This window comes from Sorangium sp. So ce327, assembly GCF_051530205.1.
Taxonomy (GTDB): domain Bacteria; phylum Myxococcota_A; class Polyangia; order Polyangiales; family Polyangiaceae; genus Sorangium; species Sorangium cellulosum_B.
In genome coordinates this window covers 13,487,019-13,544,122 of the sequence record NZ_CP150330.1, presented here as the reverse complement: position 1 = coordinate 13,544,122, position 57,104 = coordinate 13,487,019, and the positions used below count along the sequence as shown (strand labels likewise).

Below are 57,104 nucleotides of genomic sequence, written 5' to 3'. Positions count from 1 at the left end.
CGCTGCTCTGAAGTCCGCTCCACGAAAATAGGTTTCGGGGGCGACCGAAAGAACCGTCGCCCCCAACTTATCCACAGGTCTCACAGCGAGGACTCGCCTCTAACTCCTGGAGATCTCTATGTTATTCTGAATGTAATCGAAGGGCGTGTCGACTTTTCAACAGTCCGCCCACGGCCGCTTCGTCCTCGGGGAATCGTCCGCATGCTCCCGCCAACTGCGGGTGAACAGTACAGCCCTCCTGTACCTGGGCCCGGCCCGGCTGCAGCCGAGCACGCCGATTGAGGTGGGGGTACAGCCGTCGCGTCGAGGTCCATCGCATTGAAAGACAGATCGGCACAGCCGTCCCCCATACCGCCTCACAGAGCTCGGTAACCCGCAGCGCCCCTTTCGAGGCCACCCTTTGGAGGACCCGGTGCGGCACGGAACCGCCCCGAGGACGAATCGGAGGTAGCACCGGGTGAGTCCGGGCGTCTATCCCCAACTGCGAAACTTGGCTCAAGTATCCGATAGTATTGTTAGAAATTCAGTCCATGACACACTGCGAAGCCGACTTCGCGTCGACCGAGCTCTGGCTGCCGGACACGAGGCGCCAAAACTCCCGACGCGGGGCGGTGATTTTTACAACGCGCTCACGATTGCAGAGCAAAACCCGCTCATCTCGTCGTCAAGAGGCTCGACGTGGCGGGTTTTCCAGCTTTTTGAGGAAGACGGAGTTCGTCCAGCACAGAGCGACCGGGGCTCGCCGGTTTTCAGGAGTCGAGAATTTGCCCCCGGGGTCCAGGTGTGCGGTATGGCGAGGCGATGTCGTCAGGGATCCGGTTGACAAGGGGGGCACTCCTGGCGCAGCGGCCGGAGGGGGCGTCGCGCCGGGCGGCGGCCGCCTGGCGGGCCGGGGTCCTCTCGGCGGCAGGCGCGCTCCTGATGGCGTCGGCCGCAGGGCCGGCGGCGGCCGACGAGCTGCCGCCCCAGCTCGCGTACGCCTACGGCGAGAATGAGACGCCCCGCGCCGCGGCCTTCGGGGGCGCGCTGCGCGCCCTCGGGAACGGGACGTCGGCCGTCTTCCTCAATCCGTCCGCCATGGTGGAGACCCGCGTCTACCACCTCCAGGCGCTCTTCCAGGGGAGCCCCGAGGCCGGCCGGCACGCTTACGGCGGCGTCGTCGTCGACTCGGTCACCGGCAAGCTCGCCGGGGCGCTCTCCTTCGTGGGCGGCTTCGTCGACATGGACGACGGCGGCATCAAGCGCTCCTACCTCGACGCGCGGGCAGGCCTCGCCTACCCCCTCACCGAGCGCGTCTTCGTCGGGCTCACCGGCCGCTACGCCAAGATCACGCAGGACGGGACCCTGATCGAGGGCGGCCTCGGCGACAGCTCCGTCTCGGGCGGGCTGCGCGAGTGGGAGAACGGGAAGCTCGTCGGCCGGCACTCCTTCGTCGACACGTTCACGTTCGACGCCGCGCTCACCGTCAAGGCGACCGACAGCCTGTACATCGCCGTCGTCGGACAGAACCTCACCTACCCGGACCACGGGCTGCTCCCCACCACGGTCGGCGGCGGCGTCGGGCTCGGCACCGCGGACTTCTCGATCGAGGTCGACGGCCTCGCCGACCTCAACTCTTACCGCGACACCACCTTCCGCTTGATGGCCGGCGGCGAGTACCTCGTCGCCGATCACTTTCCGCTCCGCGCCGGCTACCGCTTCGACCAGGGCGCCGACCAGCACGCGCTGTCGCTCGGCCTCGCCTATGTGGGGACCCAGTTCGCGGTCGAGGGCACCGTGCGACGGGCGCTCGCCGGCGGAGGACCCACCACGTTCGTGGTCGGGCTCGCGTACCACCTCGAGTCCAGCGGGCTGACCCGCGGCTCGTCCGACAGCTTCTAGAGCGACCTCGAAGGCCGGCTCCCCCTTCTCGCCGCGGCGCGCCTGCTCTAGGTCGGCCCTGCGTGCTGTGCCTGACCCTACCGACCGACCCGCGCTGGGCTGACGTGGCGCTCGCCGATCTGCCGGCGCTCCTGACCGATCACGCGCACTGCGAGATGAAGGCGGCGTCGAACGCCCTGTCCCTCGCCGCGCGCTGGCCGTCGCTCCCGCGCCTCGCGCGGGCGCTCGTCGACCTCGCCGAGGAGGAGCTCCGGCACTTCCGCGCGCTGCTCGACGTGATCGAGCAGCGCGGCCTCGCGCTCGGCAAGCCGGAGACCGACGTCTACGCGAGCGAGCTGCGCAAGGCGGCCTCGAGCAGCTGCGCGCGCAACGCGAAGGCCGCGCTCATCGATCGGCTGCTCGTCGGCGCGATCATCGAGGCCCGCTCCTGCGAGCGCTTCAGGCTGCTCGCCGACGGGCTCGCGGCGCGCGAGCACGAGCTCGCGCCGCTCTATGAGGAGCTCTTCGCGTCAGAGGCCCGGCACTACCGGACCCTCGTCGACCTCGCCGTCGAGGTCGCCGGCGACGAGAGCGCCACCCGAGGCCGGCTGGCCGAGCTCGCGCGCGCCGAGGGCGAGATCGCCGGGCGGCTCGGGACGGCACCCGCGGTGCACGGATAGGTGGCATGGAAATCGATCTGATCCGCCTCGATCGGGACGTCGCCCGCGCGGAGCGCGCGTGGCGCGCGGCGCACGGCGACCTCGCCCGGCGCGGTCCGGCCCCTCCCGCCGCAGACGAGGACGGCCCGAGCGCCGCCGAGGCGAGGGCAAGGCTCGAGAACCCGCTCGATCCCTTCCGGCGCGTCAGCTCGCGGTCGACCTACCTCGAGCTCACCGGCAAGACCCCGGGCCTCGGCGCGGAGCTCGGGCTCGCGAGCCCGACGTCGCCCGCCGCGCCGGACCCGACCGGCCTCGCGGCCCCCCTCGCCGACTGGGTCTACGTGCTCACGCTGGAGCGCGTCGTCTGGGCCGACCGCGTCCGGCTCGCCGCGGCCTGGCACGCGCCGCTGCTCACGATCGATCTGCCCGAGCCGGCGCGGATGTCGCCCCACGAGGCGCGGCTCAGGCTCCTCGCCGACCCGACGAGCGCCGGACGGCAGCTCTTCGCCGAGGCCCTGGCCCGAGGCTCCGGCGCGGTCGCCGACGCCGCCCGCGTCCTCGTCGAGCGGAGGCACGAGGCGGCGCGGCGGCTCACCGAGGAGGGCCTCCGCGCGATCGAGATCCCCTGCGACCCTCCCGGCGCGGCGATCGGCGCCGCGGAGGCGCTGCTGCGCCGGACCGAGTCGGTGATCGAGCTCGAGCCGACCTGGCACGCCGCGCTCGGGCGCGCCGTCGGCCGCGACGCGGCGTCGGGGTGGCCAGCGCGGCTCGGCCCGCGGTGGATCGAGGAGCTGTTCCGCGCGACGAAGCTGACCGAGGGCGTCGCGATTGATCTCGGACCGCTGCCGCGGCCGCTCGGCGCGGCGTCGTTCGCGCGCGCGCTCGCCCGCTTCGGCGCGGCGCTCGCGCGTGGTGGTGGAGCCCGCGGGCCGTTCGCGCTCTCCCGCGCGCCGTTCGATCTCCGGCAGGCGCGCCGCGCCGCGCTGTTCGGCGGCCTCGTCGCCGATCCCGTCTTCTGCGCCCGCGCGCTCGGGCTCGGCCGGGGCCGGGCGCTCGATCAGGCGCGCGCCACCGCGCGCAGCCTCCTCCTCTCGCTGCGCCTCGACGCCGCGACCGTGGCGCTCGTGTTCGGCGCTGGAAAGGACGGAGGCGGGCACGTGCTGCTCCGGGCCTCGCGCGATCGGGGCGACCGCTTCGAGGAGACCACCGCGCGCGCGCTCGGCGCGCCGATCCCGGGAGCGCTCGCCGGGGTCGTCCCGGCGCTCGATCCCGGCGCGGCGGTCCGGCTCGCCGGGGCGCTCCTGGCCGCGCGCGATCGGCGCGGCCTGATCGAGCGCTTCGACGAGGACTGGTTCCGCAATCCGCGCGCCGCCGAGGCCATCCGCGACGAGGACGGCGCGCGCGCGCCGGCGCCGCGCGCCAGCGAGGGCGATCTCGAGGCGGGCCTCGGCGAAATGACGCGCTCGCTCGCGAGCCTGTAGCGCGGGCGCGTCGTCAGGAGACGTGATGTAACGAGGGGCTCGTCCGCTCTGCGAGAACCCTTCCAGCTTTGACTGACACGTGCTAGTGCCGGCTCGCGAAATCGCCCCCCCGGGGGGCGTGGGGCAGCGAGCGGCTCGCGCTGCGCCGCCCTCGTCGCCGAACAAGCACCCGTGAACCCGAACGCAATGCACCCTCTCCTCGCGTCCGGCGCCAGCGCCATCGCCGTCGACTTCGATCTGACGTTCCTGGCGCAGGTCGTCCTGTTCTCGACGTTCGTCGTCGTGCTCAAGCCGCTCCTGTTCGATCCGCTGCTCCGCGTCTTCGAGGAGCGCGAGCGGCGCACCGACGGCGCCAAGCGGGAAGCGCGCGAGATGGACGAGCGCGCCGGCGAGCTGCTCACCCGCTACGAGGCCGAGATCGAGAAGGTCCGGCGCGAGGCGGGGATCGAGCGAGAGCGGCTCCGCGCCGAGACGGCGAAGATCGAGGCGCAGATCATGGCCGAGGCCCGGGCCGAGACGGCGCGCATCCTCGAGGACAGCAAGGCGAAGATCGCGGCCGAGGTCGCCCGCATGCGCGGTGAGCTCTCCGCCGCCCAGCCCGCGCTCGCCGCGGAGATCGCCGCCAGCATGCTCGGCCGCGAGGTGCGCCAGTGAAGAAGCCGCTCCGCCGCTCCTCGCTCGCGCTCGGCCTGGCCGCGGCGCTCGCCGCCGGCACGGCGCTGGCTCAGACGCAGCCGCCGGGCTCCGACCCGGCGCTGCCCCCCGGGCACCCGCCCATCCCCTCGCCTGCCCAGGCGCAGCCGGGCTCGCCGCAGATGCCGCAGATGCCGCAGCGCCCGCGCGACGCGCAGCCCGGCCGGCCGCTCGGGCCGGGCGGCCGCCAGCTCCCGCCGGGCCATGGACTCCGACCGCCGGGCATGCAGCCCGGCCGCGCGCGCCCCACGCCGCCGCCCGCGCAGCCCGAGCACGCCTCCCACGGGGAGGGGCACTGCCCCGGGCACGGCCCGACGGATCCGCCGCCGCACGTCAACTGGTGGCACGGCCTCATCGGCGTGAACAACGAGGCGGCCGCGAAGGGCGGGATCAACGCCCTGCTCTGGCGCTACCACAACGAGCAGAACCCCTGCGATCCGAAGAACGAGTCGCCGCCGTTCCTCGCGTCGGTCCTCAACTTCGGGCTGCTCGCGCTCATCGTCGTCCGCTTCGGGAGGAAGCCCATCGCGGAGGCGCTCAAGAAGCGCAAGCAGACGATCACGCAGGAGCTCGACAACGCGTCGCGCCTCAAGCAGGAGGCCGAGCAGCGGCTCGAGGAGTACGAGGACAAGCTCACGCGGCTCGAGGAGACGCTCGCCGAGCTCAAGGCCGAGCACGCGGCGCAGGCGGAGGTCGAGAAGGCCCACGTGCTCGCCGAGGCGGAGCAGCGGCGCGTCCGGATGCGGCGCGACGCCGAGTTCCGCGCCGAGCAGGAACTCAAGGCGGCGCGCGCCATGCTCCTCCAGGAGGCGGTGCAGAACGCCGTCGGCGCGGCCGAGGAGCTGCTCCGGCAGCGCATCGGCCAGCAGGACCTCGACCGGGTCAACGAAGAGTACCTGAAGGCCATCCCCGCGGCCGTCTCCGCCGGCGCGCGCCGCGGAGCCCAGACCACCGGAGCAGCGACATGAGCTACGAGTCCGTCGCCCGACGCTACGGGCGCGCGATCTTCGAGATCGGCAAGGAGACCGGGACCCTCGCGGCCCTCGCCAGGGAGATCGGGGACGCCAGCGCGATGTACTCGGCGAGCGAGGAGCTCCGCCTCGTCCTCGACAACCCGCTCATCCCGGAGGCCTCGCGCGAGGAGCTGCTCCGCGAGATCGGCGGCCGCGCCGCCTTCTCGGACGTGACGAAGAACACCCTCCTCCTGCTGGCGCGGCGCCGGCGCCTCGTGGCGCTGCCCGAGATCGCGCGGCAGCTCGCGCTCCTCGTCGATCAGGACCAGAACGTCGCCCGGGCCGTGGTGACGAGCGCGGGCCCGCTGAGCGACGGCTACCTCGACCGGCTCCGGGCCGAGCTCGAGAAGGCGACCGGCAGGAAGATCTCGGTCACCCACAGGCAGGATCCCTCGCTCATCGCGGGCGTGGTGACCCAGATCGACGATCAGGTGATCGACGGCAGCCTCCGGACCCGGCTGTCGAGCTTCCGTGACAACCTGCTCAGGACCTGAGGGGACGCGAGCAAGCCCCCCTGTTTCATGATGGGTCGTGGCCCGGCGCTCAGCGCCCCCTCGACCTTGACGACGTTGACTCCGCAGCCCAAGCGTCTCCCGACAGAGGACTCCGCATGCAGCTCCGCGCCGAAGAGATCTCCCAGATCATCAAGAAGCAAATCCAGAATATCGACAAGGCCGCTCAGGTCACCGAGACGGGCACCGTGCTCACGGTGGGCGACGGCATCGCCCGCGTGCACGGCCTGAGCCGCGCGATGGCCGGCGAGCTCGTCGAGTTCAGCGGCTCGGAGGGCGGCAGCCTGATGGGGCTCGTGCTGAACCTCGAGCAGGACAACGTGGGCGCCGCCATCTTCGGCGACACGAGCGCCATCAAGGAGGGCGACGCCGTCAAGCGGACCGGGCGCATCATGGAGGTGCCCGTCGGCGAGGCGACCCTCGGGCGCGTCGTGAACGCGCTCGGCATGCCGATCGACGGCAAGGGGCCGCTCGAGACGAAGGAGCGCCGCCGCGTCGAGGTGAAGGCGCCCGGCATCATCCAGCGCCAGCCGGTCACCGAGCCGATGCAGACCGGCATCAAGGCGATCGACGCGATGATCCCGGTCGGCCGCGGCCAGCGCGAGCTCATCATCGGCGACCGGCAGACGGGCAAGACCGCCGTCGCCGTCGACGCGATCATCAACCAGAAGGGCAAGGGCGTCATCTGCGTCTACGTCGCGATCGGCCAGAAGCTGTCGACGGTGCGCCAGGTCGTGGACAAGCTCGATGCGCACGGCGCGCTGGAGTACACGATCATCGTCGCCGCGACGGCGAGCGAGACCGCGCCGCTCCAGTTCATCGCGCCGTACACCGGCGTGACGATCGGCGAGTACTTCCGTGACAGCGGGCGCCACGCGCTGTGCATCTACGACGATCTGTCGAAGCAGGCTGTCGCGTACCGCCAGCTCTCGCTCCTGCTCCGCCGCCCGCCGGGCCGCGAGGCGTACCCGGGCGACGTCTTCTACCTCCACTCCCGGCTCCTCGAGCGCGCCGCGAAGATGGCCGACATCTTCTACGTCGTGTCGAAGGGGACGAAGATCGAGGGCGGCGACGCCTCGTACCGCGGCGTCGACGGCAAGGCGCACGTCGGGGCGCACGGGATGCACTCGGCGAAGGACTCGCTCTGGAAGACGATCGACGGGGCCCTCTTCGAGAAGCTCGAGCAGGCGCGCAAGGACGAGAAGAAGGACGAGATCAAGAAGCTCGAGCAGCAGCTCTCGGACAAGGCGAAGGCGAGCGACTACGAGATCGTCCGCGATCCGAAGTCGGGCGGCTCGCTCACGGCGCTGCCGGTCATCGAGACGCAGGCGGGTGACGTGTCGGCGTACATCCCGACGAACGTCATCAGCATCACGGACGGGCAGATCTTCCTCGAGGCCGACCTCTTCTACTCCGGCGTCCGCCCGGCCATCAACGTCGGCATCTCGGTCAGCCGGGTCGGCGGCAACGCGCAGATCAAGGCGATGAAGTCGATCGCCGGCACGCTCCGCCTCGACCTCGCGCAGTACCGCGCCATGGCGGCGTTCTCCCAGTTCGCCTCGGATCTGGACGCGAAGACCCGCGCGCAGCTCGAGCGCGGCGCGCGCCTCACCGAGATCCTGAAGCAGGGCCAATACGTGCCGCTGGCGGTCGAGAAGCAGATCCTCATCATCTACGCCGGCACGCAGGGCCTGCTCGACAGCCTGCCGGTGAGCTCGCTCTCGCGCTTCGAGGAAGAGCTGTACAAGTTCATCGAGGCGAAGCACCCGCAGATCTTCACGGACATCCGCGAGAAGAAGGTCCTCGACGACGACCTCAAGTCCCGGATGACCAAGGCGATCGACACCTTCAAGAAGCGGTTCGCGGTGGAAGCGAGCGGCGCCTCGACCGCGGCCGACGAGGACGGCGCGGGCGACGACGAGGAGGAGGCGCCGGCGCCGAAGGCCAAGTCGAAGAGCGGGAAGAGCGCCTCGAAGGCAAAGGAAAAGTAGGCAGCCGTGCCCAGCCTCAAGTCCATTCGCAAGCGGATCTCCAGCGTCAAGTCGACGCAGAAGATCACCCGCGCCATGAAGATGGTCGCGGGCGCCAAGCTCAACAAGGCGCAGCTGCGCATCACCGAGCTGCGGCCCTACGCCGTGAAGGTGCAGGAGGTGCTCTCGGCGATCACGCGCGACGCGGCTCCCGCGGCCGAGGCGCTCGCGGCGGAGGGGATCGGGGCGGAGGGCGAGGCGGGCGCGCTCGCCGGTGGCGAGAAGGCGCTGCACCCGCTGCTCGTGACCCGCCCGGAGCGGCGCGTGCTGCTCGTGGTGCTCACGAGCGACCGCGGGCTCTGTGGCGCCTTCAACACCAACATCAACAAGCGCGCCGAGCGCGAGTGGAAGAGCCGGACGGAGGCGGGCCAGGAGGTCCAGCTCGCGATCATCGGTCGCAAGGGTCGGGACTACTTCAACCGCCGCGGCGCGCCGATCCTCGAGTACCTGGCCGGGGTCTGGGACAAGCTCAACCTCGAGACGGCCCAGGCCGTCGGCGCGAAGCTCCTCGCCCCGTTCAACAAGGGCGAGATCGACGCGATCTACCTCGTCTACAACGAGTTCAAGAGCGCCATCACGCAGACGGTCGTCGTCGAGCGGCTCCTGCCGCCCGCCGGCGGTCCGGCGAAGGAGCAGGAGCAGGGGGACGAGGGCGGCCACGGCGCGCCCTCCGCGGCGTCGGAGTTCCTCTACGAGCCGGACAAGGGCGCGCTCCTGGAGCGGCTCGTGCCGATGTACGTGGACATCTCGATCCTGCGCGCGCTCTACGAATCGATGGCGAGCGAGCTCGGCGCGAAGCTCACGGCGATGGACGCCGCGAACAAGAACGCCAAGGAAGTGATCGACAAGCTGACGCTCGAGTACAACAAGGCGCGTCAGGCGGCGATCACCAAGGAGCTCATGGAGATCATCGGCGGCAGCGAGGCGCTCAAGGAGTAGCGAGCCGCGCTGCGCGCCATGGATCTTCGAGCTCCGCCTCGGGGACGCTCGCGCGTGCGACCGGCTCGCGTCTATGGGCTTCGCCCCGCCTCTCTTCACCCGTAGCGCCCGCACCCGGCTGCCCGGCGCTGGTCGCACATCCAGGCAGCCAGCACTGGCGGAGCCGACCGGGCGGCCCCATGGTTGCGTTCCCGTGCTCCAGCCCATCAACCCCGATCACCCGGAACCCCGCAAGATCGCGCGAGCGATCGATCTCATTCAGAAAGGGGAGGTCATCGGCTACCCGACCGATACCGTCTACGGGTTCGGGTGCGACCTGATGAACAAGGCGGCTATCGAGCGGGTGTATCAGATCAAGGGGATGCGCCAGAACAAGAACCTGGCGTTCATCTGCCCGGATCTGAGCGACATCGCGCGCTATGCGATCGTCGAGAACCAGGCGTACCGCATCCTGAAGCGCTACCTGCCCGGGCCGTACACCTTCATCCTCCCCGCGACGCGCGAGGTGCCGAAGTACGTGCATCTCAAGCAGAAGACGGTCGGCATCCGCGTGCCGAACCACCCGGTCGCGCTCGCGCTGGTCCGCGCGCTCGGTCGGCCGCTCATCAGCACGACGGCGGCGCCTCCCGGGGAGGATCCGATCATCGATCCGGGGGAGATCGACGACCGGTTTCCGGGGCTCGCGCTCGTCCTCGACGCCGGGACCGGCGGGTCGGTGCCGACGACCGTGATCGACCTGAGCCAGGGCGAGGTGCAGATCGTCCGCGAGGGCGCGGGGCCGATCGACGAGCTCGTCTGAGCCGGGGTGAGAGGAGGAGACGGGCGTCCGAGCTGCCCAGCCCGAGGAGAGGGAGCTCGCCAGAGCCAGTCAGGGACGCTCCGGCTCGCTCTCCGCGGCTGGAACGGACTCGTACGCCGTGTACACGATCCCCTCGCGGTCGAGCCGCTCCCGCGCCGTCGCGAAGGCGAGCGGGCTCCGGTCGCCGCCGACGAAGCGGCGGCCGAGGCGCGCGGCCGCGACGAGCGTGGTGCCGCTGCCGCACATGAGGTCGGCGACGGTCGCGCCGGGCGCGGAGGACGCGCGGACGATGCGCTCCAGCAGCCGCTCCGGCTTCTGCGTGGGGTAGCCCGTGGCCTCGCGGCGCAGCGGGGTGTTGGCGACCATCCCGGGAATGTCGCTCCACACGCTCCCGAGCCGGCGGCCCTCGTCGGCGTAGTACCGGTACGCCTTGCCGCCGAGGATCCGCTCGCGGTACAGGCGGCCGTCCTCGTCGCGGTGCTTGAAATGCATCGCGAGGCTGGTCTCGGCGTACGGCTCGCGGAGCGTCGGATCCGCGGCGTTGTAGACGACCTGGCCGCGCTCGCTCGCGGCGCGCGCGTAAAGGAGGATCGTCTGGTGCGTGACGGAGAAGCCGCGCGCGCCCCGGCCGCCGTTGCCGGGCGCCCAGATGATCTCGCCGAGGAAGGCGCCGCGGCCGAACAGGCGATCACACGCGACCTTCGCGTCGTGGACCGCGCGGTGATCGAGGTGCAGGTACAGCGTCGCGCCCTCGGTCATGCGATCGCGGATGGCCTCGAGGCGCGGCGCGAGCGTCGCGACGAGCGCGTCGGCGCTCGCGCGATCGTCGTACGCGTCGGGCCCGCTCTCCGGCCTGCGCCGCCCGCGCGCCTGGCCGCGCGCCGCCCGCGCGGTCATCGTCGTCCCGACGCCGAAGGGAGGATCGAGGTAGACGAGATCGAACCGCACGTCCGCGGGGAGCGCCGCGCAGACGTCGGCCGCGTCGCCGTGCGCCAGGAGGTGGCTCACAGCGCGCTGTCGGGAGCCGCGACGCGAGAGCCCGCGGCGGCGCTTCCAGGCAGGAGGTCGTCGAGCAACGCAGCGGCGAGGTCGCCGTCCGACGGCGCGACGAGCTGCGGAACGGCCGGTAGCCACGGCCACTGCGGGCCGCCGCCGAGGCAGCCGGAGAGGGTTTCGTCCGGCGTACAAGCGACGCGGAGGTGGATGTGATCGGCGTGCGCGGTGCTGTCGCCCGGCTGGAGCAGCATGCTCTCGGCGTACCAGATGAGCTCCGGGTCCTCGCCGAGCGCGCGCGCGTACTCGATGAGCAGCGCCTCGAGCCAGCGGGCCAGGAAGAGCCACTGGACGTGCGCCTCGGGCGAGCGGATGAGGGACTTCACGAGCAGCCACTGCCGCTCGACGTCGAAGCGGACGTACTGAGGCGCGCCCGCGCGCGGCGACCCGGGCTCCTCGGCGCCGTCGCTGATCCGCCCGAGCCCGTCCGGCCCGAAGGCGACGAAGCCCGGCGAGCGCACAGGGCGGCCGTCCGGGGTCAGCGCGTAGAGCAAGAGGTCGGCGTCGCGCCCGGTGCGGTGGGACCGGTGGCCCCGCGTCGCGCCGCCGTAGCGCGCGGAGAGGTCGCCGACGACGAGCGGCTCGCCGCCCGGCCGCGCCAGCGCCACCTCCGCCGCGGCGCGCTGGACCGCGGCGACCAGCCTCGCCGTCCCCCACCGGATGCCGTTGCTGCGGAGCAGCCGGTAGCCCGGGCCCTGCCTCGGGAGCTCGACGGCGTCGGTGATGACGCCGTGGTGCGGGACGCCGATCGAGCCGCGGAGCGCAGGGGCGAGCGGCGTGGGCGAGGAGCCGACGCAGGCCGCGCAGCAGAGCGCGACGAGCCCGAGGAGGAAGGTGGCGAAGAGAGGACGGCTGGGCATCACGACGACAGAGAGCAGGGCCACGGCGCCAGGCACCGGACGGACGAAGCTGACAGCCGCTCGTTAGCCTCGCCGGCGGCGGAGGGGAAGTTCTCGGCTCACCCGGATGCCCGGAGCGCGGCGCGCGCCGCGATCGTGGGCCCAGCGGGCGATGAAGATGAGCTCGCCTGCGCGTGTGTGCTCCCCAGGGTTGTTCACGTCGTTGACTATCCATGGAGGGGCCGTGTCGAAAGGCCCGTCGTGGACAGGATCGACCTGGTTCAAACGCACGCCGTGATCGGGGGCAAGATGGCTATTTCGGTGATCGCTCGTCCTCCTGGCGGAGGTGATATCGCAGGGTCCTGCGTGCCGAAATGGTCCCTCGATGGTTGATATCGAGCATCGATGGAACTCCGCACGACTCGGCGCGTGCGAACCGGCGTCGCGCTACCGAGAGGCGGCCAAACTGCGACACGGATCTGGCGCCGCAATACGCTCCCCCTGCCCTCGCGGAGCGATCAGCGCTAACACCCACGCCCCATGGATCCCGACCAGCGCGCCACCCAGCGGAACACCACCCAGGGGAGCACGGGCGCAGATCGACAGCCGCCGCCAGCGGACGAGCCCGAGGGCGTCGCCTGGAAGGGCGCGCTGGCCGTCGCCCTCGTCGTGGGTGGCCTCGTGGTGTGGCGCGCCTGCTCCACGCCGGGAAGCGGCGCGAGCGACGCGCCCGCGCCGCCCAGCGCGAACCCCGCGGCGTCCGCGCCGAGCGACGCCGCCGACGCCGCGGCGGCGCCGCAGCCGCCGCGCTGCACGCCCGCGAGCGCGCCGCCGTTCGTGATCGGCGACGCGCCGCCCGCGCGCGGGGCCGAGCAAGGCGCGGGGGGCGGCGACGCGGACAGCGCGGACAGCGTTGAAGACATCGCGCCGTTCGCCGTCGAGGTCGGCCGCGGGACGGCGTTCTCCGGCGGGTTCGCCGTAGGCGCCCAGCGAGAAGCCGAGGGCGGGACCGTCGCGATGGTGGCCACGCTCTCGGCCGACGGCGCCCAGGGGAAGCTCGTCCGCCTCGCGCGATCGCGCGGGGACATGGATCCTCCGGTCGTCACAGGCGCGGGGGGCGCGATCCTCGCCGCGATGCTCGAGCCGAACGCGGGCGGGCGCGCGATCAAGGTCGCCAGGGTCGAAGGGGACCACGTGACGTGGGGGGCCGAGCTCGCCGAGGGGCGGGACGAGTCGCTCGCGCTCGACATCGCCGCGTCCGGCGAGCGCGCGGTCATCGTCTGGGACGACGTGACCCGCGACGGCAAGCGCTCGCGGATCATGCTCGCCTCCGCCGACGTGGGCACGCTGCGCTCCGTGACGTCGGCCCGCCCGGTCTCCCAGCCGAACACCGACGCCGAGATGCCGCGCGTGCTCGGCCGGCCGGGCGGCTACTGGCTCGCGTACATCGCGCGCGCCGAGGAGCCGGCGCGAAAGGCCGCGGCGAAGAAGGACGACGGCGACGAGGACACCGCCGCGGCAGGCGAGACGATCACCCACCAGTGGATCGAGGTGGTCCCCCTCGACGAGGCGGGCGCGCTCACCGCGACGCCCCGCGCGGTCACCCCCAAGAACGGACACGTGCTCGCGTACGATCTGACGCTCGGCGACGACGACGGGCTCATCCTCGCCTTGCGGGACGACGACACCCCGAGCGGCTCGATCGGAGGGCGCATCAGCGCCGTGCTGGTGCGGCTCGGCGGCGCCAGCGAGCCGCGCGTGCTCGTCGGCGGCGATCGCGAGCAGGACGCCCCGCCCGAGGCCGCGCTGGGCCTGGGCGCCGGGGTGCCGGCGCTCCTCCCCGGCGCGCGAGGCCCGGGCGGGCAGGACCCGGCGAAGCCCGCGGGCGCAGCGGCATGGCTCGCGATCGCGAACGCGTCCGGCCCGACGCAGCTGGCGGCGCTCACCGCGAGAGGCGAGCTCGAAGGCGGGCTGCAAGCCGAGCCGGCCCTCGGGCGCGGCGAGCCGATCGCCGCCTCCGCAGAGGCGCTGCTCGTGGCGCACCCGGCCGGAAAAGCGATGAAGCTCGCCTTGCTGCGCTGCGCATCGACAGCACCGTTCAACAAGTAGGTCGCCCCTGTATCAGTAAGCGCGCGACGCCAGCGAGCAGGCGCATCGACTGTAGATTGAAGGCGCGTGGATGTGTAGCATCCGCGGCGGTGGCCCACGGGGACGATCCGCAACACGAAGCGTCGCGCCGGCCTGGTTTGCCGAGCCTGTCCGGATCGCCGGACGAAGGTGGCTGGGAAGCCAAGGTCGACAACGCTCAAATGACGCGCGCGAGCGCGCAACCTCAGCCCGGCGCGAAGACGCTGCTCGTCGGCACGAGCACGTCGAGCGCGAGCGCGCCGACAGGCGGCGAACCGCTGCCGGCGACTGCGAGCGCGCCGACAGGCGACGAGCCGCTGCCGGCAGCCGCGAGCGCACCGACGGACGGCGAACCGCTGCCGGCGACCGCGAGCCCGCTGCCGCCGCCGAACCCGCCGCCGCTGCCGAGCCCGCCGCTGACCTCGATCCCCCCGCCGCTGCCGAGCCCGCCGCTGGCCTCGAGCCCGCCGCTGCCGCCGAGCGCGCCGCCGCCAGGGCCGAACAAGACGCCGGCCCCGAGCGTACCGCCGCCGGTACCGAGCAGGCCACCTCCGCTGATCCGCCGCAAAGACGGCAGCGTCGCGAGCGGGCCGCCGCCGGCGCCGCCGTCGCTTGCGCCGCCGTCGAGGCCACCGCCGCCGATGCCTCCGGGAGGCGCGTCCAAGACGACGGCAGCGCCCCCTGGCCCCGGACCGGCCCGCCCTCCGGCGCGCGGCCCAGGCCAGCGCCCGCCGAGCCCGAACCGCGCCGCAACGCAGCCCGCTCCAGGCTCCGCCGCGAGCGCGGGCAAGCCGGCGACTGGCTCCCAGCCGGGCGGCGCGGCCCAGGCGATCGCCGCCTTCGACGCAAGCACGACGCCGATGCCCATCTCGGTCGAGCCGACCGCGACGCCGCTGCCCATTTCGGTCGAGCCGACCGCGACGCCGCTGCCCATCTCGGTCGAGCCGAGCTCGTCGCCGGCGCCCATCTCGGTCGAGTCGATCGAGCCGGCGCTCGCACAGAGCGCCGCGCCCGTACAGAGCGCCGCGCCGGCGCCCGTACAGAGCGCCACGCCGGCGCCCGTACAGAGCGCCGCGCCGGCGCCCACGCCAAGCGCGACGCGCACGCCGTTGCCAGGCGGCGCGCACGCGCCGAGCGCCACGCGCACGCCGCTGCCGGGCGGCGCGCCCACGCCGGGCGCCCCACGCGCGCCGCTGACGGGCGGCGCGCCCACCCCGAGCGCCACGCGCACGCCGCTGCCGGGCGTCACGCCGAACGCCGCGCATGCGCCGGGCGCCACGCCCGCGCAGAGCGCCGCGCATGCGGCGACCGTGCTGCACGCGCCGAACGCCGCGCATGCGGCGACCGTCCTGCACGCGCCGAACGCCGCGCATGCGGCGACCGTCCTGCACGCGCCGAACGCCGCGCATGCGCCCGCGCCGAGCGCCGCGCACGCGCCCGCCCAGCCACCTCCGGCGCCCCGCTCCCAGCCGAACGCGCCCGAAGCGCCCGCGCAGAGCCCGCAGCTCGCCGCGCCGGACCTCGCCACCGAGCTCCAGCAGCGCGCCGAGCGGCTCAAGGGCAGCGATCCGGTCGGCGCGGCGCGCGCCCTCGTCGAGCTCGGCATCCACGAGGAGCGGGTGCTCAAGAACCCCGCCGCCGCGCGCCGCTCGTACGAGCGCGCTCGACAGCTGTCCCGCACGCTCGAGCCGGCGCTCTCGCGGGTCCACCGCGTGCTCGACGCGCGCACCGAGCTCGCCCTCGCGCTCGAGGTCGTGGAGGACAAGCTCCGCGTCGCCGAGACCGACGCGCTCCGGGCCGACCTCCTCGCCGAGCGGGCGCGCCTGCTCCAGGCGCTCGGGCGGACGCCCGAGAGCTGCGAGGCCTTCACCGAGGCGCTGCGGCTCGTCCCGCTCCACGCCGCGTCGCTGCGCGGGCTCGAGATCGCCCTCCGGCGCGAGAGCGCCCGCGGCGCCGAGCAGGCGGCCAAGGACCTCGCCGCGCACCTCGACCGGCTCTCCGCCGCCTACGCCCCAGGGCGCGGGCAGCAGGACGGCGACGGCCAGCTCACCGCCTGGGTCCACGTCGAGCGCGCCGCCGTGCTCGATCGGAAGCTCTACAAGCCGGAGCTCGCCCTCGCGTCCCTCGAGGGCGCGATCGCGTTCGATCCAGGGCCTGGGCCCGTGCGGGAGGCGCTCCGCCGCCACCTCGTGCACCACGACGGCATCGTCGGCCTCGTCAGCGCGCTCTCCCTGGAGGCCGATCACGAGAGCGACGACGACCGCGCGGCGCGGCTGCTCTACACGGCGGCGCGGCTGCTCATCGACAAGATCCGCTCCCCGGCGGACGCGGTGCCCCTCCTCCGGCGCGCGTCGACGCGGGCCCCGGCCGGCTCGCCGACCGCGCGGCGCGTGGTCGGCGAGCTGATCCGCCTGCTCGAGGCGAACGGCATGCTCGAGGTCGCCGCCAACGTGCGCCAGAAGGAGCTCGCGCTCCTCACCGACAAAGAGGCGATCATCCACGAGCACGTCCGCCTCGCGGAGATCTACGACACCCTCGGGGACGCAGAGCAGGCGGCGCTCCACGCGACGCGCGCGCTCGAGCTCGATCCCGAGGACAGCTCGACGCGGGAGCGGCTCGACCGCGCCCTCCAGCGCCTCGGCCACCACGCCGAGCGCGTGGAGGTGTGGACCGCCGTCGCCAACGCCGATCGGCCCGCGCCCGTCCGGGTCGCGGCGCTCCTCCGCGCCGCGGACATCTCCGAGCGCCACCTGAAGCGGCGCGACGAGGCGCTCGCCATCCTGCGCGCCGCGTGGGCGATCGAGCCGGGCAACAGCTCGGTCTTCGACGCGCTCTCCGCCCTGCTCACGCCGGACGCCCTGGCCGTCGAGGAAGATCCGCGCGGCGTGCAGGCGCGGCTCGATCTGTACACGCAGGCCGCGAGCGCGACGGAGGACCCGACGCGCAAGATCGGGCTCCTCGAGAAGCTCGTCTCCATCTGGGAGGACGAGCTCGCCCAGCCCGCCCGCGCCGTGGAGGAGATCGAGAAGATCCTCGCGATCGACCCGGAGCGGCGCGCCGCGATCCTCGCGCTCCAGCGCAACGCCGCGCGCGCGGGCGACGCGCAGCGGCTCGCGCGCGCGCTCTGCGCCGAGGCCGAGCTCACGAGCAGCCCGCGCGAGCAGCGCAGGCTCCTCCTGCGGGCCGCCGAGGTCACCGAGCTCCGGCTCGGCGATCGCGACCGGGCCTCGTCGCTGGTCGATCGCGCGCTCGCGATCGATCCGGCCGACCCGGACGCGCTGCGCGCGCGCATCCGCCTCGACGAGCGCGCCGGCCGGTACGAGGAGGCGCGGCGCGCGCTGCTCAAGCTCATCCAGCGCGACCCCGCGGGAGACGCGGCGTTCAGCCTCTGGCTCGAGGTCGCGGGGCTCGACGAGCGGCGCCTCAAGCGGCCGCACAGCGCCGTGGAGTCGTACCGCGAGGCGGCGCGGAAGCGGCCCGCTCACCCGCTGCCCCGGATCGAGATCGCGCGGCTCCTCCGCGAGACCGGCAACTACGAGAAGCTCGTCGAGGTCCTCAGCTCGCTCGCCGACGAGGCGCAGCGGCCCGACGACCACGCGCGGCTGCTCTTCCAGGCGGCCGAGGTGCAGGAGCTCGCCCTGGGGCGCGATCAGGACGCCCTCCGCCTCCTCGCCCGCGCCGACGCGGCGCTCGCCTCGGGCCAGCACGATCCGGCGATCCTCGACGCGATGGAGCGCATCTACGTCCGCGCCGGCGGCGCAGGCGTCGGCGTCGGCCTCGGCGCGCCCGTCGCGCAGCGGCCCGCGACCGGCGCCCGCGCGTCCAGCCTGCCGGGGATGTCCGCCTCCATGATCGCGAGCGAGCTCGCGGGGCTGTACGCGCGCTGGCTCGAGCGCAAGCCGCCGGCGCTCGTCGATCACGCGCTCCGGATCTCCCTTGCGCTGGTCCTCGCGGACAGCAGCCCGCGCCAGGCCGTCGAGATCCTGGAGGGGCTCGTCGGGGTGGTGCCGAACCACGTCCCGGCGCTCCGCATGCTGGAGCAGCTCTACCGGCACCTCGAGGCGCCGACGTCGCTCGCGACCGTCCTGCGCGCGGAGGCCGACGTGTTCACCTCCGCCACCGCGCGCGGCGGCGCCCTCTGGGAGATCGTGTCGCTCGAGGAGCAGCTCGGGCCGAACGCCGCGCTCGAGGCGCTCGCGCGCATCGTGAAGGAGGCGCCCGACGACGCGGCCGCCCACATGGCGATCCTCCGCATCGCCGCGAAGGCGAGCCCCGCGGATCCGATCGCGCCGCGGGCGCAGGCCCTCTTCGCCAGCGCCATCCGCGACAGCCGGGAGCTGACGCCCGATCCCATCGCGCGCGCCCTCTACAGCGTCGAGGAGGCGCTCCTCGCGGAGGCGCAGGCCGACGCGGACCCCGCCGCCGCCCGCGCGGCGCTCGCCGGCTTCCGCAACGCCCTCGGGCTGTGGCCGGAGAGCGTCATCGCGGCGCGCGGCCTCGATCGGCTCGCGCAGCGCCTCGGTGACCGCGCGAGCGTCATCGCGGCCCAGCTGGCGCTCGCCGACCTCGTCCTCGGAGCGCCCGCGCGCGCGATGCACCTCGTGCGCGCGGCGGAGCTCACCGCCGAGGACGCGTCCCCCGAGGGCCGCGCGCGCGCGCTCGATCTGTACGAGAGCGCGCTCCGCGCGGATCCGAGCTGCGTGGCCGCGGCGCGCGCGCTCGCCAAGGAGCTCGCGGGCGATCCCCAGCGGCTCACCGACCGGCTCGGCGAGGCGCTCGGCAAGGCCACGAGCCGCGAGGCGATCTCGCTGCTCGGCACGGAGATCGCCCGGTCGGTGCTGCAGCACCACGGGCGCCCGGGCGCGATCGACGCCGGCGTGGGCATCTCGGCCGTCCGGCGGGTCATCGAGACGCTCCCGAACGACGCGGCCGCGCTGCTCCTGCTCGCGCGGCTGCTCACCGCGCAGCGCGTCTGGCTCGAGGCCCGCGACGCCCTGAAGCGCGCCGTGGCCGCGGCGACGGACGCCGAGACGAAGATCGCGGCGCAGTTCCTGATCGCCGACCTGTACGAGGGGGCGCTCGCGAACCCGGCGCTCGCCCAGGACGCGCTCCAGGCGGTCCTGTCGCTCGACGCGCAGAACCGTCCCGCGCTCGAGCGGCTGCACAAGCTCGGCGTCACGCGCGGCGACCACGCGCTCGCGCTGCGCGCGCTGGGGCGCCTGGTCGAGCTGTCGCCCGACCCGGGCTCCCGCGTCGAGGCCGCCCTGCGCCTCGCGGACGCCTACCGCGACGCCGGCGACACGGCCGGCATGGTCCGCACGCTGTGCGACGCGATCGTGAGCGCGCCCGGCGGCGACACGCGCGGGTGGGTGGCGCTCGCCCGCCTGTACCGCGTCGACACGAGCGAGGGCGCCGCGGCCTACGCCAAGGCGCTCGCGCAGCTGCTCGAGGTCGCCGAGTCCCGCCGCATCCCGGCCGATCCGCGCTGGCTGACCACGCTCGGCCTGCTCGAGTCGACCCTGCTCGTGCGGCCTCGCGACGGGCTCGCGCGCCTCCAGCAGGCCGTCGCGCTCCCGGGCGCGCCGCCCGAGTCGCGCACCGCGCTCGGCCGCGGGCTCGAGGCGGCGGGGCGCAACGCGGAGGCGGTCCAGGTGCTGCGGGACGTCCTGACGCCCGATCCGGAGGTCTTCACGCGGCTCCCGGATCTCGGCCCGGCGCTCGCCGCGCTCGAGGCCGCGCTCGCCAAGGACGGGCGCGCGGAGGAGCGGATCACCGTGGAGGAGGTCCGCGCCTGCCTCGGCGAGGTGTCGCTGGACCGCATGTCCCGGCTCAGGGGCCGGCGCGTCCCGTCGGAGGCGCCGTACGCCGGGGCCTTCGCGGGCCCCGAGATGGGCCGGCTGCTCCTCCCGGAGGCCCGGAGCCCGTGGATCGACGTGGCGCTCGCGATCGCGCCGATCGCGGCGAAGGCGATCCGCTTCGAGCTGAGCAACTTCGGCATCAGCTCGCGCGAGCGGATCGGCCCGCGCGACAACCACCCGACGCGGCAGCTCGCCGAGCGGGTGGGCCGCGCGCTCGGCATCGAGGCGTTCGAGCTCTACCTCGTCCCCTCGTGGCAAGGAGCCGCCCGCGTCTTCCCGGGTGATCCCCCTGCCCTCGTCGCGCCGACGTCGTTCATGGAGCTCCCGGAGCTCGAGCAGACGTTCGCGCTCGCCCGCCTCTTCGCGCGCATCGCGGTCGGCTTCACGTTCCTCGACGAGATCCCGGCCGAGGCGACCGACGGCCTGCTGCTGGCGTCGATCCGCACGATCGATCCCGGCTTCGGGTCGGGCGCCATCTCGCCCCCGCGCGAGCACGCCACGCAGCAGATGCTCCCCGGGGTGCAGCGGGCGATCGGGCGCCGCCAGCGCAAGATGCTCGAGGAGCTCGCGTCGACCGTCGCCGTGTCGTACGACGCGCGCGCCTTCGTCCTCGGCCTGCGCCGGAGCGAGCACCGCATCGGCTACCTGCTCTGCGGCGACGCGCTCGCCGCGATCGACTACCTCCGCCGGTACGATCGCGACATGGCCCGCTCGACCGAGGAGCCCCGCCTGCTCCTTCAGCACCCCGTGTCGAACGAGCTCCTGCGCTACGCGCTCTCGGCCGAGGCCTACGCCGAGCGCCGACGCGCCGGATCCATCTGGCCCGCCGTCTGAGCGGCACGCGCCCGCTGCGGATACGGGCCCATCTCGACGTTTTCGGTGCTCGGCGTACGGGAGTACGCCTGCGCGCCGAAAACGCCGATCTGGGCCCGTCTCCTGTGCGGGCGCGCGCCGCTCGGCGGGGCGCGATCCGGGGCGGATGGGCTCGGCGGGGCGCGTTCCATGACGGATGAGCTCGGTCGCGAGGGGGCTTCACCAGGGATGAGCTCGGTGGGGGCGCGCCACGATGATGAACGAGCTGTGGTGACGCGGCTTGGCATGGTGTGTTTCATGACCGGTGAAGTTCGATGTCGAGAAGATATCGGTGCTTCTGCGGTAACAGGGACGTACAGGGGGCCGGTGATGTTATGTGGCTCCCGGGGTCGCGGTGGGAAGCCGAACATCCGTGTTGAAAAGATCACTGCGCTTCTGCGGCTACAGGGACGTACACACGAGCACCTATGTCGTATGGCGCGCCGGGGTGCGCGGTGCTGCGTCGAACACGTAATTGTCCGACCGGAGCGGTGTTTGGGTATCTGAGGCGCGCGGAGAAGGTCGGGAGGACGGCGCGTGGTATCCTGATCTCCGCGTGAGCAATCCGCTGATGCCGGGCGCCCTGGTGGCAAGTCGCTATCGGGTCGATCGCCAGCTGGCCGAGGGAGGCATGGGGGTCATCTGGGCCGCCACCCACCTCGCGGACGGCGAACGTGTGGCGCTGAAGCTGCTGCGCCCCGGCACGGCGGAGGACGCGTCGACTCGGCGGCGCCTCGTCCGGGAAGCGCGCGCGGCGGCGGCGGTCGATCACCCGAACGTGCCATCCATCCACGACGTGCTCGAGCTCGACAACGGGACGCCGTTCCTCGTCATGGATCTGCTCGAGGGCGAGTCGCTCCGCGACAAGCTGCTGCGCGAGGCGCAGATCCCGCTCCCCGAGCTGTCGCGCATCCTGCTGCCGGTCATCTCGGCCGTCGGCACCGCGCACGCGCTCGGCATCGTCCACCGCGACCTCAAGCCCGACAACATCTTCCTGCTCACGCCCGACGCGGCCGCGCCACGAGCCTCGCCCGGCGCAGCCGCGGAGCACCCGAGCGGCGCGCCGGCGCGCGGCTCCATGGATTCCGCGGACGCGCGGGAGGCCGCGCAGCACGACGCCCGCGTCAGGGTGCTCGACTTCGGCATCGCCAAGGTCACCGCGGCGCCCGGCGAGACCAGCTGGTCCTGGGGACGCACCGGGAGCGGCGAGATGCTCGGGACCCCGTACTACATGTCGCCCGAGCAGATCCTCGGCGAGCACGACGTGGATCACCGCGCCGACATCTGGTCGCTCGGCGTCATCCTCTACGAGTGCCTCACCTCGGTGCGGCCCACCGAGGCCGAGAACATGGGCAAGGTGATGAAGCGCATCCTGACCGGCTCCATCCAGCCGATCGGGGAGAGCGCGCCGACGCTGCCCGCCGACGTCGCGGCCATGATCGATCGCATGCTCAGCCCGGACCGCGCGCAGCGCCCGGCCGATCTCCGCGAGGTCGGCGCGCTCCTCGAGCGCTACGCGGCCGTCGCCCTCCGCCCCTTCGGCCCCCCGGCGGCGCCCAGGGTCCCGGAGAGCGACTCGCTCGTGCCCAGCGCCCGCGCCAGCGACCCGCTCGTGCCCAGCGCCCGCGTCAGCGGCTCGCTCGCGCCCGACGGCCGCATCAGCGACGCGTTCCCGGCCAGCGCCGCCGATCTGGACGGGGAAGCGTCGACCGCGACGCTGCGCGCAGGCAGCCTCCTGCCAGCGCCGCCCTCGAGCAACCGGCCGCGCGCGCGCGGCGCCGGAGCGGCCTCCCTGGAGGCGCCGCCCGACGCCGCGGCGCTCTCCTCGCCGGAGACGGCCGGCGCCACCGCCGCGCTCGCCGAAGAGGGAGCGGTCGCCTCGTCGGCAGGAGCGCGCCGCGCGCAGCGCGCAGGGATCAAGCTCGTCGCCGCCGGCGTGCTCATCGCCGCCGGAGCAGGCTTCTCCCTGCTTCGCTGCTCCGCCTCGTCAGCGCAAGAGTCGCTACGCCACCCCGTCATCGCGCCAGCGACGCCCGCTCCATCGAACAAGGAGTGATCCGGTCAACTCCGGATCTGCCGGAGAGCCATTGAGGGAGCTGCCTGAACGAGCCAGCGTCGAGCTCGCCTTGATCCGGTTGTGACGCGATACGCCAGCGCTCTGCCGGGGCGGATTCCTGTTGCGCCGGGATCTTGAACGCGGCGACGCTCCCGCACCTCAGGAGAGCGTCATGCCCAGCGATGTCATCGTCCGGATCCGTTCGCCCCGAGGGTTCGTCGACCTGCCTGGCACCGTGGATGCCGTCGGGCCAGCCGCGTCCTCCGCCTTCGAAGAGCGAAAGTCCGCGCCAGGCATTCACCTGCTCGCGGTCGCGATGAGCGACAGCGATTATGCCATCTCGCTCTCGGCGCCGGTCCCCGGGGACAGCCTTACGGCGCTCCGGGAGGGCGAAGGCAGGGCGGTGCTCATCGTGTTTCCCGGCCACTCGCCCGTGCGCCGGCGGCTGCGCGCCGTCGCCGTCTCCAACGTCGAGGTCGTGCCGGATCCGGGCGTGGCGTCGCAGGCGGCGCCGATCGACCTGAACGCGGGGCGCGAGGGCGCCGCGCCGCTCTGGCTCCTGCCCGCCGGCGTGTTCAGCGCGAGCCCGACCCTCGGCCCCGACGGGCCCGCCGCCCGCGATGCCCTCGTCACCGCGGCCCGGTGGATCTCGTCGCGCCGGACGAGCACCCTCACGCAGCTCTTCCCGCCGAGCGCGTTCCACCCGGAGGAGCCGGTGCGCAAGGAGCGGCTCTCGGCGCGCCGGGGCGCGGCGCTGCTGGATCAGGCGCGCGCGGCGCTCGAGATCGCGGCCGTGGGCGGCGAGGAGGCGAGGCGCGATCCGACCGCCGCTGCGACCCTGCGCTCGGCGGCGACGACCGTCCTCTCGCACCTCATCGCGACGTCGCTGGACGACCGCGGCTTCGCGCCGGTCGCGGAGCGCGCCGCCGAGGAGATCCTCGCGCTCGTCGAGAGGGAGGCGGGCGACGAGACAGCGCGGCCGGCGCTGCGCGCGCACGCGATCCACCTGCTCCAGCTGCGCGCCCCGGGGCTCACGGCGGCCCAGCAGGACCGAGCCCGGGGGCTCGTCCGCGGGCTGCTCCGCGAGGCGCCGCCCTACGACGAGCTCACGGGACCGTGGAACCTCGCGATGTGCGGCGCCTCGGAGTTCCACGAGGGCGAGTGCAACATCCTCGTGTCGACCCACGGCTTCAAGGAGATCGCCCTCCCGCCCGAGGCGCCCCCGTCGCCGAACGGCTGGAGCCCTTACCGCGCCTTCGAGGCCCCCTTCAAGACGCCCGCCGGCGAGCCCATCCGCGTCTTCGCCCGCGCCGCGACCCCGCGCGACGAGAACCTCGAGATGGGGATGGCGTTCTTCATCGGGGTGCTCATCAACCGGCACGCCCAGCTCGGCGCCTTCGACCTCCGCGCGGCCGCGGTGCAGGTGAAGCAGGAAGGGTACAAGCTGATGATGAACTCGCAGTGCGCGGGGCTCACCACGCGCTTTGCCGTCTCCCAGATGTTCCCGGACGCGGACATCTACTCTTCGTGGGACTCGACGTATTTCAGGGCCGGATCGGACGGGGTGGTCACCTCGTCCGAGGGGGTCGACTGCTTCGTCGCCGCGCTGCGCGGGATGAGCAAGCGCGCGTCGCACGCCGAGCTCGACGCGCGCCTCCGGAAGGCGCAGTGGCCCCACCCGCAGGCGCAGATCGCCGGGTTCTCGCAGTTCGTCGGGCCCTCGCACCCGCTCGTCGTCGCCCGCTACTCCGACGTGAACCGGGACGGGCGCGCGGACTACTACGACGGCTTCCTCGACTTCCAGCTCGCGGACATCGCCGAGGACATCGAGGCCTCGATGACGCCGCGCGACCCGGGGGTGAGCGCGTCGCAGATCGGCGGCGACGGCGCGGCGGGCCTCAACTGGGCGGCGGGCAGCCTCAATCGCGTCGCGCAGTACTCGGACATCTGGGCGGGGCTCGCGGGCCAGAGCGAGCTCTACTATGCCTTCCAGTCGGGGGGCTTCTTCAGCCACCGCGAGCCGCCCCACGACGTGCCCACGGGCGGCGCCGCGCAGCAGGATCTCGGGCGGCTCCCGGCCGTCACCCGCTTTCAGCAGAGCAAGGAGGCGCTCGGCGGCCTCTCGGTCGAGGTCATGTTCCACAGCCACCTGAGCCACGCGGCCAAGGAGCTGAAGCGCCTGCTCTGCGCGGCCGACGCCATGCGCCGCGCCTTCGATCTCGGCCACCTCTCCGGCGGAGGGGCGCTGTCCACGCCGAGGGGACAGCGCTGCGCGATGCTGCTCACCATGGCTGGCCTTCTGGAGTTCCCCGCGGACCAGAACCGCATCGACGGCCTGTGGTCGATGGCGCTCAAGGCGCTGCGGCTCCCGCAGATCTCCCGCAGCGCGGTGCGCGCCTGCATCACCGAGGAGGACCACGAGCTGTCGAACTACTACGGATCGCAGCGCGGGCTGGCGCAGCTCCTCTCGGCGCTCGAAAAGAGCGATCCGGGCGCGTTTCAGCAGATCGGGAGCGAGGATCCGCTCGTGGGGAGGCTTTCGGAGATCGACCTCTCGGCCGAGGGGAAGCCGGAGGGCTGAGCTTGAGAGCGCAGGTCGGGGGCTGAGGCGGTCGTCGCACGCGTCGTGCTGGCGCAGCTCGTGACGGCCGGACGGAGACAGGGCGAGGGCGCAGCGCTACCGAGCGCGGGCGAGCAGCGCCTCGAGCTCCCGGATGCGCCGCTCGGCGGCCTCGCGGGCCGCGCGCTCGGCCTCGGCGTCCCGCTGCGCGGCCTCGGCGTCCCGCTGCGCGGCCTCGGCGTCCCGCTGCGCGGCTTCGGCCTTGCGCTGCGCGGCTTCGGCCTTGCGCTGGGCGCGCGCCGCCTCCCGGCGGGCAGCTTCCTTGGCGGAGCGCTCTGCCTCTTCCGGGGTCAACCAGCGCTCCGCGCCGGCCTCGTCGGTGCTGAGGTCGAACGACGCGCCGGCCGGCGTCCGCGCGGCGTGAAGCCACCCCCGGAGGAGCTCCGACCATGCGGGCCCCTCGCCGGCATGCACCTGCACGAACATGGCGTCGTCCACGCGGCGCCAGATCTGGACGCGGAACGGGCCGCCGTGGGCGCGCGGGCCCTCGTGGAACGGGTCGAGGATCCACAGCTCCTCGACGCCGCAGGCCGCATACTTCTGCGGCGCGATGACGTAGTCCTTCGTCGGGTGCTGCGCGCTGACGATCTCCACGGCGAGCCGCGGCGCGACATGGCCCTTCTTCCAGAGCCTCAGGCTGCGCACCGCGTCCCCCTCCGGGGGCGGCGGCTCGACGACGTAGACGTCCGGGTCGACCCCGAGCTGCGGGTGCTGGCGGTCCCAGCGGACGGCCAGGTTGCGGCCTATCTTGACGATGCGCTCGGCACGGGCCGCCCAGCCGAGCAACAAGCCGCGGATGCGCTCGCTCAACAGATCGTGGGGGCTGGACTCGGGCACCGTCTCCTCCGTCAGCACCCAGCGCTCGAGGTCCGGGACGACCTCGGAGCGGCGGATCACGCGGAGAGACGGCGGCATCGGCCCACAAGGTAGCACGGGGCTGGGGGCGCGCTGCGCGGCGGGCGAGGTCGGCGGAATCCTGGGTGCGGTCATGGGAACACCTCCCCCCGGCGCGGAAGGGGCCGCGCTGCGGGGTGTCTCTGTTAAGGAGTTCCGGGCGGGCGGGGCGGGTGATTTCGGAAAATGCGTCGTCGCGTCGTGAGCCACCGACCGACGCCATCGGGAGCGTCGGCGCGGGGCCGGCGACGGTTCCCGTCGCGAAGGACGAAGCGATGGCGACGAGGGCGGAGTGAGCCGAGCGGGGCGGGTCTCGCGCCAGCTCGATCTGCTCGATTGAGCCGCAGGAGCAGCTCGCAGCCGCCCACGTGGGTACCACTGCCGGACACCGCTTGAGCTCAAGGCATGCTGGCGATCGCGACGGAGGTGAACCCACTGCGGCTGGTGTCGACTCGAACGGGAATCGTCCAGTCCGTGCAACCGGTGTTGCCCACCCCCAGCGCTGTACAGCGCGTATGCTCGATGCGTGCGGAATTCTGGCTCACATAGGCGAGCTCGACAACGGCTTCGAAGCCGGGCCCCCTACCGGTGCCTCGGGCGATCGCCGGTGAGCCCACGATGCGAAACGGGTTGCCACCGGAGTCGACGAACGGCAGTGGCGCGGACGGAGACCAGGTGTTTGCATTCCGGCGGTAGAAGCTCGTACGCAAGTGCCCAGCCGGCTCGCCCTCGCCGGCTCGGTAGGCGAGCGCGGCGTCGCCTCCAGGCAACGCTGCGAGCGCGACCGGGGCCGCCGTCGTCGCGGAGCCAAGTCGGACTGGTGTCCCCCAGTTCGTCGCCCCGTTGCGCGTTGTCCAGAATATCTGATTCCCGACGACGACGACCATGAGCAGGTCTTCGCTGCTCGTGGCGATCATCGCGACCGACGAGGGCGGCGTCCCGCCCATGCCACTGAGGTCCGGCGTTCCTCTATCAACCCACGAGTTCATCCCGGTCCGCTCAAATGCCCGTCCGGCGCTCGGCGCATTGACGGGGAAGGCCATCCATGGACGCTCTGTCTGAGGCAGCACCGCGAGACCGAACCCGATCTCGCTCACCCCCGGGGACTCGACGGAAGCCGCCGTCTCGGGTGCTGCCGACCAGCTACCTCCCGCGAACTGGAGATAGAAGTAGTTGTCCAGCGGATCGGGCATCCCCGTCACGTCCTCGAAGTATGCCGCACTTGTCCGTGTCCCGAGCGAGCTGAGCACCGGCGCGCCTGTCGTCATTAGCTCGGTGCCCAGCGGAGCCGCGAAGGGCGACCACGTCTCGGTCTCGTATGACCACCGCGTGTAGCGCAACGGGGCCGCCCCCTCAAGCTGGGAGTCTCGCACCAGCCCGATCCCTTCCGCGACGTTCAGCGTCAACGCCGGCGGCGACCCGGTCGATGCACCGCTCAGCGCCGCCGCGGTCCAACTTCCTCCGGGATGGAAGTGAGCGCCGACGAGCGAGACGGTGTCCCCCTGGTTCGTGCTGCGCCTACCCAGGATGAGCACCGTGTGCCGCGAGCAGATGCGCCGCGTTCCGTCGTTGGACAGCGTGCAGAGCGCCCCCGGCGCGCACTCGGAATCGCTCGTGCAGCTCGTCGCGCAATTGCCGGCCATGCACACATAGTTCCCGCATGGCGTCATGTCGGACATGTGAGCGTCATCAGGACACACGCCGCTCACTCCATTGCAGCTCTCCGCGACGTCGCACCCCCCCGCCCTTGCCTCCCTGCACTCCGCTCCCGCCGCACTCACTACGTCTCGCGGGCAGGCCGTGTTCGTGCCATCGCACGTCTCCACCACGTCGCACGTCCCCGCCAACGCTCGACACACTGTATCGCGCGGGACGGTGGAGCACGTCCCCAAGCTCCCACTCAGGTCACATACCTGGCAATCGCCGTCGTCGCCGCCACCGCATGCCGTATTGCAGCAGACCCCATCGACGCAGTGCCCGCTCGCGCACTCGACCCCGTCGGCGCACGGACCACCGTTGGCCAATAGGGTCGTCGAGCACGTCGCGCCGACGCAGGCCATCGGCCCGCAGCTCGCCGAGGGCGCATCGACGCACCGCCCCTGGCCATCGCAGGTATCCGCCTGATTCAAGGTGACGCCGTCCGCCGCGCAGCTCGCGCCGCCGCACACCGTACCCGTCGGATGCAGCTGACACGAGTCCTCCCCGCTGCACACGCCGGTCATCCCACAGGTGGACTCGGACTGCGCCGCGCATTCGTTGTCAGGATCTTCGCCCATGAGAACGCTCGCGCACTGGCCGTTTCGGCCGTAGCGCTTCTTGTCGGCAGAGCAGGCCTGACAGGTTCCCGTGCAAGCGGTATCGCAGCAGACGCCGTCGACGCAGTGCCCGCTCGCGCAGTCGCTCGCGCGCGAGCACTGCTGCCCCTCGTCCTCCTTCGTCACGCAGCGCTCGCCGTCGCAGTACGCGGTCGGCGCACAGTCCTCGATACGCCCGCACCGCTCCAGGCAGGCGCCGGCTGAGCAGCGGTAGTTTCCGCAGCTCGCACCGGCGCCGTCCACGCACGCGCCGTCGCCGTCGCAGAGGCCAGGGCTGAACGCCGTCAGCCCGTCTGCGCTGCATCTCGCCGATGCGCACGTCGTTCCACCGGCATGGAATTCACATCGACCGAAGCCGCTGCAGAAGCCGGTCGTGCCGCAGGTCGTCGGCGCCTGGTAAGCACACTCGTTGTCCGGGTCACGCCCAGCCCCGATGAGCCCGCAGGCGCCGTCAGGACCACCCCCCGGCCCCTTCCTCGCCGCGGTGCAAGCCTCGCACGCCCCGTTGCACGGAAGGTCGCAGCACACGCCATCCACGCAGATCCCACTCAGGCACTCCCTCGCTGCGCCGCACGTCGTGCCGTTGACCTTCTTCGCGACGCAGGTCAGCCCGTTGCAATAGGCCGTCGTGGAGCAGCCCGCATCGCCCACCCGCGAGCAATCGTGCTGACAGGCCCCCGCGAAGCAGACGGCGTTCCCGCAGTCCGTGGTGCCCGCCTCAGCACAGTCGCCCGCGCCGTTGCAGAGCGGTGCGCGGGAGGCGCCCGACAGGTCCGCCGTGCATGCGGGCTCGCCGCACGTCGTGCCCACCGGATAGAGCTGGCACCGCCCTCCGCCGTCGCAGAACCCGTTCGTGCCGCAGGAGTTGCGCCCTGCGTCGGAGCACTCGTTGTCCGGGTCCGCCATGGGCGTGATGGGCTCGCAGCGGCCGTTCTCTCCCCGACCTTTCTTCGCGTTGCTGCATGCCATGCACAGGCCGGCACAGTCCGAATCGCAGCAGAACCCGTCGACGCAGTTCCCCGAAGCACACTCGCTAGCGTTCTCGCACCGAACACCGGGCCCCTTCTGCGCGCAGAAGCCGTCCGTGCAGACATTGCTCGCGCAGTCACCGTTCCCGACGCAGCGCTGACCGACGGCGCACTTCACCGAGCACGGGCCGCCACAGTCGATGTCCGCCTCAGTGCCATTGCGGACGAGGTCGGCGCAGGTCGGCTCTGCGCAGGTCTGCTCGACGCACACGCTGCTCAGGCAGTCCCTCCCCGAGAGGCACCGTGCGCCGCTGGTGCATCGTGGACATGAGCTCTCTCCCCCGCAGTCGGTGTCGGTCTCGCTCCCGTTCCGCACCCTGTCCGTACAGCTCGATACCTGGCAGATGGAGTTACTGCATCGAGAGCTCCTGCAATCCCGGTCAAGGACGCAAGCCCTGCCGTCATCGCAGCTCGCGCAGCCTGCCCCGCCGCAGTCGGTGTCGGTCTCGCCGCCGTTCCGCACGTCGTCGTCGCAGCCAGGCGAGATGCACACGTGGCTCGCGCAGACGAGGCTCCCGCAGTCGCGCGGAATGTCGCACGACTGACCGATGGCGCAGGCGATCGGGCAGCTGCCACCACAGTCGATGTCCGCCTCGCTGCCGTTCCTCCGCCTGTCGTTGCACGTCGCCGCGCGGCACGTGCCGCTCTCGCAGACGAGGCTCTCGCAGTCGGAGTCCTGGTTGCACCTCTTCCCCGGCGCGCACGTCGCCCCGCACACCCCTCCGCAGTCAGCGTCCGACTCGGCGCCGTTGAGCACGGTGTCGAGACAGCAGAGATTGCCGTTGTCGATGATGCCGTTGCAGTCGTTATCGACGCGATCGCACCCCTCGAGCACGGGGAGGTTCACCTGGCGGCACTTGAGCTCACCGCCCTCGCAGGTCTTGACCCCGACCGCGCAGGCGCCCCTGAGCTCCGGGTTCTCGGTGATCAAGCACTGCTCTCCGCCGCCGGGGTTGCCATCGTCGGGGAGGCCGTTGCAGTCGTCGTCCACCCCGTTGCATTGCTCCGCCGCCGCGAAGATGGTCTGCTGGCAGTCGAGGCCCTTTGGACCGCACACCGTGATACCGTTGCGGCAGGGACCGAGCACGCCGGACACCGAGCAGGGCAGCCCCTCGCCCAGATCGCCTTCGTCGATCTCCTCGTTGCAGTTGTCGTCCCCCAGGTTGCATATCTCGGGCCTGGGCAGGACATATCCCTTGCACGGCCCCCACGTCCCAGCGTCGCACACCTGCGTGCCCGTCGCGCACTCGCCAACACCTGCCACCGCCGGGTCTGGATGACAGCTCTGGGTGTTTCCGTCGACGCAATCGCACGAGTCGTCCGGCACCCCATCGCAGTCCTCGTCAAACCCGTTGCACTCATCGATCCCAGGGAGCGCGTCGCCCTTGCAGTCGCCCCAGGCGCCGCCGTCGCACGTCTGCTTGCCCTGCTTGCAGCTCCCCACCCCGAGCGTCGATTCCCTGCCGCCGTAGCAGAATTGCTCCTGTCCGGGCGCGCACTCGCACCCTTCATCCACGGCGCCGTCACAGTCGTTGTCGCGCTCGTCGCAGATCTCCTCGGAGGGCAGGAGATCGCCAACGCAGTCCCCCCAGACGTTGTTCGCGCACTCCTGGATGCCTGTGTGGCAGAGCCCTACGCCGCGCGTGAGCGGCGATCCGCCATAGCACTCCTGCCTTTGGCCCGCCTCGCAGGCCGACCCCTCATCGACGACGCCGTCGCAGTTGTCGTCGATGCCGTTCGGGGTCTCGTCATTCATCCCCGCCTGGGGGCCACAGGCGTCCGGCAGGCCCTTCTCGTCGCAGGCGGGCACGAGGAGGTGGCAGGCGCCGACCCCGCACTGGAGCGGGGGAAGCGGCGCTCCGCCGTTGCACGGGTTGTCACCGTAGTCGGTGTCGATGCCGAGCACCGCCGTGCAGCTCAGCACACCGAAGACGAGCACCAGGCCCGCAGCGAATCGCCAGTACGCGCGCATCACCATGTCCACGTCGCCCCCACGTAGCCTTCGGACCGTCCTGACGCGCCCACGAGGATCACGGGCGTAGAACGCCTCACGATCGTAGGGCCGTTCGCTCTGCCGAGCCGCACACGTTCAGGCTCCGTCACGAGGAGCAACACCACCCCCGCAACGCCGACGAGACCGATAGGTAGCGCCACCGTGCTCACCACGCCCATCGTGGCGGCACGATCCGCGGCGCCCTCGCCCTTCTCATTGCAGAAGCCGCCCGCGCAGTTCGTCGTGATCGTATCCTTCTGCCCCGCCGCCACCACGCCCGTCGCCACGCTGGTTGCTATCCCGCCGAGCCCCAGCACCCCCGCCGCGATGTACCCGCCGAGCCTCCACCCCGACATGCCGTCGTCGACGGCGGGCGGCAGCAACACCGGCACAGGCTCGAGCGGCCGGCTATATCGCACCGTCTTCGCCTCATCGCCGGGCTGCGCCACCGTCAGATCGATCGTCAGGCGCTCTTTCCGGTTCACGAAGAACCGCCTGTCCCGCGGCGGCCCCCCGGGCGGCTCGGTCCTCACCCACTGCTCTCCCGGATCGACCGGCATCGGCACCCCGAGCACCACCGGCACCGCGTCCGGGCTCGCCTTCGACGACCGCGTCACCTTCGTCCCCTTCGGCGCCGCCTCCGGCAGCCGGAACGTCACCCGGGGGATATCGGCGTCGAGCCGCTCCCGCCTCTCCAGCGCGAGCTTCTGCCGCGCCGCCTCGTCCTGCTGCTCCGGAGGGGACAGGCGCTCGAGCGCGTCGAGGTATTCATCGTAGTGCAGCGCCGCCGTGGCGATGCGCCCCGCCCGCTCCTCGCACTCGGCAAGATGAAACAGCGTCCGCGGCCGCTTCTCCAGCCGATAGCTCTTGCGAAGCAGAGGACACGCCGCGTCGTGACGACCGGCCTGAAGGTCTGCCATCCCTTTCTCGAAGAGCTGCTCTGGATCGCTCGCGCTGGCCGGCGCCGTCGACCCGAGCAGCGCGCACCCCAGCAGGACCGCCGCCGCCCAGCTGCCAGACCGACAGCCGAGACAACGACGCGGCGAAGAGGAGAGTTGGTCGGACCCCGCGCAGGTCGAAGCGGACATCTCAGGTGCTCCATCGAGGTGGCATGAAGGTCATGGCGCCTCCGCGCCCGTCGTGCGCAGCCGGCATCTCCTCCACAACCAAGTCCCCGCTGCATCTTACGTGGGTGCCTAGCGCGGGCCAACGGAATAGTGCGCGGTCACGAGCCCCATAGCCGCCGGCTCGCGCGGCGCGAGACCGAGCCCGTCTCCTCTCCTGCGAGCCCCTCCGAGGTCGTTCCTTCCTCAGATTCCTCAGACCCCGGCACACCGCGCCGGCCCTGCACACACGAACATCTCGACAAGAAGAGGTATTTCGTGTGTCGGACTCGTTGCCAGTGCGCCTGAAGCATTCCGCGCGCGCAGCACCGAACCAGCCGGCGCCGTGTCGTTCGACGCGGCGCTCATGGCTCGTTGCAGCAATCGGGCGAGCGCCTCGCCCGCATCGGCCGCTTCACCGGCCTCTGCAGTTTTTTTCCATGCGCCGCGCGCCCCCAGTTACCATCGCTTCCATGCCGTACCCGACCGGCGTCCGGGGGCGCCGGAGTTCGCTCCGCCGCATCCTCGGGGCCCTGCTGGCGGCCTGCGCGCTTATGGGTTGCGGGGGCGGGGTGGTCGCTACTCGCCTTCTTCTCGAGATCCGCATCGCCGCGCTGGCGAACCAGAACTCCCCGATCCCTGTCACGCTCCTCGCCGTCTATGACACGAAACTGTTCGAGCGCCTCGCCGAGATGTCGGCGAAGCAGTGGTACGAGCAAAGGGATCAGCTCCGGCGTGATTTCCCTGGCGGAGACGCGTTCACGGAGTGGGAATGGGAGTTCGTGCCCGGGTACACGCCGCCTCCCGTCGTGGTGGAGATCCCCCGAAACGCGAAGCCGCTCGTGTTCGCCAATTACCGCGCGCCCGGATCCCACCGCATCCGCCTCGGCTCCCAGCAGCGGATCCGGATCGAGCTGCAGGACGGCGACTTCGCCGTGACCACCCTCGAAGCCCTGGAGCAGAACCGATGACCGCGGGCAAGCTCCCGACGCGCCGCGCCACGGACAGCCACGCTGCCAGGCAGCCACGCCTCGCCAGGAGAGCTCACGCATGAGACGCCCCGCGGAAGTCCCCGCCGCCGTCCAGTGGCACGACGGCATGCTGCTCTCGCCGCAGCACTTCCAGGAGGCCGCGCGGCGCTCCGAGCGCCTCCTCGATTACCACCTCGGGCAGCTCCACCCGTTCCATTACGGGGTCCACCACCTCGAGATCGACGCCGGGCTGCTCGCGAGCGGCACGCTGCGCGTCCTCGAGGTCGAGGCCGTGCTCCCCGATCACCTCGTCGTCCATCACACCGCGCGCGATCCCGAGCTCCAGGTCGACCTCAAGCCCCACGCCGCCGAGCTCGCGGCAGGCCCCCTCACCGCGTACCTCGCCGTTCCCAAGGAGCACCTCGGCGGCGCCGCGACCGGCGGCGATCTCGCCCGCTATCGCTCGATCGAAGGAGCGCCGGTCCCGGACGACAACACGGGAGAAGAGCCGCTCCCGATTCCGCGCCTCGTCCCGGTGGCGCGCCTGCTCGTCGCGGCCGCGCCGCCGGCCCGCTTCGTGTGCCTGCCCGTCGCGGAGCTGCGGCGCGAAGGGGAGGCGTTCGTGCGCACCGAGTACCTGCCGCCGAGCATGACCGTCCCCCTCACCTCGCCGCTCGGCGCGATGTGCGGCCAGATCACCGCGCGGCTGCGTGAAAAGGCGCTGCGGCTCGCCGACAGGCTCAGCGCGCATTCTCGCAGCAAGGAGCGAGACGTGCTCGAGGAGCTGCGCCGGCAAATCCACGCCCTCGTCACCGCCTTGCCCCCCTTCGAGGTCGTGCTCGGCACGGGCAGATCTCACCCCTACGCCCTCTACCTCGCGCTGTCCTCCCTCGTCGGCCACCTCGCTGCCCTCGCCCGCATGCCGGTCCCGCCCGTCCTGCCCGCTTACCAGCACGACGATCTGCGGGTCACCTTCAGCACCGCGCGCGACCACGTCTTCCGCCTCGTCGACGAGGGCATCCTGGAGTCGTTCACGGCGCACCCCTTCGACTTCGGCGATGGGCGCTACCAGGTGGAGTTCCAGCGGCGCTTCGCCGGGCGGCCCGTGCTCGTCGCCGTGCGCGGCCGCCGCGGGGCGCAGGAAAAGGACGTCGTGAGCTGGGTCGAGGGCGCGCTCATCGGCTCGGCGCGCCGCGCGCGCGAGATGCAGCAGAGCCGCGTGCTCGGCGCCGGACGGCGGCGCGTCGATCGCCACGGGGATCTGATCGCGCCCGCAGGGACCGTGCTCTTCGAGCTCGAGCCGTCGAGCCCCTACCTCGATCTCGGCGAGCCGCTCCTCATCTTCAACACGGGAGATCCCTCCGCGGCCGCCGGGCCTGCAGAGCTCGTCCTGTACGTGAAAGCGACCGACGAGCGAGCATGACGGCAGGAGCCACAGCCACCGTGGAGACGCCACGACGGGAGGCCCCGGCCCCTCTCCAGGGGAGCCCCGTGCAGGCGCTCGCGGGGAGCACGCTCCTGCTCGACGCCTTCCATGCGTTCTACGCCGAGGTCGTGCGGCAGCGACAGCTCGTCACCCTCGCGCACGGAGGGCTCGCGCCAGGCATCGAGACGGTGCGGCAGCGCCTCGTCGACTTCCTGGAGACCCAGGCCGTCTCGCTCGGCCGCAAGCTCACCAAACACGAGCTCCGGGCCTACGACGACGCCCAGTACGTGATGGCCGCCATGGCCGATGAGCTCCTCCTCCAGGCCGAATGGGACGGGCGGTACGCATGGGCGGAGCGCCCGCTGGAGGCGCACATCTTCCACACCTACGTCTCCGGCGAGCGCATCTTCCGCAAGCTCGACGACGTGCTCTCCGGACACGACGCGGCCCCCTCCGCGCTGCTGCTCGTCTACCTCGCCGCCCTCGCGCTCGGCTTCCAGGGCAAATACCGCGCGCTCGGCCTGCGCGACAAGCCCGAGCGGTACCGGCAGGACCTGGCGCTCCACCTCCAGCGCGTCGATCCCACCCTGGCCACCGGGCTCACCGAGCTCTGCCCCCAGGCCCACGCGCACACCCTCGGAGGCTCGTCGCGGAGCCGGCTGCCGTCGCTGCGCGCCGGCGTCGTTCCGCTCGCCGTCGTCGCGGGCTTGCTGGTGCTCGCCGCGCAGGGGGTCTGGCTGTACCGCGTCGATCGCGTGGTCGAGGAGCTCGACCGGATCGAGGGCGCGCCGTGAGCTGGCCCCTCGCGATCGTCCTCGCGCCGCTCGTCGCCGCGCTCGTCGGGCTGGCGCTGTTCCTCCGCGCGCGCCGCCGGCGCCCCGCGGCAGGCGCCGCGCCGATCGGCGATCTCGAGCGCGAGATGGCGCGGCTCTTCACCGCGGCGCGCGCGGCGCTCAGGGCGTCGCCCGACGAGATCCCGTGCTTCCTCGTGCTCGGCGCCGCCGGCGCCGGCAAATCCACGCTGCTCGCCGGCGCCGGGCTCACGCCGCGCTCCGGGACGACCGCGCGCTCGCTGGGCGATCCGTCGATATGCCAGGTGTGGCTCTTCGAGCGGGCGATCTTCGTCGAGCCGGCGGGGCGGCTGCTCGCGAACGAGCCGCAGGGCGGCGGGGCGCCGCACGCGTCCGGCTTCCGCGCCGTCCTCGAGGCGATGCGGCGCGCGCGCTCCGATCGGCCCGTCGACGGGATCCTCGTCGCGCTCTCCGCCCGCGACCTGCTCGACAGCGACGGCGCGGCGCCGGCCCAGCAACGGGAGATCGCCCACCTGCGCCAGCGGCTCGACGAGGCGCAGCAGCACCTCGGGATGCAGGTCCCCGTCCACCTCGCGATCACGCAGAGCGACCGGCTCGACGGGTTCGACCGCTTCGCGCACGAGCTCGACCCCGATCTCCGCCAGGCGACGCTCGGCTGGGCGCAGCCGGGCGCCGCCTGGGTCGCGAGCACCGCGGGCCTCGTCGACGAGGCGCTCGGCAGCGTCGGCGCAGCGCTCTCCGCGATGCAAGCGCGCCGCCTCGCGGCGGACCGGCCGTTCGTGACGGGCGTCGAGGCGTACTTCCTCTTTCCGGACGCGCTCCTCGCGCTGCGCGAGCCCCTGAGGCGGGCGCTGGAGGACCTCCTCCGCCCGGACGATGGCGGCGAGCCCGTCGCGGTCCGGAGCCTGTCCTGGGTCGGCCTGGAGCCGCCGGCGCAGGCCGAGCCCGCGCAGCCCGCGACGCCATCGGAGCGGCCGGCCGGGCGACGGGCGCTCTTCGCGCGGGATCTCCTCGAGAGGAAGGTGATCGCCGAGGCCTGCCTGGCGCGCCCGACCCGCCTCACGCTGCAGCGGCGGCAGCGCGTCGTGCGGGCGCTGAGGATCGCCACCGTCGCGCTCGCGCTCCTCTACAGCGTCTTCCTCGGCCTCGAGAGCAACCGCCTGGAGCGCCACGCCGCGTCGCTGCTCCCCTTCCTGAGCGACCTGGCGGCGAGCCTGCGCCACATGAAGCTCGAGGACCCCAGCGCCGACCCCTCGGGCGCGGTGCGCGCGGAGCGATCCGTCCGCCTGCTCCAGGGGCTGAGCGCGATCGAGGGCACGCGGCTCCGCTCCGCGCTCGTGCCCGGATCGTGGCTGAGCGGCATCGACGCGCGGATCGAGCAGGCGATCGCGAGCGCCTACGAGCGGGTGATCCTCGACGCCTTCCGCGTCGGCCTCCACGCGAGGACGGGCCCGCTGTTCGGCGAGCCCCCCGCGCTGCCCCCCGCGGGCGCGGAGATCGCCGCGGCCACGTTGGAGCGCACGCCGGAGTACGTCGCGCTCGAGGCCTGGCTGCGCGAGGCGGCCGCGTTCGAGGGGCAGGTGGCGCGCTTCGAGACGCTCGTGGCCGGACCGCCGAAGGATCCCACGGCCGAGGCCGGCGACGCGCGCGTCCAGAGCGTGGCCGATCTGACCGAATCCGTCCTCCAGCACAGGCTCCCGCCCGCGCGCACGACGGCCTACCAGCGGCGCGCGCTCCTCGCCATCCCGCCCCTCGCGCCCTTCGGCCTCGACGCGTACCGCGATCCGGCGCGCGCCCGGTCCGATCGCCTCTTCAGCCAGCTCTACCAGCGCATCTCGCGGACGCTCGACGAGGCCGCGCTGCGCGCGGACGTCGACGCGCTCGTCCGGGGGCTGAAGGAGCTCGAGCGCGGCGGCCCCGAGTACCGGTCCGCGAGCCTCGCCGCGCTGCACGACGCGATCGCGCGCACCGAGGCGCGGCTCGCCGCGCCCACCCTCTCCTGGGTCGCGGCCGACAAGCTCCCGCCGAACGCCGCGCTCGATCGCCTGCTCGCGGCGGTCCGCACCTTGAAGCTGCTCGGCGATCCGGCCTACGGCCTGGTGAAAGACGACGGCGAGGGGCGGCTCCTGCTCCTGAAGAGCTACCTCGGGGGCGCAGAGACAGCGCTCTCGGGGCCGCTGCTCGTGCGCAAGGAGGGCGAGGTGCAGCTCCAGCTCTCGCCCTTCGTCGCCGCCCTGAAGGAGCCCTCGACCGCGCTCCTGCGCCAGCGCTTCATGGAGCCCGTCGACAACGTGGATCCGCTGCCGGCGACCCTCGACGACGCGCGCCTGAGCTGGAACGTCGAGGAGCTCAAGGAGGGCGCGAAGCGCCTCAAGGAGTACGAGGCGTTCGCGCAGGAGGAGGGGCTCAAGAGGTTCCCGGAGAAGGTGCGGGGCACGCTCGGGGAGCTCGCCCTGCGCAACCTGCGGGACAACGTCCTCGCCGCGGTGGGCAAGGCCGCGCGCCGGGAGATGGCCCCGCCTCCGAGCGAGTCGCGCCGCGTCGAGACGGTGCGCGCCGACGTCGGCACCCTCGCGCTCGCGAGCGAGCCGCTGCGGGAGATCCTGGCGGCCGCGGGGCGCCTCGGGCTGGAGGAGGTGCGCGATCGCGTCCGCGCGCTCGTGCGCGGCCAGGGCGCGTACCTGCTCACCCTCGCCAGCCGGACGCTCGAGGCCGACGGGCTCTACGAGGTCAAGAACGGGACGTTCCTCTGGTGGAACGGCGAGCGCAGCCCGGCGTTCGAGGCGTTCGGCCTCGCCGACGGCGACGGGGCGCAGCTCGCGGAGTACGCGGTGGCGCAGCGGGGCCGGGCCGACGCCCTGACCCGCGCGCTCGCCGAGCCCGTCCTCGGCTTGCTGGAGAGCGCCGAGGTCGCGGCCGATGCCCGGTCCGTCAACGGCATGGCGCCGTGGCAACACATCGTCGGGGCGCTCCGCGATTACGAGGGGAAGAAGGCCGGCAACAGCGTCGCCGCCCTGGAGCGCTTCCTCCTCAACGACCTGCCCACGGTCACGTTCGAGAACTGCATCGCGCAGATCGAGCGCGTGCCGGTCGACGTGCGCTCGGACGACTACTTCGCCAGGCGGCGCCGGCGCATCCTCGTCCTGCTCCGCGATCGGTGCGCCACGCTCGCCGCGGAGGAGATCCGCACGAAATACCCGAGCCTCCGCCGCTCGTTCCACCGCTCGCTCGCGGACCGCTTCCCCTTCGCGCGGCTCGAGCCGGGCGTCGAACGGGAGGACGCGAACCCCGATGACGTCCGGCTCTTCCTTCAGAGCGCGAGCGACTTCCGCAAGCGCTTCCGGCCCGTGCTGTCGCTGCGCGGCGGCGCCGCCGCCCGCGACGTCGTGCGCTTCCTCGACCGCATGGAGAAGGTGCGCGAGTTCCTCGCGCCGATGTGGGCGCAGGGGGACGCGACGATGGATGGCTCCTTCGACGTCACGACCACCTTCCGCGTCAACCAGGCGCGCGAGGTGGCGGGCAACCAGATCGCCGAGTGGAGCCTGCGGATCGCCGAGGAGCGGCTGTTCCTGGGCGGGCCGAAGCCGACCGCCACCTGGCGGCTCGGCGACCCGGTCCAGCTCACGCTCCGGTGGGCGAAGAACAGCCCCGACGTCCCGTCGGTCGAGCAGAACGCCGGCGCGGTCGCGAAGGAGCGGACGGCGACCTTCGAGGCGAGCGGCCCCTGGGCGCTCCTCCGGCTCATCGCGACGCACACGCACGCCGCGGAGGAGGCGGAGCTGAAGAAGGAGGACGCCGTCGCCAACATCCTCCAGCTCGTCGTGTTCACGATCCCCGATCCCGCCGGCGGCTGGCTGGAGCGGGCCGGCACGACCGGCGGCTCGGCCCGGGTGTTCGTGCGGCTCGGCCTCGTCGGCAAGGAGAAGGACAAGCAGCTCAAGTACCCCGATTTCCCGACGACCGCTCCGGTGCTCGACAGCGAGTAGCGCGGCAGCAGCGACGAACGAGGCACGCATGGCAGAACGCACCATCGCAATCGACATCGAGCGCCTCCTCGCGCCCATCTCGCAGGCAGCGCCCGCCGGGGCGCCGCTGCGCTACGAGGGCACCTACGATCGCGTCCGCGAGGCCCGGCGCGAGGACGATCCGACGCTGCCGCAGGGCGTGTGGGCGACGCGCCTCAAGACGGCGGACTGGAAGCTCGTGGCCGAGCTCTGCGCCGAGGCGCTCGCGCGGCGCTCCAAGGACCTGCAGATCGCCGCCTGGCTCACGGACGCGTGGGCGCAGATCGGCGGGATCGGCGCGGCGGCGCCGGGGCTCCGGCTGATCGCGGGGCTCTGCGATCGCTACTGGGACGCGATGTTCCCGGCGCTCGACGACGACGGCCTCGAGGCGCGCGGCGACCTCGTCGGCTGGCTGGACGAGGCGCTCGCGCGGCGGCTCCGGATGGTCCCGCTCCTCGAAGGCAGCGACGACCGCCCCCCCTGCACGCTCGCCGACTGGGAGAGCGGCCGGATGGACGGCGGCAGCCCGGCCGAGGGCGCGCGTTCGGCCGAGCCCCTCGCGGCGCGGCTCTCCCTCGTCGATCGCTCGCGATGGACAGCGCTCCAGCGCGACGCGCGCGCCGCCCTGTCCGCGGCCGAGGCGCTGGAGCGGAGCCTCGCGGCGAGGATGGACCGCCCCCCGGTCCTCCACCGGACCCGCGGCGCGCTGCGCCTGCTCGGCGCCGCGACGGCGTCCGCCCTCGGCGAGCCCGCTGACGACGCGCCGGCGCCCGCCGCGGGAGAGCCCCCGGCGCAGAGCGCGGAGGACCCGGCGCCCGCGCGGGGTCCGGGCCTGGCGATCCAGAGCCGGGTGGAGGCGTATCGCCGGCTCAACGAGGCGGCCGACTACCTCCTTCGCACGGAGCCGCACAGCCCCGTCCCGTACCTCGTGAAGCGCGCGATCTCCTGGGGGAACATGTCGCTCGCGGAGCTGCTCGGCGAGTTCGTGTCGAGCGCCGACGACCTCGTCGCGATCTACCGGCTGCTCGGCATGCGCGGCCGGGAGGAGGGCGACGCCGGATGATCTCATGAGACCACCGGCGCCGGCCCGATCCGCCGATCGGTCCCCGGCCCGGCCGCGCGAGGGTGGATTGGCCCCGGGGAGAGCGTCCGCGCGAGATGCACGCTCGACCGAGGCCGCGGGAGAAAGGAACGACCATGGCAGAGAGCAAGCAACAATGGCTGAGCAGGAACCGCCCGCCTCGGGTGCAGATCACCTACGACGTCGAGACCGGCGGCGCGATCGAGAAGAAGGAGATCCCGTTCGTCGTCGGGATCATGAGCGACCTGTCCGGCACCTCCGAGGCGCCGCGGCCGAAGCTCAAGGACCGCAAGTTCGTGGAGATCGATCGCGACAACTTCAATGAGGTCCTCGCCGCGGTGGCGCCCGAGGCCACGTGCCTCGTCGACAACAAGCTCACGGACGAGGGCGGCAAGCTGAAGGTCAGCCTCTCCTTCAAGAGCATGGATGACTTCCGGCCCGAGCAGCTCGTCGAGCAGGTAGAGCCGCTGCGCGCGCTGCTCCGCGCGCGGGAGCGGCTGAACGATCTGCTCGCGAAGCTCGAGGGCAACGACGATCTGAGCGGGATGCTCAAGCAGGTCGTCGAGGACACGAAGAAGCTCGAGACGCTCAAGCAGGAGCTCGAGAAGGGCCGGGGCGGCTGAGCCGCGATCTTAGGACGGGAAGGGAGAGAGCCATGGCGGAAGAGAGCACCCAAGCGGTCGGCTCGGCGGCGGCAGCGCCGGCCGAGGAGATGAGCCTCATCGACCAGATCCTCGCGCAGGGGATGGTCCGCGGCGCCGCGGAGCCGCAACGAAAGCACGCGCGCGATCTCATCGATGAGTTCGTGAACCAGGTCCTCGACGAGAAGGTGAAGGTCGGGAGCGACACGGTGGCGGCCATCGAGGCGCGCATCGCCGAGATCGACGCGCGCATCAGCGCGCAGCTCGACGCCATCCTGCACCACAAGGAGTTCCAGCGGGTGGAGGCGCGCTGGCGCGGGCTGAACTACCTCGTCATGAACACCGAGACCTCGACGCGGCTGAAGCTGCGCGTGCTCAACGTGAAGAAGGACGAGCTGCGCAAGGACTTCGAGGCCGCGGCGGACTTCGACCGGAGCGCGGTCTTCAAGAAGGTCTACGAGGAGGAGTACGGCACCTTCGGGGGCGCGCCGTATGGCATGCTCGTCGGCGACTACGAGTTCGATGGCACGAACCCCGACGTCTCGCTCCTCACGGAGCTCTCCAAGGTGGCGGCCGCGGCGCACGCGCCGTTCATCGCGGCGGCGTCGCCCGAGCTCTTCGACATGCCGAGCTTCACCCAGATCGGCGTGCCCGGCGACCTCGCGAAGATCTTCGAGAGCACGCAGCTCATCAAGTGGCGCGAGTTCCGCGAGACGGAGGACTCGCGCTATGTCGGGCTGGTCCTTCCGCACGTCCTCATGCGCCTGCCGTACGGGCCGAAGGGCGTCCCGGTCGAGGGGTTCAATTACGAGGAGCAGGTCGGCGAGGGCGACGGGAACTTCCTCTGGGGGAACGCGGCGTACGCGCTCGCGCAGCGGATCACGAACGCCTTCGCGCTCTATGGCTGGTGCGCCGCGATCCGCGGCGTCGAGGGCGGCGGTCTCGTCGAGAACCTCCCGCTGCACACCTTCAAGACGAGCGAGGGGGATATCGTCGCCAAGATCCCGACCGAGGTCGCCATCACCGACCGGCGCGAGAACGAGCTGTCGGAGCTCGGCTTCATCGGGCTCTGCTACAAGAAGGGGAGCGCGCAGGCGGCCTTCTTCGGCGGCAGCACCGCGAACAAGCCGAAGGCGTACAACCTGCCGCAGGCGAACGCGAACGCCCGGCTGAGCGCGCAGCTCCCTTACATCCTCGCTGCGTCCCGGTTCGCGCACTACGTCAAGGTGCTCATGCGCGACAAGATCGGGAGCTTCAGCTCGCAGGAAGGCGTCTCCAACTACCTCAACAACTGGATCGCCGACTACGTGCTCCTCAACGACAGCGCCGGCCAGGAGACCAAGGCCCGGCTGCCGCTGCGCGAGGCGCGGGTCGACGTCTCCGAGGTCCCCGGCAAGCCGGGCGCGTACCGCGCGGTGGTGTTCCTGAAGCCGCACTTCCAGCTGAACGAGCTCACGGTCTCGATGCGGCTCGTCGCGGAGCTGCCGCCGCCTGCGGCGTGACGAGGAGCGGCGCGCGCCGCGTACGTAGCAGATCGCCGCGCTCGCGGCGGCGCCACGCGGTGGGGTGCCGCCGCGCGCAGGCTGCACGATGGTGGATTTAGAGGAGGGATGAACCATGCAGAACGTTTTCTGGGAAATCGATGGCATCAAGGGAGAGAGCACGTCGGATCAAGGCAAGGACATGATCGAGCTCCTGTCCTTCAGTCACGGCGTGTCCATGCCGCTTACGGCCGGGCCCTCGAACACGAGCCGCGCGAGCGGCCGCTGCGTTCATAACGACTTCACGGTCACCAAGTACCTCGATCTCGCCACACCGACGCTCAACCTCAAGTGCTGCGGCGGCGAGGACATCAAATCGATGAAGGTGCACATCTGGAAGGCCGACGCGGCCGGCAAGCCGCACAAGTACATGATGTATACCCTCGAGAGCTGCATCCTCACCTCCGTCTCGGTGACGGGCGGCGGGGATCAGCCGATCGAGACCATCACCTTCAGCTACAAGAAGATCACCTGGGACTACGCGCAGCAGAAGCAGGAGTCGCCGGGCGGGGCCAAGGGGAAGAGCTCGGCGTCGTTCAGCCTCGACGAGAACAAGGGCAAGTGATCGCGCGGGGCCGGCCGCGCGCCGCCGCGCCGGCCTCGCGGACAGGAGCGCGGGATGGAAGAGAGCTGGGGAGCAGCGGACGCGGGGCGCGTGCCCCTCTTCGATCGGCTGGTCGACGACACCCCGTCGCAGCGCAGCGAGGCGCGGCCGAAGCGCAGCCATGACCTCGACGCGCTGCGCGCCTCGGTGCACCGCGAGCTCGAGCGCCTGCTCGGCACGCGGTGCCCCGTCCCCGGGGACGTGGCCCTCTCGCGCCAGCGCACCGTGATTGACTACGGCCTGCCGGACCTGGAGCTCGGCGGCCGCGACGTCGTCAAGGAAGACCGGTTCCGCGTCGCGCGGCTCGTCCAGCAGACGATCGAGGCGTACGAGCCCCGCCTCGCGCGGGTCGAGGTCGAGTTGCTCCCTCCCGCGGACGGCGACGCGCGGTACCGCGTCGCCGTCCGCGCGCTGCTCGTCACCGAGCGGGTGCGCGAGCCGCTCAGCTTCACCCTGCCGCTGCCGGAGGTCGGGTGACGACGACCGACCACGACGCGGAGCTGCTCGATCTCTACGCCCGCGAGCTCGCCTACCTGCGGGAGCGCGGCGCCGAGTTCGCCGCGGCGTACCCCAAGATCGCCGCGCGCCTCGGCCTGGAGGGGCGCCACTCCGCGGATCCGCACGTCGAGCGCCTGATCGAGTCGTTCGCGTTCCTGACGGCGCGCCTCCAGCGCCGCCTCGACAGCGATCTCCCCGAGCTCACCACGTCGCTGCTCGGCGTCCTCTATCCGCCGCTGCTCTCGCCCATCCCGTCGATGGCGATCGCGGCCTTCGAGGTGAGCCCCAGGGACAGCAAGCTCACCTCGGGCCACGTGATCGAGCGGGGCACGCCGCTCTTCGCCGAGGCGCACGGGGGCCCGACCTGCCGTTTCCGGACGTGCGCTCCGGTCACGCTCTGGCCGATCGAGATCGAATCCGCCGGCTTCGGCGCGCCCGAGGCGCTGGATTTGCCGCCGGGCTCCGGCGGGGTGATGGCGGCGCTCCGCATCCGCCTGCGGAGCGGCGGCCCTCCGCTGCGCGCGCTCGGGGTGCGGCGGCTGCGCTTCTTCCTGAGCGGCGGCGGCCTGAGCGGCTATCGCCTGTACGAGCTGCTCTTCGGCCACACGCTGCGCGTCCTCTGCGCCGGCGAGGGCGGCGGCCGGGATCTCGCGGAGGCGCGGCTCCACCCGGTCGGCTTCGGGCCCGACGAGGAGGCGCTCCCCTACCCCGTGCACGCGTCTCCCGGTCACCGGCTGGTCCAGGAGTACTTCGCCTTTCCCGAGAAGTTTCTCTTCTTCGACGTCGAGCTCACGCACCTCCCCGAGGGCACTGCGTGCAGCCTGCTGTTCCTGCTCGATCAGCGCCCGCCCGCGAGCCTCGTGGTGCGGGCCGACACCTTCCGGCTCGGCTGCGCGCCGATCATCAACCTGTTCTCCCGCACGACAGAGCCGATCCGGGTCGATCACCGCTTTCCGGAGTACCGCCTGGTCGCGGACGCGCGCCGCGAGCGCACGACCGAGATCCACTCGATCCACAAGGTCACGGCGACGGCGCCGGGCGAGGCGGAGCAGGTGGAATACGCGCCGTTCTTCTCCTTCACGCACCACGCCGAGGGCGCGGGCGCGGGCCCACGCGCGTTCTGGCAGGCCCGCCGCGTCGCGACGTCGCGTGAGGACGTGCCCGGCACGGACGTGACCCTGTCGTTCGTCGATCTCGACCTCTCGCCTCGGAGGCCCCCGTCCCGGGTGGTGTACGCCTCGGTGCTGTGCACCAACCGCGACCTCCCCGAGGAGCTGTCCGCCGGCGTGGCGCTGTCCCTCGAGCGTGGGGCCGCCATGGGCCGGATCACCTGCCTCACCAAGCCGACCCCGCAGCGCGATCCTCCGCTCGGCGGACAGGCGCTCTGGCGGCTCGTATCGAACCTGTCGCAGAATCACCTCGCGATCTCGGGGCCGGGCGGCGTGGACGCGCTGAAGGAGATCCTGCGCGTGTATCTCTTCGCGTCGATCCCCGAAGCGGAGCGCCAGATCCAGGGCATCGCGGGCGTGTCGGCGCGCACCGTGACGCGGCGGATCGGCGCGGACGCGTGGCGCGGGTTCTGCCGCGGGACCGAGGTGACGCTGACGCTCGACGAGGAGCAGTTCGTCGGATCGAGCCCGCTGCTCTTCGCGGAGGTGCTGAGCCGGTATCTCTCGCTGCACGCGCACATCAATTCATTCACGGAGCTCGTGCTGAAGAGCACGGGGCGCGCGGAGGTATGGAAGCGATGGCAACCGATGGCAGGCGCGAAGGCGCTCCTCTAGACGAGGCGGGCGTGCTCTTCGCCGAGGGCCGCCGCTTCGACTTCTTCCAGGCCGTGGCGCTGCTCGAGGCGCGGGCGGAGGGCTGCCGGAGCGTGGGCGAGAGCTCCGAGCCCGCGGCCGAGGCGGTGCGGCTGCGCGGCGCGATCGACCTCGCGTTCCCCGAGACGGACGTGGCCGGGATCGAGCGCGCCGCGCGCGCGGGGGAGCCGGCGGTGTTGACCGCGAGCTTCATGAGCCTCGCGGGCGCGCTCGGGCCGCTGCCGCCGCCGTTCGCGGAGCTCGTGTACCAGCGCGCGGCGCGGCGCGACTTCGCGCTGCGCGATTTCCTGGACATCTTCAATCATCGCCTGCTCTCGCTGGTCTACCGCATCCGCAAGCGGCACCGGATCGGGCTCGGCGTGGCGTCTCCGGAGCAGGACGACGCCGCGCGGTACCTCTATGCGTTGATCGGCCTCGGGTTGCCGTCGCTTCGCGGGAGGTTACCGGTGAGCGACCGCGCGCTGCTGGAGCCGGCGGCGCTGGTGGCGCGGGAGGTGCGCCCGATGGCGGGCCTCACGGCGCTGCTGCGGCATCACCTGCGGGTGCCGATCGAGGCGGCGCCGCTGACGGGGGCGTACCACCCGATCGAGGAGAGCGATTGGACGGCGATCGGCCCCTCGGGGCGCAACCGGGGGCTCGGGCAGGGGGCGATCCTGGGGCGGCGAGCGTGGGACCAGGAGGCGGGGTTCGAGCTCGTCGTGGGGCCGCTGTCGCTCCGGGATTACGTGCGCTGCTTGCCTGGGGGAGACCTGCTCGAGCCGCTGTGCGCGCTGACGCGGTTCTATGCGGGCGAGGTGCTGAGCTTCACGGTGCTCCTGCGGCTGCGCGCCGAGGAGGCGCCGGCGGCGCGGCTCGGGAGGCGGCACGGGGCGCGCCTCGGGACGACGGCGTGCCTCGGCGGGGGGGCGCGGAGGCGGGAGCCGATCGAGAAGAGGCTGCGGGGGGCGGCGCTCTCCGCGGCCACGATGTCTCGCTCACCAACCGACGACGGCGGCGCGGCACGGGAAAAGAACCATGGCAAGTAAAGCGGAGCTCATCCTCGACCTGGTGCAGTTCGCCCTCGACCTCGTCGGCCTGGTGGATCCGACGTTCATCTCGGATGGGGCCAGCGGGCTCATCTCCCTGGCGCGCGGGCAATGGCTGGACGCTGTTATCAGCGGCGCCAGCATGATCCCGTATGTCGGCGACATGATGAAGCTCGGCAAGCTCCCACGGTACGCTCGCTCGATCGCGGAGGCGATCGCGCTCGCGCGCGAGGATGCGAAGCTCGCCGATCAGCTCCGCCCAGCGCTCGCGAAGCTGCTCGAGGCGCTGAACAGACTTCCTGCTGACAAGCTGCCTCGTGACGCCATGGCTCCGATCCTGCAGATGAAGCGAGAGATCGAGGCGTTCCTTTCGGCGACCAACGTCCTCTGGAAGCAGCAGCTCACAAGCCCGGCGTTGCGGAAATATGCCCCCACACCGAAGCACGCAGGGAGAGGCGGTCCTGGGGTAAAGGGCACGATCATGGATCTGGACGACGCACAGGCGAGGCAGTTGCTCCAGAGCGCCCTCCATGATGCCGCCGCGCCGCTCCGCGACAAGGCGCCGCGGCTGTGGGGCTACCGCAACGGAAAGGTTTATCAGTTTCACTACGACAATGCGGGCGGCTGGCACGGGTTTTCTGATGACGTGAAGCCTCCCGACTACGTGATACAGCAATGGCGGGCGACGAAGGCGATCAGCGAGGCGGAGTTCAACCGGGTGCGCAAGCTCCCGAACCGTGGGTTCTGAGCGCCCGCGTCCGTTCTCGCCGGCCATCCCATGCTCCAGCTCCGAAATAGCACCTCGTTCAAGGCGAACATCGCGGTCTTCCCGGACGCTCGCGGGGTGGACACGCTCTACGTCGCGGTCCGCGCGACCTTCGCTCTCCGCGGCGGGGCGCTGCGCATCGCCGAGGCGCAGGAGCCGCTGAAGCTCGCGGACGAGTACTGGGGCGAGCCCGGACAGACCAGCCTGAAGCACGCCGCGGATCTCCACCTCGGCAAGCCGGCGACCGACGTGGTGCTGCTCGGCGAGGCGTGGGCGCCGCGCGGGCGCCCGGCGCCTTCGGTCGATGTGTCGCTCGCGGTCGGCCCGGTCGCCAGGGTGGTCCGCGCCTTCGGCGATCGGGAATGGCGCGGCCCGCTGGATCTTCGCATCTCTCCGCCGGTCCCGTTCGAGCGGTTACCGCTCGTCTACGAGCGCGCCTTCGGCGGCGTGCTGAAGTACGATCCCGAGAAGGGTCCCCTGGAGATCGATCAGCGCAACCCGGTAGGCATCGGCTGCGGCCTGCGGAGCGCGCCGCCCGAGAAGGCGGTGCGGCGGCTGCCCAACCTGGAGGACCCGGCGCACCTCCTCTCGGGCACGCGCGACCGCCCGCCGCCCGCGGGTTTCGGCTTCATCGCGCCCTCGTGGGAGCCGCGCAAGCGGTATGCGGGGACCTACGACGAGGCCTGGCAGGAGACGCGGGCGCCGTACCTGCCGAAGGACTTCGACGCGCGCTTCTTCAACGCGGCCTCGCCGGGCCTCGTCTGTCCGGGCCACCTGCGCGGCGGCGAGCCGGTCAAGGTGCAGAACGCCGCGCCAGATCCCTGGGATGTGCGGCTGCCGCTGTGCGATCTCGACGTGAAGGTCACGATCGATACCGACGTGGAGCGGCCGCCCATGCGGCTTCAGACCGTGATGCTCGAGCCTGGCGAGGGGCGGCTCGGGATCGTGTGGCTGGGCGAGGTGGGTTGCGACAAGCGAGCGCTCAAGGTGAAGCTGGTGGAGATCGACGCGAAGCGGATCGAGCTGAGCGGACGGAGGTCGTGATGGCGGCGCCGGGCGCGGACATCCTGCGGGTCGGCATGGTGAGCTCTGTCGGGCTGAGCGCCGAGGTGACGAGCGCGGCGGTCCGGGCGGGGATCGATCGGTTCCAGCAGAGCTCGGTCCTGGATCGCCGGCGTACCCCGCTTGTGATGGCCCTCGTGGCAACGCCCGATCTGCCGCCCCTCGCGCCAGTGCTCGCCGAGACCGTCGCCACGATGACGGCACGGCAGCGACGGATGCTGCGGCTCGCCGGCCTCGCGCTACATGGCTGCCTCGGCGAGGCGGGCGGGCCCAGGGCCGGCATGCCACTCCTCCTGGGAGTGCCCGAGGGCATCCCGAGCGGGATCCCGGCGCTCGCCGGCCCGCGCTTTCTCAAGCATCTCTCCCAGCAGACCGGGTACCCCCTGGATATTGAGCAGAGCCGCGTCTTCGCGGCTGGCCGCGCGGCCGCGCTTGCGGCGCTGGAGGAGGCGCTCGCCGGACTGGCGTCGCGGCGTTACGATGAGGTGCTCGTCGGCGGTGTGGACAGCTGCCTGGACCTGCGGTGGCTCGGCGCCCTCGATCGAGAGGACCGGCTGCGAGCCTACGGCGTGCACGACGGATTCACCCCGGGCGAGGGTGCGGCGTTCCTCTGGCTCGCGCGGGCTGGAGCCGGGGCGCAGCGCGGGGCGCCGGCCCTCGCCCGCATCGATGCGGTGGCTACGGCCGAGGAGCCGGGGCACCGCTATGCAAAGGACACTGCGTACCTGGGCGATGGCCTGGACGCAGCGTTCAAGCGCCTCTTCGCCCGGTCGGCTCCCGCCGCGCTCATCCCCACGATCTATGCGGGTCTGAACGGCGAGAGCTTCCCGGCCAAAGAGTGGGGCGTCGCCTACACGCGACAGAAGAAGCGGATCCTGGCGGATTTCACCATCGAGCACCCGGCGGACTGCCTCGGCGACACCGGGGCGGCGCTCGGGGCGATGCTGGTCGCCCTCGCAGGAATGGCGATCCACGACGGGTACAGGAAGGGCCCGTGTCTGGTATGGTGCTCTTCGGACCTGGCGACGCGTGGCGCGGCGCTCGTGAGCGGCGCGTAGAGACGTATCGGACAAGAAATCGTGGCGAGGAGGTAGAGGGATGTCGTCGAGCGTGTTCGCGAACATGCGGGGCGTCGTGCACAAGGGCAGCGGCGGGATGAACATCGTTTTCCCTGACGTCTGCAAGACGCCAGTGCCGCCCGCGGGGCCCGTGCCGATCCCCTACCCGAACATCGGCCAAGCGTCGGATACCTCGGACGGGCCTCAGAAGGTGAAGTGTGACGGCAAGATGCCGATGGTCAAGGGGGCGAAGTACACGAAATCGAGCGGAGACGAGCCCGGCAGCGCCGGCGGCGTCGCGAGCGGCGTCAACCGGAGCGAGTGCGAGTTCATGATGTACTCCTTTGACGTCAAATTTGAGGGCAAAAACGTCTGCCGCATGGGTGACCCGCTGTTTCACAACAAGAAGAACATGATGGGCTAAGCTCGGAGCAATGCCAAATGCCGCATCTACTCGATGGCATGACCACACCGGACGTCAGCGCCCCGAACAACGCCGAGACCCAGCGTTGTGAATGGTCGAAGTGCGCGGGGCTGCACACGTCGAAGATCACCTACCCGAAGGATGGCAACGTCGAGCGGAGCGGGAACGCCCTCCGCACGGCGCTGCTCGACGCGAAGTTGCATCCCTGGCACGACGGCGGCTATGGCGTCCCGAGCAAGCCGATCTACCTCGACAATGGCGGCAAGATCACGGTCCGCGCCGAGTACCGCAGCGACGGCCTCATGTACTCGCTCGACGCGCATCACCTGATCCCGATCGATCAGATGAACGGCACTTCCACGCTCAAGGACAACGCAGTTCTCGCCGGCTGGGACATCAACGACACTTCGAACGGAATGTGCCTGCCGTCGTACGACACAGACGTGGCCATCCATGAGCTCCAGCTCCATAGCGGCAGTCATGCACCGGATTACACAACGTTGATCGAGGAGCGGCTCGCACACATCGAAGAGCTGTATGAGACGGCTTGCGGCGGCAAGGAGTCGGCGGAGTTCAGCGAGAATCTGACGCGTTCCCTCATGGCGCTGTCGGCCCACGCCCGGCGGAAGCTCCTGGCAATCAGGAAGTACGCGCGAGGAGCAGACTTCCTGCCTCTCCACAACAACTCGCTCGAGGTCTTCATACGCTCCGTCCAGCAGTACAACGACCGGCGCACACGCTACCTCGAACAGGACAGGTGAGAGCCGATGCACTACGTACTCTCGTTCCGCTCGCACGACAGGTCGTGCATCCCCATGCTGCCTCGACCCGAGATCCACGGTCACCCGGCGCTCCGATTCAACTCTGGCGCCCGCATCGACGAGCGGCTCCCGGTCATCGAGTTCCGGCAAGGCGCCGATCACCAGGGTTCGATCCCTGACTACGTGCCCACGGCGCTCGCCGGCATGGTCGTTTCGTCCCGCTTCCGGCACACTCTCGAGGCGGCGGGCGTGGACAACATCGACTATCACGACGCGCGGATCCTTAACACGGTGACCGGCGCCGCCCTCGACAGCTACTACGTCGCCAACATCGTCGGGCGGGTCGCCTGTCTGGATCGAGAGAACTCCGTCGTCGAGCCAGCTCCCGGAATCCCCGATGCGATCCTGGAGATTTACGAGATGGTCCTGGACTATAACCGCATTGGCGATCTGCGCATGTTCCGGCTCCACGAACTCCCGTTCATAGTCATCGTCGACCAGGGTGTGAAAGAGGCGATAGAGCGCGCCCAGATCACCGGCGTGCGCCTCTCGCCAGCCGACGGCTACAGCACGTGAATCATATCCCCGTCTTCGCCGGACAACGTAGAGACCGGCGCCGACGCAGCGCGGGATCTCTGGGCCACTGTTCTGCGGCACCCGAGTCACCACCATTGATAAACTCATCGCTGGAGCAACACCATGAGGCGTTCGGCGCATCTAGGAGGCAGGATCTTGGATCCGGACCTCTATATCTCTCTGAGCAACGCGTCTTTCGAGCTCGCCCGGCAAGGCGCGCTGCCTCTCCAGCCTATTCTTGCCGGGACACGCTACGAGCGCGCCGTGACTCCGGGACCTTGGTACCGGGGACCGCATAGCGTCCTGACGCTCCCGGCCAATGCCAAGACCACGGACGAAAACCGCTGGAGCGGGCGGAGCTACGACGGACGGCCAGGAAACGCCGGCTTTTATATGGGCCCGTGGAACGCAGTGCGCGCCGAGGTCTGGCACCACGGGGCTCGAAAGGACGACCCATCGATCAGCGATGCGCCGAGCCTCGATCAAAAGGCTTTCAAAGACAAATTGATATTCGAACTCAACCTCTTGCAGAGGATAGACCTGGTCGACATCAGAGCGCTTTCGTCCCGGATCGCTCAAAATCAGGACGTGCGACGCTTCTTGCAACATCATCCTCGAAACGGCACGCTTTGGGACTGGGTGCTGGATCCCCACGACTACACGGCCTCTCGCGCTATCGTGGACGGCATCTTCCGCGCCGACGTGGGATACCGGGGTCTCCAGGTGCCCACGGCCAGGAGCTACCTCGGCGTGAGCGGCGAAAATACCGTACTCATCGACAGCCCATCACGACCGATGACGACGGTCCCCTTGGAGGTGATTAAGGTCTCTCGTCTGTCGCACCCACCGATCCGTGGCGATAACTTCGTGGGGACCTTCACGGGGGAATATCTCGGGCTTTCGCGCGAGGAGCGGCTCGCGGAGTTCAAGGCGAAGCTGTCGAGGGGGGGCGGACATGTCTAGCATGCGCAGCCCCACGGCGGCTGCAAAGCCCGGCGGCACGCGCTGCGCGCAAGCGACCGGCCCACAGCGCATTCGCTACCCCCGAAGCTCCGCCCGCTGCGCCTCCCCCCGCGCACGCACCTCGAACACCCCCAGCCGCGGCCTCAGGAAGCACCGCTCGATCGCCGCCGCCGCCCTCGCCGGCTGGCTCCCGCGCCGCAGCACCTCGTTCAGCCCCTCCAGATCGACCCCCCTCCCCCAGAGATGCCTCTTGCCCGCCGCGAAGTCCCCTTGCCGCCGCGCCCACCACCGCCCCACGGCCGCCGCGTCGGGCCACGGCAGCCCGTCGTCCGGATCGGGCCCCACGTCCTCGTCCTCCGGGTCGTCGCTCGGGCCAGCCTCGTCCAGCGCGGGCCCCTCGAGCTCCTCTCTCACCAGCTCCACGCCCGTGATCAGCGACAGCGCCCCGCCCGCCAGGCGAGCCAGCCTGGGCACGCTCATCCGTTCGACGAGCCACGGCACGTGCGCCGGATCCCCGAGCGCCCCCACCCCCGCGATCGCCGCCCGCGCCGCCCCCGGCGATTCCCCGAGCCCCCTCAGCCACCGCGCCCCCGCGTGCGGACCGAGCCGCCGCAACGCCACGCCCGCAGCCCGCTGCGCGAGCGCTCCCCCGCTGGCCGCGATCTCCAGCAGCACATCCATGCCGCGCTCGTCCCCGAGAAGCGCCGCCGACCACGCCGCCCAGAACCGCACCGCCTCGACCTCGGAAGAGAGCGCCCGCCGCGCGTCGTCGATCCCCTCCACGTACCCGAGCTCCCCGAGCGCCTTGAGCGCTCGCGCCCGCAGCCGCGCGTCCTCGGCGGAGAGCGCCTCCTTGAGCGCCGGCCCCGGATCCCGCCGCCGCACCGCGCTCGCGGCGATGCCGATGGTCCGGAGCGCCGGCCCTGCCTTCGCGCCGAGCAGCGCTGGCAGCACGTCCTTCACGAGCTCCGGCGCCGCCCACCCGAGCGCCGACACCACCCCGCGCGCCACATCCGGCGCATCGATCCCCCGCGCGACAAGCGCCGCGATCGCCCCCTGATCCCGCCGCGTGAGCGCGAGCGAGAGCGCCGCGAACACCTCGCCCGCCCCCCCTTCCTCGGCCGCGGCCACGCAGCCGTCCCACGCCGCGCTCCCGCCTCGCGCCAGCAGATCGAGCTGCGCCGCGAGCCGCCCGTCGACCTCCGCCAGGGCCTTCAGGTCGTACCGCGGATCGCGCGCCGCCCCGTCGCGCTGGCTCCACAGGAACCCTGCGTTGTCCACCGCCTGAGCGAAGACCTCCTCCTCGGTGATCGACAAGAACGCTCCTTTCGCGACGCGCTCGCCCACGCCCGGGCGGACGTCAGTTGTTCTTCACCTCGCTGCCCTTGATCGCGACCTTCCCATCGCCCTTCAACGTGAGATCCGCGCCGGCCTCGCCCTTCAGCGCCTTCCCAGCCTTGAGGGTCATCGCCTGCTCGCTCTTGATGGTCACCGTCTTGGCCTCGATGACCAGGTTCCCCTTCACCTTGAGGACGTGATTGCCCTTCACCTCCTGGGTGAAGTTGGCCTTGTTGGTGTGGGTCTCGTGCCCCTCGACCGTCAGGTCCCGTGTCCCCTTGACCGCGTGCGACTCGTTGCCCTTCGACACGTCGATCGTGCGGTTGCCCTTCCCCACCGTCAGCAGGTCGTCCCCCTTGTCGATCGTCACCGTGCGGCTCTTCTCCACGCTGATGGTCTGGTCTCCGCCCACCGCCAGCGTCTGATCGTGGTCGATGGTGATCGCCTGGTCGTGCTTGACGCCGATCGTCCAGTCGTTCTCCACGTCGACGACCATGTCCTTCTGGGCGTGCATGAAGAGCTCCTCGCTGTCCTTCTTGTCCTCGAAGCGGAGCTCGTTGCCCGCGCTGCCCCCCTTCGACGACCGGGACAGGAGCGTGCTCTTCGTCTGCTCGCCGGGAAGCGCGTAGGGGACCGTCTGGTCCGCGTTGTACACCGACCCGGTGCAGAGCGGCCTGTCGGGATCGCCGCCGAGGAAGCTGACCACGACCTCCTGGCCGACGCGCGGCAAGAACCAGTTGCCCCACCCCTTGCCGGCCCAGGACTGGGCGACGCGGATCCAGCAGGAGCTGTTCTCGTCGCGCTTGCCGTACCGGTCCCAGTGAAACTGCACCTTGATGCGGCCGAACTCGTCGGTCCATATCTCCTCGCCGCTCTTGCCGACGACGACGGCCGTCTGAGCCCCCGCGATGAGGGGCCTCGGCGTCACGCGCGCGGGGCGAAAGGGGCTCTGCATGGGCATCGCCTCGAACGAGTTCTGGTACTCGTCGTTGTCGGCCGAGTGCGTGACGGCGAGGAGCAGGTACTCGCCGTTCACGTCGGAGCGCTCGTGCTGGACGAGCTGGAAGGCATGGCCGGCCGTGAACGCGCGGCAGAACGAGCTGCCGACGAGGCGCCGGGCCACGCCCTCCTCCGCCTCGATGCGACGCGTGGCGATCGCGTCGCCGGCGCCCTTGTCGGCGTAGCCGCCGGGATACTCGAAGAGCGCGAGCTTCGCCCCGCCGCCGCTCGCCTGGCTGAGCAGCGAGGTGCTGGGCGCCTTGAAGTTGTAGTCGGTCGCCGCATACGACCCCGCGACGACCTCTCCGATGAGCTCGCAGACGGTCATCGCGTCCTCATCGCGCGTCGAGGTCTCGGCGGCGCCCACGTAACGCACGTCGCCGAGATCGGGGCAGCGCGGGTTGCCCGCGCTGTCGTCGCCGAGGACGAGGGTGTGCTTTCCGTCCTCGTGCTGGAAATAGTAATAGATGCCCTCCTCCTCCAGCAGCCGCGAGATGAACTGAAACGCAGTCTCCTGGTATTGGACACACACCTCGCGAGGAGCGTACGAGCCGGTCAGCTCGTCCTTGTGATCGGAGAAGCCGAGGTCATCGAAGATCTGCTTCACGATGTCGGGCACCGATCTGTCCTGGAAGATGCGGGAGTCGGTGGTCCTCGTCAGAAACCAGAGCCAGGGGTGGATCTCGGCGCGATAGGCGGTCCTCGGCTGGCCGCCGTCGACATAGACACGCCCGGCCTGACGGAAGCGCGTGACGACACCGTGGATCATGCGCTCGGCACCGCTGGAGAGGCGGATGACCGCGGTGATGCCCTGGCCGACGATGGCAGAAAAATCGATGGCCCGCTCCTCGGACAGGAGGTCGAGCTCGAACCGGAACAGGCCAGACAGCCGCTCCTCGCCATGGATCCTGACGAGGGCGAGGGCGTCGGGGCCGAGGGGGCTACGGAGGGCGAGGATCGTCTTCGCCTGGGAGTAGGGCATCGCGCATCCTCTTGGTTCAGGGCCGGCGGCCGCGCCGAGACTACCACAGGGGGCCCGCGGAGCCGCAGCGCGGCGACAGGCCCAGAGGCCATTGGCGTCCAGCGAGCGGCGTGCGACAAGGACATCGCTGCCCTCGCAAGGCGGCGCTGATCTCTTCGCTGGCGCGGGTGCGTTGTGACCCCTTACGACGAGCTCCCCTCCCCGTTCCGTGGGCACCAGACCTCGGAGAATCGCGCGTTTTTGCTCGCGAAGCGCGGACGCTCGCAGGCGGACGGATGACGACGGGGCTGACACTCCTGGCGCTGGTGGCGCTGCTCGTGACGGCGCTCGTCGCCGAGCGGGGGCGACGGCAGCTACGGAGGGCTCTCGAGGACACGCGGCGCGCGCTCGCGGCAGGGGAAGCCGCTCATGCCGAGTCGGCGCGGGAGCGCGAGGCCGTGCGCCGCGGCGCGGAGGCCGCTCGCCATGCGCAGGACACGACGCAGCGCGAGACCGAAGCGGCTCGGCTGGCCCAAAGCGCGGCCCAGCGCGACGCCGAAGCCGCCCAGCACGAGGCCGACGCGGCGCGGCTGGCCCAAAGCGCGGCCCAGCGCGACGCCGAAGCCGCCCAGCACGAGGCCGAAGCGGCGCGGCTGGCCCAAGGCGCGGCCCAGCGCGACGCCAAGGCCGCGCTGCGCGAAGTCGAAGCGGCACGGCAGGCGCAACGCGCGGCCCAGCGCGACGCCGAAGCGGCACGGCAGGCGCAACACGCGGCCCAGCGCGACGCCGAAGCAGCTCAGCGTGACGCCGAAGCGACCCTGCAGGCGCAGCACGCGGCGCAGGCCGCCCTGGAGTGCGCGAAGGCCATCGCAGAAACGGAGCGCCAGGCAGCGCTGGAGGAGGCCCGGCAGGCGCGCGCCGAGCGGGACTCGTTCGCGCTGGAGGTGCGGGTGCTGCGCGCGGAGCTCTCGACGGCGCGCAAGCCTGTCGAGAAGGCGCCGCAAGCGGCGGAAAGGCTCGCGGGAATCTCCGTGAAGCCGAGGACG

At 71.8% G+C, this 57,104-nt stretch carries 40 protein-coding genes (1 of these 40 only partly in view); 32 read left to right on the top strand and 8 right to left on the bottom strand.

The features are described from left to right. Positions 1 to 819: 819 nt before the first annotated feature. The 9 genes from WME95_RS50900 (at position 820) to WME95_RS50860 (ending at position 9,986) form a co-directional block, all read left to right on the top strand. Entirely contained in the window at positions 820 to 1,881 is a 1,062-nt protein-coding gene (locus WME95_RS50900) for a hypothetical protein (RefSeq protein WP_437906371.1), read from the top strand. 62 nt (positions 1,882 to 1,943) lie between these two features. Next, positions 1,944 to 2,540, top strand: coding sequence for a tRNA isopentenyl-2-thiomethyl-A-37 hydroxylase MiaE (miaE, locus tag WME95_RS50895; RefSeq protein ID WP_437906370.1), 597 nt, complete (start codon positions 1,944 to 1,946; stop codon positions 2,538 to 2,540). A gap of 5 nt (positions 2,541 to 2,545) precedes the next feature. Then, the gene (locus tag WME95_RS50890; protein WP_437906369.1) at positions 2,546 to 4,000 is read left to right on the top strand and encodes a hypothetical protein; all 1,455 of its coding nucleotides are present in this window, start codon (positions 2,546 to 2,548) and stop codon (positions 3,998 to 4,000) included. A gap of 171 nt (positions 4,001 to 4,171) precedes the next feature. Beyond that, positions 4,172 to 4,654, top strand: coding sequence for an ATP synthase F0 subunit B (locus WME95_RS50885; protein ID WP_231864629.1), 483 nt, complete (start codon positions 4,172 to 4,174; stop codon positions 4,652 to 4,654). Further along, positions 4,651 to 5,661, top strand: coding sequence for a F0F1 ATP synthase subunit B family protein (locus tag WME95_RS50880; RefSeq protein WP_437906368.1), 1,011 nt, complete (start codon positions 4,651 to 4,653; stop codon positions 5,659 to 5,661). The genes WME95_RS50885 and WME95_RS50880 overlap by 4 nt, the downstream gene beginning before the upstream one ends. After that, positions 5,658 to 6,200: an ATP synthase F1 subunit delta gene (gene atpH / locus WME95_RS50875; protein ID WP_437548385.1), complete on the top strand. Its 543-nt coding sequence runs from the start codon at positions 5,658 to 5,660 to the stop codon at positions 6,198 to 6,200. The genes WME95_RS50880 and atpH overlap by 4 nt, the downstream gene beginning before the upstream one ends. 116 nt (positions 6,201 to 6,316) lie before the next feature. Further along, positions 6,317 to 8,209 (top strand): F0F1 ATP synthase subunit alpha, encoded by a 1,893-nt coding sequence (atpA, locus tag WME95_RS50870; RefSeq protein WP_437906367.1) that lies wholly within the window; start codon positions 6,317 to 6,319, stop codon positions 8,207 to 8,209. A gap of 6 nt (positions 8,210 to 8,215) precedes the next feature. Further along, a complete protein-coding gene (gene atpG, locus WME95_RS50865; protein WP_437906366.1) occupies positions 8,216 to 9,187 on the top strand; it encodes an ATP synthase F1 subunit gamma in 972 nt (323 codons plus the stop codon). A gap of 193 nt (positions 9,188 to 9,380) precedes the next feature. Beyond that, entirely contained in the window at positions 9,381 to 9,986 is a 606-nt protein-coding gene (locus WME95_RS50860; RefSeq protein ID WP_437548379.1) for an L-threonylcarbamoyladenylate synthase, read from the top strand. 69 nt (positions 9,987 to 10,055) lie between these two features. Here the strand turns inward: WME95_RS50860 and WME95_RS50855 are convergent, their stop codons facing one another. Next, the gene (locus WME95_RS50855) at positions 10,056 to 10,994 is read right to left on the bottom strand and encodes a DNA-methyltransferase (protein WP_437548378.1); all 939 of its coding nucleotides are present in this window, start codon (positions 10,992 to 10,994) and stop codon (positions 10,056 to 10,058) included. Continuing rightward, positions 10,991 to 11,923: a penicillin-insensitive murein endopeptidase gene (locus WME95_RS50850; protein ID WP_437906365.1), complete on the bottom strand. Its 933-nt coding sequence runs from the start codon at positions 11,921 to 11,923 to the stop codon at positions 10,991 to 10,993. Before WME95_RS50850 ends, WME95_RS50855 begins: the two co-directional genes overlap by 4 nt. 495 nt (positions 11,924 to 12,418) lie before the next feature. Between WME95_RS50850 and WME95_RS50845 the strand changes: the two genes are divergently transcribed. Beyond that, the gene (locus WME95_RS50845; RefSeq protein ID WP_437906364.1) at positions 12,419 to 13,987 is read left to right on the top strand and encodes a hypothetical protein; all 1,569 of its coding nucleotides are present in this window, start codon (positions 12,419 to 12,421) and stop codon (positions 13,985 to 13,987) included. A gap of 223 nt (positions 13,988 to 14,210) precedes the next feature. Here the strand turns inward: WME95_RS50845 and WME95_RS50840 are convergent, their stop codons facing one another. Then, on the bottom strand, positions 14,211 to 15,284 hold the full coding sequence (locus WME95_RS50840) for a hypothetical protein (protein WP_437906363.1): 1,074 nt from the start codon (positions 15,282 to 15,284) through the stop codon (positions 14,211 to 14,213). A gap of 31 nt (positions 15,285 to 15,315) precedes the next feature. Between WME95_RS50840 and WME95_RS50835 the strand changes: the two genes are divergently transcribed. From WME95_RS50835 to WME95_RS50825, 3 genes are all read left to right on the top strand, one after another. Further along, positions 15,316 to 20,697 (top strand): cellulose synthase, encoded by a 5,382-nt coding sequence (locus tag WME95_RS50835; RefSeq protein WP_437906362.1) that lies wholly within the window; start codon positions 15,316 to 15,318, stop codon positions 20,695 to 20,697. Between the two features lie 574 nt (positions 20,698 to 21,271). Beyond that, positions 21,272 to 22,771, top strand: a complete 1,500-nt coding sequence (locus WME95_RS50830; protein WP_437906361.1) for a protein kinase domain-containing protein — start codon at positions 21,272 to 21,274, stop codon at positions 22,769 to 22,771. Positions 22,772 to 22,943: 172 nt separating this feature from the next. Next, positions 22,944 to 25,352, top strand: coding sequence for a hypothetical protein (locus WME95_RS50825; RefSeq protein ID WP_437906360.1), 2,409 nt, complete (start codon positions 22,944 to 22,946; stop codon positions 25,350 to 25,352). 96 nt (positions 25,353 to 25,448) lie between these two features. On the opposite strand, the gene WME95_RS50820 is transcribed toward WME95_RS50825, so the two are convergent. The 3 genes from WME95_RS50820 to WME95_RS50810 all read right to left on the bottom strand — a co-directional run bounded on the left by WME95_RS50820 (position 25,449) and on the right by WME95_RS50810 (position 32,541). After that, positions 25,449 to 26,381, bottom strand: a complete 933-nt coding sequence (locus WME95_RS50820) for a Uma2 family endonuclease (protein ID WP_437906359.1) — start codon at positions 26,379 to 26,381, stop codon at positions 25,449 to 25,451. Positions 26,382 to 26,683: 302 nt separating this feature from the next. Further along, positions 26,684 to 31,606: a MopE-related protein gene (locus WME95_RS50815; RefSeq protein ID WP_437911122.1), complete on the bottom strand. Its 4,923-nt coding sequence runs from the start codon at positions 31,604 to 31,606 to the stop codon at positions 26,684 to 26,686. Continuing rightward, a complete protein-coding gene (locus WME95_RS50810) occupies positions 31,600 to 32,541 on the bottom strand; it encodes a hypothetical protein (RefSeq protein WP_437906358.1) in 942 nt (313 codons plus the stop codon). Before WME95_RS50810 ends, WME95_RS50815 begins: the two co-directional genes overlap by 7 nt. Positions 32,542 to 33,197: 656 nt before the next feature. On the opposite strand from WME95_RS50810, the gene WME95_RS50805 reads away from it, so the two are divergent. The 18 genes from WME95_RS50805 (at position 33,198) to WME95_RS50720 (ending at position 52,760) form a co-directional block, all read left to right on the top strand. Continuing rightward, positions 33,198 to 33,695 carry a type VI secretion protein gene (locus WME95_RS50805; protein ID WP_437714904.1) on the top strand — a complete coding sequence of 166 codons (498 nt, stop codon included), beginning with the start codon at positions 33,198 to 33,200 and terminating at the stop codon, positions 33,693 to 33,695. Positions 33,696 to 33,774: 79 nt separating this feature from the next. After that, complete coding sequence (gene tssK, locus WME95_RS50800) at positions 33,775 to 35,118, top strand: type VI secretion system baseplate subunit TssK (RefSeq protein WP_437714903.1); 1,344 nt, start codon at positions 33,775 to 33,777, stop codon at positions 35,116 to 35,118. Then, the gene (locus WME95_RS50795) at positions 35,115 to 35,915 is read left to right on the top strand and encodes a DotU family type IV/VI secretion system protein (RefSeq protein WP_437906357.1); all 801 of its coding nucleotides are present in this window, start codon (positions 35,115 to 35,117) and stop codon (positions 35,913 to 35,915) included. The genes tssK and WME95_RS50795 overlap by 4 nt, the downstream gene beginning before the upstream one ends. Further along, positions 35,912 to 39,919 carry a type VI secretion protein IcmF/TssM N-terminal domain-containing protein gene (locus tag WME95_RS50790; protein WP_437906356.1) on the top strand — a complete coding sequence of 1,336 codons (4,008 nt, stop codon included), beginning with the start codon at positions 35,912 to 35,914 and terminating at the stop codon, positions 39,917 to 39,919. Before WME95_RS50795 ends, WME95_RS50790 begins: the two co-directional genes overlap by 4 nt. Before the next feature lie 28 nt (positions 39,920 to 39,947). Beyond that, complete coding sequence (tssA, locus tag WME95_RS50785; RefSeq protein ID WP_437906355.1) at positions 39,948 to 41,000, top strand: type VI secretion system protein TssA; 1,053 nt, start codon at positions 39,948 to 39,950, stop codon at positions 40,998 to 41,000. Between the two features lie 134 nt (positions 41,001 to 41,134). Beyond that, on the top strand, positions 41,135 to 41,641 hold the full coding sequence (tssB, locus tag WME95_RS50780) for a type VI secretion system contractile sheath small subunit (RefSeq protein WP_437906354.1): 507 nt from the start codon (positions 41,135 to 41,137) through the stop codon (positions 41,639 to 41,641). 32 nt (positions 41,642 to 41,673) lie between these two features. Beyond that, positions 41,674 to 43,161: a type VI secretion system contractile sheath large subunit gene (gene tssC, locus WME95_RS50775; RefSeq protein WP_437906353.1), complete on the top strand. Its 1,488-nt coding sequence runs from the start codon at positions 41,674 to 41,676 to the stop codon at positions 43,159 to 43,161. 115 nt (positions 43,162 to 43,276) lie between these two features. Further along, the gene (locus WME95_RS50770; RefSeq protein WP_437906352.1) at positions 43,277 to 43,765 is read left to right on the top strand and encodes an Hcp family type VI secretion system effector; all 489 of its coding nucleotides are present in this window, start codon (positions 43,277 to 43,279) and stop codon (positions 43,763 to 43,765) included. Positions 43,766 to 43,819: 54 nt separating this feature from the next. Then, entirely contained in the window at positions 43,820 to 44,281 is a 462-nt protein-coding gene (gene tssE / locus WME95_RS50765; protein ID WP_437906351.1) for a type VI secretion system baseplate subunit TssE, read from the top strand. Continuing rightward, a complete protein-coding gene (gene tssF / locus WME95_RS50760; RefSeq protein ID WP_437906350.1) occupies positions 44,278 to 46,086 on the top strand; it encodes a type VI secretion system baseplate subunit TssF in 1,809 nt (602 codons plus the stop codon). The genes tssE and tssF overlap by 4 nt, the downstream gene beginning before the upstream one ends. 11 nt (positions 46,087 to 46,097) lie before the next feature. Then, on the top strand, positions 46,098 to 47,150 hold the full coding sequence (tssG, locus tag WME95_RS50755; protein ID WP_437906349.1) for a type VI secretion system baseplate subunit TssG: 1,053 nt from the start codon (positions 46,098 to 46,100) through the stop codon (positions 47,148 to 47,150). Next, a complete protein-coding gene (locus WME95_RS50750) occupies positions 47,140 to 47,898 on the top strand; it encodes a hypothetical protein (protein ID WP_437906348.1) in 759 nt (252 codons plus the stop codon). Before tssG ends, WME95_RS50750 begins: the two co-directional genes overlap by 11 nt. Before the next feature lie 30 nt (positions 47,899 to 47,928). Continuing rightward, positions 47,929 to 48,960: a DUF2169 family type VI secretion system accessory protein gene (locus WME95_RS50745; protein ID WP_437906347.1), complete on the top strand. Its 1,032-nt coding sequence runs from the start codon at positions 47,929 to 47,931 to the stop codon at positions 48,958 to 48,960. Next, positions 48,960 to 50,036: a beta-ketoacyl synthase N-terminal-like domain-containing protein gene (locus WME95_RS50740; RefSeq protein ID WP_437906346.1), complete on the top strand. Its 1,077-nt coding sequence runs from the start codon at positions 48,960 to 48,962 to the stop codon at positions 50,034 to 50,036. Before WME95_RS50745 ends, WME95_RS50740 begins: the two co-directional genes overlap by 1 nt. 40 nt (positions 50,037 to 50,076) lie before the next feature. Beyond that, entirely contained in the window at positions 50,077 to 50,460 is a 384-nt protein-coding gene (locus WME95_RS50735) for a DUF4150 domain-containing protein (protein ID WP_437530553.1), read from the top strand. A gap of 17 nt (positions 50,461 to 50,477) precedes the next feature. Further along, complete coding sequence (locus WME95_RS50730) at positions 50,478 to 51,221, top strand: AHH domain-containing protein (RefSeq protein ID WP_437906345.1); 744 nt, start codon at positions 50,478 to 50,480, stop codon at positions 51,219 to 51,221. Positions 51,222 to 51,227: 6 nt separating this feature from the next. Continuing rightward, positions 51,228 to 51,797, top strand: a complete 570-nt coding sequence (locus WME95_RS50725) for an imm11 family protein (RefSeq protein ID WP_437906344.1) — start codon at positions 51,228 to 51,230, stop codon at positions 51,795 to 51,797. Between the two features lie 156 nt (positions 51,798 to 51,953). Next, positions 51,954 to 52,760: a hypothetical protein gene (locus WME95_RS50720; protein WP_437906343.1), complete on the top strand. Its 807-nt coding sequence runs from the start codon at positions 51,954 to 51,956 to the stop codon at positions 52,758 to 52,760. A 75-nt stretch (positions 52,761 to 52,835) separates the two neighbouring features. On the opposite strand, the gene WME95_RS50715 is transcribed toward WME95_RS50720, so the two are convergent. Together WME95_RS50715 and WME95_RS50710 are read right to left on the bottom strand one after the other, a co-directional pair. Beyond that, on the bottom strand, positions 52,836 to 54,077 hold the full coding sequence (locus tag WME95_RS50715; RefSeq protein ID WP_437906342.1) for a TIGR02270 family protein: 1,242 nt from the start codon (positions 54,075 to 54,077) through the stop codon (positions 52,836 to 52,838). 43 nt (positions 54,078 to 54,120) lie between these two features. Next, positions 54,121 to 56,079 carry a type VI secretion system Vgr family protein gene (locus tag WME95_RS50710; protein WP_437906341.1) on the bottom strand — a complete coding sequence of 653 codons (1,959 nt, stop codon included), beginning with the start codon at positions 56,077 to 56,079 and terminating at the stop codon, positions 54,121 to 54,123. A gap of 275 nt (positions 56,080 to 56,354) precedes the next feature. Between WME95_RS50710 and WME95_RS50705 the strand changes: the two genes are divergently transcribed. Continuing rightward, positions 56,355 to 57,104: the 5' portion of a hypothetical protein gene (locus tag WME95_RS50705; protein ID WP_437906340.1), read on the top strand. The gene runs 90 nt beyond the window's last position; 750 of the gene's 840 nt are visible here — the first part of the coding sequence; it begins with the start codon at positions 56,355 to 56,357; the stop codon falls past the right edge of the window.

Bases quoted from the DNA above. Each gene is read 5' to 3' on its own strand.
- WME95_RS50890 (WP_437906369.1), top strand. From the start codon at position 2,546: ATGGAAATCGATCTGATCCGCCTCGATCGGGACGTCGCCCGCGCGGAG.
- atpH (WP_437548385.1), top strand. From the start codon at position 5,658: ATGAGCTACGAGTCCGTCGCCCGACGCTACGGGCGCGCGATCTTCGAG.
- atpA (WP_437906367.1), top strand. From the start codon at position 6,317: ATGCAGCTCCGCGCCGAAGAGATCTCCCAGATCATCAAGAAGCAAATC.
- WME95_RS50845 (WP_437906364.1), top strand. From the start codon at position 12,419: ATGGATCCCGACCAGCGCGCCACCCAGCGGAACACCACCCAGGGGAGC.
- WME95_RS50825 (WP_437906360.1), top strand. From the start codon at position 22,944: ATGCCCAGCGATGTCATCGTCCGGATCCGTTCGCCCCGAGGGTTCGTC.
- WME95_RS50820 (WP_437906359.1), bottom strand. From the start codon at position 26,381: ATGACCGCACCCAGGATTCCGCCGACCTCGCCCGCCGCGCAGCGCGCC.
- WME95_RS50815 (WP_437911122.1), bottom strand. From the start codon at position 31,606: ATGGTGATGCGCGCGTACTGGCGATTCGCTGCGGGCCTGGTGCTCGTC.
- WME95_RS50810 (WP_437906358.1), bottom strand. From the start codon at position 32,541: ATGGCAGACCTTCAGGCCGGTCGTCACGACGCGGCGTGTCCTCTGCTT.
- WME95_RS50805 (WP_437714904.1), top strand. From the start codon at position 33,198: ATGCCGTACCCGACCGGCGTCCGGGGGCGCCGGAGTTCGCTCCGCCGC.
- tssK (WP_437714903.1), top strand. From the start codon at position 33,775: ATGAGACGCCCCGCGGAAGTCCCCGCCGCCGTCCAGTGGCACGACGGC.
- WME95_RS50795 (WP_437906357.1), top strand. From the start codon at position 35,115: ATGACGGCAGGAGCCACAGCCACCGTGGAGACGCCACGACGGGAGGCC.
- tssA (WP_437906355.1), top strand. From the start codon at position 39,948: ATGGCAGAACGCACCATCGCAATCGACATCGAGCGCCTCCTCGCGCCC.
- tssB (WP_437906354.1), top strand. From the start codon at position 41,135: ATGGCAGAGAGCAAGCAACAATGGCTGAGCAGGAACCGCCCGCCTCGG.
- tssC (WP_437906353.1), top strand. From the start codon at position 41,674: ATGGCGGAAGAGAGCACCCAAGCGGTCGGCTCGGCGGCGGCAGCGCCG.
- WME95_RS50770 (WP_437906352.1), top strand. From the start codon at position 43,277: ATGCAGAACGTTTTCTGGGAAATCGATGGCATCAAGGGAGAGAGCACG.
- tssE (WP_437906351.1), top strand. From the start codon at position 43,820: ATGGAAGAGAGCTGGGGAGCAGCGGACGCGGGGCGCGTGCCCCTCTTC.
- WME95_RS50750 (WP_437906348.1), top strand. From the start codon at position 47,140: ATGGCAAGTAAAGCGGAGCTCATCCTCGACCTGGTGCAGTTCGCCCTC.
- WME95_RS50745 (WP_437906347.1), top strand. From the start codon at position 47,929: ATGCTCCAGCTCCGAAATAGCACCTCGTTCAAGGCGAACATCGCGGTC.
- WME95_RS50740 (WP_437906346.1), top strand. From the start codon at position 48,960: ATGGCGGCGCCGGGCGCGGACATCCTGCGGGTCGGCATGGTGAGCTCT.
- WME95_RS50735 (WP_437530553.1), top strand. From the start codon at position 50,077: ATGTCGTCGAGCGTGTTCGCGAACATGCGGGGCGTCGTGCACAAGGGC.
- WME95_RS50730 (WP_437906345.1), top strand. From the start codon at position 50,478: ATGCCGCATCTACTCGATGGCATGACCACACCGGACGTCAGCGCCCCG.
- WME95_RS50725 (WP_437906344.1), top strand. From the start codon at position 51,228: ATGCACTACGTACTCTCGTTCCGCTCGCACGACAGGTCGTGCATCCCC.
- WME95_RS50710 (WP_437906341.1), bottom strand. From the start codon at position 56,079: ATGCCCTACTCCCAGGCGAAGACGATCCTCGCCCTCCGTAGCCCCCTC.